General features: G+C 59.7%; 49 protein-coding genes, 1 tRNA gene, 2 pseudogenes and 1 riboswitch (1 of these 53 cut by a window edge). Of the genes and pseudogenes, 16 read left to right on the forward strand and 36 right to left on the reverse strand.

Annotated elements, in window-relative coordinates:
- Positions 1-55 (reverse strand) — tRNA-Val (locus ACIPZE_RS19270) (it extends 29 nt beyond the left edge of the window).
- Between the two features lie 159 nt (positions 56-214).
- Between ACIPZE_RS19270 and rdgC the strand changes: the two genes are divergently transcribed.
- From rdgC to sugE, 3 genes and pseudogenes are all read left to right on the forward strand, one after another.
- Positions 215-1,135, forward strand: a complete 921-nt coding sequence (gene rdgC / locus ACIPZE_RS19275; protein ID WP_007919763.1) for a recombination-associated protein RdgC — start codon at positions 215-217, stop codon at positions 1,133-1,135.
- Between the two features lie 148 nt (positions 1,136-1,283).
- Positions 1,284-2,248, forward strand: a pseudogene (locus tag ACIPZE_RS19280) (bile acid:sodium symporter family protein).
- 119 nt (positions 2,249-2,367) lie between these two features.
- Positions 2,368-2,682 (forward strand): quaternary ammonium compound efflux SMR transporter SugE, encoded by a 315-nt coding sequence (sugE, locus tag ACIPZE_RS19285; protein ID WP_122597317.1) that lies wholly within the window; start codon positions 2,368-2,370, stop codon positions 2,680-2,682.
- A 97-nt stretch (positions 2,683-2,779) separates the two neighbouring features.
- Here sugE and ACIPZE_RS19290 read toward each other — a convergent pair whose 3' ends face one another.
- The 4 genes from ACIPZE_RS19290 to ACIPZE_RS19305 all read right to left on the reverse strand — a co-directional run bounded on the left by ACIPZE_RS19290 (position 2,780) and on the right by ACIPZE_RS19305 (position 7,558).
- Positions 2,780-4,654, reverse strand: a complete 1,875-nt coding sequence (locus tag ACIPZE_RS19290; RefSeq protein ID WP_400774622.1) for an MFS transporter — start codon at positions 4,652-4,654, stop codon at positions 2,780-2,782.
- Between the two features lie 103 nt (positions 4,655-4,757).
- Positions 4,758-5,909, reverse strand: a complete 1,152-nt coding sequence (locus ACIPZE_RS19295; RefSeq protein ID WP_400774625.1) for a TDT family transporter — start codon at positions 5,907-5,909, stop codon at positions 4,758-4,760.
- 105 nt (positions 5,910-6,014) lie between these two features.
- Entirely contained in the window at positions 6,015-6,326 is a 312-nt protein-coding gene (locus ACIPZE_RS19300; RefSeq protein WP_400774628.1) for a cupin domain-containing protein, read from the reverse strand.
- 44 nt (positions 6,327-6,370) lie between these two features.
- Positions 6,371-7,558, reverse strand: a complete 1,188-nt coding sequence (locus ACIPZE_RS19305) for an MFS transporter (RefSeq protein ID WP_400774631.1) — start codon at positions 7,556-7,558, stop codon at positions 6,371-6,373.
- Between the two features lie 91 nt (positions 7,559-7,649).
- Between ACIPZE_RS19305 and ACIPZE_RS19310 the strand changes: the two genes are divergently transcribed.
- Positions 7,650-8,192, forward strand: coding sequence for a TetR/AcrR family transcriptional regulator (locus ACIPZE_RS19310; RefSeq protein WP_400774634.1), 543 nt, complete (start codon positions 7,650-7,652; stop codon positions 8,190-8,192).
- 263 nt (positions 8,193-8,455) lie between these two features.
- Positions 8,456-11,926 carry a PAS domain-containing hybrid sensor histidine kinase/response regulator gene (locus ACIPZE_RS19315; protein ID WP_283437189.1) on the forward strand — a complete coding sequence of 1,157 codons (3,471 nt, stop codon included), beginning with the start codon at positions 8,456-8,458 and terminating at the stop codon, positions 11,924-11,926.
- Positions 11,927-12,004: 78 nt separating this feature from the next.
- Here ACIPZE_RS19315 and rmuC read toward each other — a convergent pair whose 3' ends face one another.
- Positions 12,005-13,369 carry a DNA recombination protein RmuC gene (gene rmuC, locus ACIPZE_RS19320; RefSeq protein WP_164979466.1) on the reverse strand — a complete coding sequence of 455 codons (1,365 nt, stop codon included), beginning with the start codon at positions 13,367-13,369 and terminating at the stop codon, positions 12,005-12,007.
- A gap of 175 nt (positions 13,370-13,544) precedes the next feature.
- Positions 13,545-13,868 (reverse strand): sel1 repeat family protein, encoded by a 324-nt coding sequence (locus ACIPZE_RS19325; protein ID WP_283437190.1) that lies wholly within the window; start codon positions 13,866-13,868, stop codon positions 13,545-13,547.
- Positions 13,869-14,830: 962 nt separating this feature from the next.
- On the opposite strand from ACIPZE_RS19325, the gene ACIPZE_RS19330 reads away from it, so the two are divergent.
- From ACIPZE_RS19330 to ACIPZE_RS19340, 3 genes are all read left to right on the forward strand, one after another.
- Complete coding sequence (locus ACIPZE_RS19330; RefSeq protein WP_003214941.1) at positions 14,831-15,055, forward strand: hypothetical protein; 225 nt, start codon at positions 14,831-14,833, stop codon at positions 15,053-15,055.
- 273 nt (positions 15,056-15,328) lie between these two features.
- A complete protein-coding gene (locus tag ACIPZE_RS19335) occupies positions 15,329-15,811 on the forward strand; it encodes a hypothetical protein (protein ID WP_024012180.1) in 483 nt (160 codons plus the stop codon).
- 146 nt (positions 15,812-15,957) lie between these two features.
- The gene (locus tag ACIPZE_RS19340; RefSeq protein ID WP_129391167.1) at positions 15,958-17,229 is read left to right on the forward strand and encodes an OmpP1/FadL family transporter; all 1,272 of its coding nucleotides are present in this window, start codon (positions 15,958-15,960) and stop codon (positions 17,227-17,229) included.
- Positions 17,230-17,400: 171 nt separating this feature from the next.
- Here the strand turns inward: ACIPZE_RS19340 and ACIPZE_RS19345 are convergent, their stop codons facing one another.
- The 14 genes from ACIPZE_RS19345 to cobO form a co-directional block, all read right to left on the reverse strand.
- Positions 17,401-17,961 (reverse strand): glutathione peroxidase, encoded by a 561-nt coding sequence (locus tag ACIPZE_RS19345; protein WP_129391164.1) that lies wholly within the window; start codon positions 17,959-17,961, stop codon positions 17,401-17,403.
- 54 nt (positions 17,962-18,015) lie between these two features.
- Positions 18,016-18,138 carry a hypothetical protein gene (locus tag ACIPZE_RS19350; protein ID WP_400774640.1) on the reverse strand — a complete coding sequence of 41 codons (123 nt, stop codon included), beginning with the start codon at positions 18,136-18,138 and terminating at the stop codon, positions 18,016-18,018.
- Positions 18,135-19,343 (reverse strand): MFS transporter, encoded by a 1,209-nt coding sequence (locus ACIPZE_RS19355; RefSeq protein WP_283437191.1) that lies wholly within the window; start codon positions 19,341-19,343, stop codon positions 18,135-18,137. Before ACIPZE_RS19355 ends, ACIPZE_RS19350 begins: the two co-directional genes overlap by 4 nt.
- A gap of 53 nt (positions 19,344-19,396) precedes the next feature.
- Complete coding sequence (locus ACIPZE_RS19360; RefSeq protein WP_129391158.1) at positions 19,397-19,801, reverse strand: MarR family winged helix-turn-helix transcriptional regulator; 405 nt, start codon at positions 19,799-19,801, stop codon at positions 19,397-19,399.
- A gap of 126 nt (positions 19,802-19,927) precedes the next feature.
- Positions 19,928-20,659 (reverse strand): adenosylcobinamide-GDP ribazoletransferase, encoded by a 732-nt coding sequence (locus ACIPZE_RS19365; RefSeq protein WP_283437192.1) that lies wholly within the window; start codon positions 20,657-20,659, stop codon positions 19,928-19,930.
- Position 20,660: 1 nt separating this feature from the next.
- On the reverse strand, positions 20,661-21,236 hold the full coding sequence (gene cobC, locus ACIPZE_RS19370; RefSeq protein WP_283437193.1) for an alpha-ribazole phosphatase family protein: 576 nt from the start codon (positions 21,234-21,236) through the stop codon (positions 20,661-20,663).
- The gene (gene cobT / locus ACIPZE_RS19375) at positions 21,233-22,288 is read right to left on the reverse strand and encodes a nicotinate-nucleotide--dimethylbenzimidazole phosphoribosyltransferase (protein ID WP_283437194.1); all 1,056 of its coding nucleotides are present in this window, start codon (positions 22,286-22,288) and stop codon (positions 21,233-21,235) included. Before cobT ends, cobC begins: the two co-directional genes overlap by 4 nt.
- Positions 22,285-22,806 (reverse strand): bifunctional adenosylcobinamide kinase/adenosylcobinamide-phosphate guanylyltransferase, encoded by a 522-nt coding sequence (gene cobU, locus ACIPZE_RS19380; protein ID WP_400774645.1) that lies wholly within the window; start codon positions 22,804-22,806, stop codon positions 22,285-22,287. Before cobU ends, cobT begins: the two co-directional genes overlap by 4 nt.
- A 122-nt stretch (positions 22,807-22,928) precedes the next feature.
- A complete protein-coding gene (locus ACIPZE_RS19385; RefSeq protein ID WP_283437196.1) occupies positions 22,929-24,380 on the reverse strand; it encodes a cobyric acid synthase in 1,452 nt (483 codons plus the stop codon).
- On the reverse strand, positions 24,377-25,369 hold the full coding sequence (gene cobD, locus ACIPZE_RS19390; protein ID WP_400774647.1) for a threonine-phosphate decarboxylase CobD: 993 nt from the start codon (positions 25,367-25,369) through the stop codon (positions 24,377-24,379). Before cobD ends, ACIPZE_RS19385 begins: the two co-directional genes overlap by 4 nt.
- A complete protein-coding gene (cbiB, locus tag ACIPZE_RS19395; RefSeq protein WP_400774649.1) occupies positions 25,362-26,270 on the reverse strand; it encodes an adenosylcobinamide-phosphate synthase CbiB in 909 nt (302 codons plus the stop codon). Before cbiB ends, cobD begins: the two co-directional genes overlap by 8 nt.
- Positions 26,267-26,917: a 5,6-dimethylbenzimidazole synthase gene (gene bluB / locus ACIPZE_RS19400; protein ID WP_283437199.1), complete on the reverse strand. Its 651-nt coding sequence runs from the start codon at positions 26,915-26,917 to the stop codon at positions 26,267-26,269. Before bluB ends, cbiB begins: the two co-directional genes overlap by 4 nt.
- The gene (locus ACIPZE_RS19405) at positions 26,914-28,314 is read right to left on the reverse strand and encodes a cobyrinate a,c-diamide synthase (protein ID WP_400774650.1); all 1,401 of its coding nucleotides are present in this window, start codon (positions 28,312-28,314) and stop codon (positions 26,914-26,916) included. Before ACIPZE_RS19405 ends, bluB begins: the two co-directional genes overlap by 4 nt.
- Complete coding sequence (gene cobO / locus ACIPZE_RS19410; RefSeq protein WP_003223053.1) at positions 28,311-28,922, reverse strand: cob(I)yrinic acid a,c-diamide adenosyltransferase; 612 nt, start codon at positions 28,920-28,922, stop codon at positions 28,311-28,313. The genes ACIPZE_RS19405 and cobO overlap by 4 nt, the downstream gene beginning before the upstream one ends.
- An 80-nt stretch (positions 28,923-29,002) precedes the next feature.
- Positions 29,003-29,229, reverse strand: a riboswitch (cobalamin riboswitch).
- A gap of 163 nt (positions 29,230-29,392) precedes the next feature.
- Between cobO and ACIPZE_RS19415 the strand changes: the two genes are divergently transcribed.
- Positions 29,393-29,977, forward strand: a complete 585-nt coding sequence (locus ACIPZE_RS19415; protein WP_283437201.1) for a hypothetical protein — start codon at positions 29,393-29,395, stop codon at positions 29,975-29,977.
- Between the two features lie 66 nt (positions 29,978-30,043).
- Positions 30,044-31,357, forward strand: a complete 1,314-nt coding sequence (locus ACIPZE_RS19420) for a PQQ-dependent sugar dehydrogenase (protein WP_400774652.1) — start codon at positions 30,044-30,046, stop codon at positions 31,355-31,357.
- Between the two features lie 133 nt (positions 31,358-31,490).
- Here the strand turns inward: ACIPZE_RS19420 and ACIPZE_RS19425 are convergent, their stop codons facing one another.
- From ACIPZE_RS19425 to ACIPZE_RS19445, 5 genes are all read right to left on the reverse strand, one after another.
- Entirely contained in the window at positions 31,491-32,027 is a 537-nt protein-coding gene (locus ACIPZE_RS19425) for a C40 family peptidase (RefSeq protein ID WP_129391122.1), read from the reverse strand.
- Between the two features lie 221 nt (positions 32,028-32,248).
- Complete coding sequence (locus ACIPZE_RS19430) at positions 32,249-32,866, reverse strand: C40 family peptidase (protein ID WP_400774654.1); 618 nt, start codon at positions 32,864-32,866, stop codon at positions 32,249-32,251.
- 226 nt (positions 32,867-33,092) lie between these two features.
- Complete coding sequence (gene hda / locus ACIPZE_RS19435) at positions 33,093-33,797, reverse strand: DnaA regulatory inactivator Hda (RefSeq protein WP_008082931.1); 705 nt, start codon at positions 33,795-33,797, stop codon at positions 33,093-33,095.
- 216 nt (positions 33,798-34,013) lie between these two features.
- Positions 34,014-35,087, reverse strand: a complete 1,074-nt coding sequence (locus ACIPZE_RS19440; protein ID WP_283437204.1) for an AI-2E family transporter — start codon at positions 35,085-35,087, stop codon at positions 34,014-34,016.
- Between the two features lie 34 nt (positions 35,088-35,121).
- A complete protein-coding gene (locus ACIPZE_RS19445; protein ID WP_129391113.1) occupies positions 35,122-36,180 on the reverse strand; it encodes a DUF2066 domain-containing protein in 1,059 nt (352 codons plus the stop codon).
- Positions 36,181-36,553: 373 nt separating this feature from the next.
- On the opposite strand from ACIPZE_RS19445, the gene purM reads away from it, so the two are divergent.
- From purM to ACIPZE_RS19460, 3 genes are read left to right on the forward strand one after another with little or no spacing between them, the layout of a single operon-like run.
- The gene (gene purM / locus ACIPZE_RS19450; RefSeq protein ID WP_400774658.1) at positions 36,554-37,612 is read left to right on the forward strand and encodes a phosphoribosylformylglycinamidine cyclo-ligase; all 1,059 of its coding nucleotides are present in this window, start codon (positions 36,554-36,556) and stop codon (positions 37,610-37,612) included.
- Positions 37,612-38,262: a phosphoribosylglycinamide formyltransferase gene (gene purN / locus ACIPZE_RS19455; protein WP_283437206.1), complete on the forward strand. Its 651-nt coding sequence runs from the start codon at positions 37,612-37,614 to the stop codon at positions 38,260-38,262. Before purM ends, purN begins: the two co-directional genes overlap by 1 nt.
- A gap of 8 nt (positions 38,263-38,270) precedes the next feature.
- Complete coding sequence (locus ACIPZE_RS19460; protein WP_400774661.1) at positions 38,271-38,984, forward strand: DUF3108 domain-containing protein; 714 nt, start codon at positions 38,271-38,273, stop codon at positions 38,982-38,984.
- 151 nt (positions 38,985-39,135) lie between these two features.
- Here the strand turns inward: ACIPZE_RS19460 and ACIPZE_RS19465 are convergent, their stop codons facing one another.
- Positions 39,136-40,761: a methyl-accepting chemotaxis protein gene (locus ACIPZE_RS19465; RefSeq protein WP_400774664.1), complete on the reverse strand. Its 1,626-nt coding sequence runs from the start codon at positions 40,759-40,761 to the stop codon at positions 39,136-39,138.
- 130 nt (positions 40,762-40,891) lie between these two features.
- Complete coding sequence (locus ACIPZE_RS19470; RefSeq protein WP_400774667.1) at positions 40,892-41,947, reverse strand: amidohydrolase family protein; 1,056 nt, start codon at positions 41,945-41,947, stop codon at positions 40,892-40,894.
- A gap of 128 nt (positions 41,948-42,075) precedes the next feature.
- Between ACIPZE_RS19470 and ACIPZE_RS19475 the strand changes: the two genes are divergently transcribed.
- Complete coding sequence (locus tag ACIPZE_RS19475; protein WP_008082948.1) at positions 42,076-42,492, forward strand: OsmC family protein; 417 nt, start codon at positions 42,076-42,078, stop codon at positions 42,490-42,492.
- Positions 42,493-42,553: 61 nt separating this feature from the next.
- A complete protein-coding gene (locus tag ACIPZE_RS19480) occupies positions 42,554-43,420 on the forward strand; it encodes a pirin family protein (RefSeq protein ID WP_400774670.1) in 867 nt (288 codons plus the stop codon).
- Positions 43,421-43,614: 194 nt separating this feature from the next.
- On the opposite strand, the gene ACIPZE_RS19485 is transcribed toward ACIPZE_RS19480, so the two are convergent.
- The 4 genes from ACIPZE_RS19485 to ACIPZE_RS19500 all read right to left on the reverse strand — a co-directional run bounded on the left by ACIPZE_RS19485 (position 43,615) and on the right by ACIPZE_RS19500 (position 47,323).
- The gene (locus ACIPZE_RS19485; RefSeq protein ID WP_283437210.1) at positions 43,615-44,343 is read right to left on the reverse strand and encodes a dienelactone hydrolase family protein; all 729 of its coding nucleotides are present in this window, start codon (positions 44,341-44,343) and stop codon (positions 43,615-43,617) included.
- Between the two features lie 68 nt (positions 44,344-44,411).
- Positions 44,412-46,316 (reverse strand): molecular chaperone HtpG, encoded by a 1,905-nt coding sequence (gene htpG / locus ACIPZE_RS19490; RefSeq protein ID WP_400774673.1) that lies wholly within the window; start codon positions 46,314-46,316, stop codon positions 44,412-44,414.
- 81 nt (positions 46,317-46,397) lie between these two features.
- Positions 46,398-46,850 (reverse strand): PaaI family thioesterase, encoded by a 453-nt coding sequence (locus ACIPZE_RS19495; protein ID WP_283437211.1) that lies wholly within the window; start codon positions 46,848-46,850, stop codon positions 46,398-46,400.
- Positions 46,847-47,323 (reverse strand): PaaI family thioesterase, encoded by a 477-nt coding sequence (locus ACIPZE_RS19500; RefSeq protein WP_129391083.1) that lies wholly within the window; start codon positions 47,321-47,323, stop codon positions 46,847-46,849. The genes ACIPZE_RS19495 and ACIPZE_RS19500 overlap by 4 nt, the downstream gene beginning before the upstream one ends.
- A 158-nt stretch (positions 47,324-47,481) precedes the next feature.
- Between ACIPZE_RS19500 and ACIPZE_RS19505 the strand changes: the two genes are divergently transcribed.
- Positions 47,482-47,718 carry a hypothetical protein gene (locus ACIPZE_RS19505; protein ID WP_008082962.1) on the forward strand — a complete coding sequence of 79 codons (237 nt, stop codon included), beginning with the start codon at positions 47,482-47,484 and terminating at the stop codon, positions 47,716-47,718.
- Between the two features lie 79 nt (positions 47,719-47,797).
- On the opposite strand, the gene ACIPZE_RS19510 is transcribed toward ACIPZE_RS19505, so the two are convergent.
- From ACIPZE_RS19510 to ACIPZE_RS19525, 4 genes and pseudogenes are all read right to left on the reverse strand, one after another.
- On the reverse strand, positions 47,798-48,199 hold the full coding sequence (locus tag ACIPZE_RS19510) for an MAPEG family protein (RefSeq protein ID WP_129391081.1): 402 nt from the start codon (positions 48,197-48,199) through the stop codon (positions 47,798-47,800).
- Positions 48,199-48,936: a DUF599 domain-containing protein gene (locus tag ACIPZE_RS19515; RefSeq protein WP_400774676.1), complete on the reverse strand. Its 738-nt coding sequence runs from the start codon at positions 48,934-48,936 to the stop codon at positions 48,199-48,201. The genes ACIPZE_RS19510 and ACIPZE_RS19515 overlap by 1 nt, the downstream gene beginning before the upstream one ends.
- A 257-nt stretch (positions 48,937-49,193) precedes the next feature.
- A complete protein-coding gene (gene brnQ, locus ACIPZE_RS19520; RefSeq protein WP_283437214.1) occupies positions 49,194-50,507 on the reverse strand; it encodes a branched-chain amino acid transport system II carrier protein in 1,314 nt (437 codons plus the stop codon).
- A gap of 420 nt (positions 50,508-50,927) precedes the next feature.
- Positions 50,928-51,033: pseudogene (locus tag ACIPZE_RS19525) on the reverse strand (succinate--CoA ligase subunit alpha); the annotation flags it as partial.

Here is a 51,033-nt window from a genome sequence, read left to right on the forward strand (position 1 = left end):
AACCGCCGACATTCTGCTTGTAAGGCAGACGCTCTCCCAGCTGAGCTAATCACCCTTCGCTTCGGTGTGGCGCGCATTCTACGGAGCGACCCAACCTCTGGCAAGCACTTTTTTAAATAATTTTCTCAGGCCTTCCAAAGGCTTAGAGAAGGGTTGGCCTATCAAGCGGCGAAGACAATAATGCCCCCCTTTGTATAAAGGAGAGACTCACCCCATGTGGTTCAAAAACCTGCTTATCTATCGCCTGACCCAAGACCTGCCTGTCGATGCCGAGGCGCTGGAAACTGCACTGGCCACCAAACTGGCGCGTCCATGTGCAAGCCAGGAGTTGACCACCTACGGTTTCGTCGCGCCGTTCGGCAAAGGCGAAGATGCTCCACTGGTGCACGTCAGCGGTGACTTCCTGCTGATTTCCGCGCGTAAAGAAGAACGCATTCTGCCGGGCAGCGTCGTGCGTGACGCGGTCAAGGAAAAGGTCGAAGAGATCGAAGCCGAGCAGATGCGCAAGGTCTATAAGAAGGAACGCGATCAGATCAAGGATGAAATCATCCAGGCCTTCCTCCCGCGCGCCTTCATCCGTCGCTCGTCGACCTTCGCCGCCATCGCGCCGAAACAGGGTCTGATCCTGGTCAACTCGGCCAGCCCGAAACGCGCCGAAGACCTGCTGTCGACCCTGCGTGAAGTGATCGGCACCCTGCCCGTCCGTCCACTGACCGTGAAAATGTCGCCAACCGCGACCATGACCGAATGGGTCACCACGCAAAAAGCTGCTGACGACTTCTATGTACTGGACGAGTGCGAACTGCGCGACACCCACGAAGACGGCGGCATCGTCCGTTGCAAGCGTCAGGACCTGACCAGCGAAGAAATCCAGCTGCACCTGAGCACTGGCAAAGTCGTCACGCAGTTGTCGCTGGCCTGGCAGGACAAGTTGTCGTTCATGCTCGACGACAAGATGACCGTCAAGCGTCTGAAGTTCGAAGATCTGTTGCAGGATCAGGCGGAACAGGACGGCGGTGATGAGGCTCTGGGGCAACTGGATGCCAGCTTCACCCTGATGATGCTGACGTTCGGCGACTTCCTGCCGGCGCTGGTTGAAGCGTTGGGTGGGGAAGAGACTCCGCAGGGGATCTAAACCCTTGTGATGTCCAAACTGTAGGAGTGAGCCTGCTCGCGATGAGGGACTGACATTCAACACCACTGTTGACTGAACGACCGCCATCGCGAGCAGGCTCACTCCTACATTTGTTTTGTGGTGTTGATTTAATAATAAGGACCAAGCCATGCGCGCACTGGCTGCACTCAGCCGCTTTGTCGGCAATACCTTCGCTTACTGGGTTCTGATTTTCGCCGTATTGGCGTTCATGCAACCAGCGTGGTTCCTCGGCCTCAAAGGCGCCATCGTGCCGCTGCTTGGCCTGGTGATGTTCGGCATGGGCCTGACCCTCAAACTCGACGACTTCGCTGCTGTCGCGCGCCATCCATGGCGTGTGGCGCTGGGCGTGGTTGCCCATTTCGTGATCATGCCCGGCGTGGCGTGGTTGCTTTGCCAGGTGTTTCATCTGCCGGCGGAAATCGCCGTCGGGGTGATTCTGGTTGGCTGCTGCCCGAGCGGCACCTCTTCCAATGTGATGACCTGGCTGGCGCGCGGCGATCTGGCGCTGTCGGTCGCCATCGCCGCCGTCACCACCCTCCTCGCGCCACTGCTGACTCCGGCGCTGATCTGGCTCTTGGCTTCGGCGTGGTTGCCGGTGTCGTTCATGGAGCTGTTCTGGTCGATCCTGCAAGTGGTGTTGTTGCCGATCATTCTCGGCGTGGTTGCCCACGCCTGCTCGGTGACAAGGTTCGTCATGCCGTGGATGTGTTGCCGCTGGTGTCGGTGGTCAGCATCGTGATTATCGTCACTGCCGTGGTCGCCGCCAGTCAGGCGAAAATCGCCGAATCCGGCCTGTTGATCATGGCCGTGGTGATGCTGCACAACAGCTTCGGGTACTTGCTGGGTTACTTCACCGGTCGGCTGTTCAAGCTGCCGCTGGCGCAACGCAAATCACTGGCACTGGAAGTCGGCATGCAGAACTCGGGATTGGGCGCCGCATTGGCCAGCGCACACTTCTCGCCACTGGCGGCGGTACCGAGTGCGTTGTTCAGTGTTTGGCACAATATTTCCGGGGCGCTGCTCTCGACCTATTTCCGCCGCATGAGCGAGAAGGAAGACCGTGAGGCCTTGGCGCAACAAACCACCGACTGACCTGCAAACTTGATCCGCGGATTAATGCTCGTCACACTATTGCGCAACGCGGGGACGACCCTGCGGCTCGATCGAGTCATTAATCTGGGGACGACCCCGTCAATCGATGGAGGTCTCTCATGTCCTGGATCATTCTGTTTTTCGCCGGCCTGTTCGAAGTCGGCTGGGCCGTCGGCCTGAAATACACCGACGGCTTCACCCGCCCGTTACCTACCGTTTTGACCATTGCGGCCATGGCCATCAGCCTTGGCCTGCTCGGCCTGGCGATGAAGGAATTGCCGCTGGGCACGGCGTACGCGATCTGGACCGGCGTCGGTGCCGTGGGCACGGTGATTGCCGGGATCATTTTGTTTGGCGAGTCGATGGCGTTGATTCGATTGGCCAGCGTGGCGTTGATCATCACCGGGTTGATCGGCCTCAAGGTCAGCGCCTAGGCCTCTACCGCTATCGCGAGCAGGCTCACTCCTACAGGGGAACGCGTTTAAAATGTAGGAGTGAGCCTGCTCGCGATGAGGCCCACACAGTCGTCGACTATCTGACTGCCCCACGCAATTCGCCAACCAACGCCTGCAACTTCGCCGGCTCAGCCGCGCCAACATCCACCGCAGATCCCGCCACCAACGTCACCCGCGACCACAACCGGTGAAACAAGCCCTTGCTCGGATCGCGACTGAAAAAACTCCCCCACAACCCCTGCAACGCCAGCGGAATCACCGGCACCGGGGTCTCTTCGAGAATCCGCGTCAGCCCGCCCTTGAACTCGTTCATCTCGCCATCAGCGGTCAACTTGCCTTCCGGGAAGATGCACACCAGCTCACCGTCCTTCAGGTATTGAGCAATCCGCGTGAAGGCCTTTTCGTAGATCTGGATGTCTTCCTGGCGTCCCGCGATAGGAATCGTCCCCGCCGTGCGGAAGATAAAGTTCAGCACCGGCAGGTTGTAGATCTTGTAGTACATGACAAAACGAATCGGCCTACGCACCGCGCCGCCAATCAGCAAGGCGTCGACGAACGACACGTGGTTGCACACCAGCAGTGCCGCGCCTTCGTCAGGAATCGCGTCAAGGTTGCGATGTTCGACGCGGTACATGGAATGGCTGAGCAGCCAGATCATGAAACGCATGCTGAACTCGGGAACGATCTTGAAGATGTAGGCGTTAACGCCAATGTTCAGCAGCGAAACCACGAGGAACAGTTGCGGGATCGACAGCTTGACCACACTCAGCAACACGATCGAAACAATCGCCGAGACCACCATAAACAGCGCGTTGAGAATGTTGTTGGCCGCGATCACTCGTGCCCGCTCTTTTTCGGCGGTGCGCGACTGGATCAGCGCGTACAGCGGCACAATATAGAAACCACCGAAAATGCCGAGGCCAAGGATGTCGATCAGCACCGCCCAGGTGTGCACGAAGCCCAGCACCTCAATCCAGCTATGCCCGGTGACACTCTCGGGAATTCCACCGGAATGCCACCACAACAGCAAGCCAAACACGGTCAGACCAAACGAGCCAAACGGCACCAGACCGATCTCGACCTTACGCCCGGAAAGCTTCTCGCACAGCATCGAACCGAGCGCGATACCGACCGAGAACACCGTCAGGATCAGGGTGACCACGGTCTCATCGCCGTGCATCCATTCCTTGGCGTAGGCCGGAATCTGCGTCAGGTAGATCGCCCCGACGAACCAGAACCACGAGTTGCCGACAATCGAACGCGACACCGCCGGAGTCTGGCCCAGACCGAGTTTCAGCGTCGCCCAGGACTGGCTGAAGATGTTCCAGTCCAGGCGCATTTCCGGCGACGCGGCGGCGGCACGAGGAATGCTGCGGCTGGCCAGATAACCCAGCACCGCAATGCCGACAATCGCGGTCGAGACCAGCGGCGCGTAATGACTCGAGGACATGATCACCCCGGCGCCGATGGTGCCGGCGAGAATCGCCAGAAACGTGCCCATCTCCACCAGACCGTTGCCGCCGACCAGTTCATCCTCGCGCAATGCCTGCGGCAGGATCGAATACTTCACCGGCCCGAACAACGCCGAGTGCGTACCCATGGCAAACAGCGCCACCAGCATCAGTGATAGATGATCGAACAGAAAACCGACGGCTCCTACAGCCATGATCGCGATTTCCCCGAGCTTGATCAGCCGGATCAGCGCGTCCTTGGCGAATTTTTCCCCGAACTGCCCGGCCAGCGCCGAGAACAGGAAGAACGGCAGGATAAATAACAGTGCGCACAGGTTGACCCAGATAGACCGGTCACCTTCGATGGTCAGCCGATAAAGAATGGCCAGGATCAGCGATTGCTTGAACACGTTGTCGTTGAACGCGCCGAGCGACTGGGTAATGAAGAACGGCAAAAAGCGCCGGGTGCGCAGCAGGTTGAACTGTGAGGGGTGACTCATCTTCCGTGTTTTCCTGATTTTTTGAATAGGTAGAGAGGCCTGGGTACTTGCTATTGGAATCTCGAACCGCGATCCAGGCCACACCTTACCTAAACTTTTCAGGTTATTTCTTCAAACCTGCAATGCACGGCGAGACAAACAGTTCGCCGCGCCACGCGCCTTGCAGGGTTCGTTTGCCGACGATCAGCCACATCACTGCGAGCAAGGTCACCAGCGCCGTGCCGAAAACACTGAAAAACGTCAGGTTGAGAACGCTCGCCAGCTTCAGGGTCGCCAGAGAATACACGCCTAACGGGAACGTGAAGCCCCACCAGCCGAGGTTGAACGGAATGCCGTCACGCAGGTAGCGCACGGTGATCAGCAACGCCATCAGCATCCACCACAGACCGAACCCCCACAGGGTAATGCCGGCCACCAGGCCCAGACCCGAGGCGATTTCGCCAATGCCCGGCAAACCGTTCGCAGCAAATATCGCCGGTGCATCACCGCCCAGCAGCAACATGCCCAGCGCACCGGTACCGATCGGGCCGAGCGCCAGCCAGCTCGACGCGGCCATGTTTTCATGCGGCAGCTTGTGCAAGGCCATACGCAGCAACAGAATCGTCAGAATGCTGAACGCCACAGGTAGGGAAAACGCCCAAAGCACGTAGCTTGTCGTCAGCACCACCAGTTGCGAATGGACGTCCGTCAGGTGCGGTGCGAGCAAGCCACCGCTGGCCGCCGCCACTTCCGCCGCCACCACCGGCAACAGCCAGACGGCGGTCATCTGATCGATGCTGTGTTCCTGACGGGTAAACATCATGTAGGGAATCAGCACGCCGCAAGCCAACGACATCGCCACATCAATCCACCACAACACTTCGGCGAGATGAATGACACCGTCCCCCCAGCGCGACAGACCGAACAGCAAAAAGCCGTTGATGATGGTCGCCAGTCCCATGGGGATGGTGCCGAAGAACATCGACACAGTGGAATGCCCGAAAATTCGCCGCGCTTCGTCGAAGAACAGAATCCAGCGTGCCGCATAGGCCACGGTAAACACTGCAAACAACAGGATGTTGAACAGCCACAGCCCTTCAGCCACGGCGTGCATGCCGGGAATGGCCAACGGCAGTTGCGCCAGTGCCAGGGCCAGCACGCCGGTACCCATGGTCGCGGCGAACCAGTTCGGCGTGAATTGGCGGATCACTTCACGCGGATGCTGAAGTTGGCTGAACGGCTTGATGCCGGGTTTGGCGCTGTTGGGGCAAGTCATCATGAACTCCTGTCCTCGGGTGAGGTTGAGTCCATGGTAGAACCGAATCGAATATCTATATAACGGGTAATATCTCTAACTGTTATCTGTTCTGTAGATATACGTTCAAACGCTGCCTTCGCTTTCGATCACCAGAATCCGCGCCGCACCTTGTGGATGGGCAACATGCTCGGTGCCGACCGAGGCATAGAAGATGTCGCCAACGTCGAGCTGCACCTGTTTTTCTTCGCCGTTTTCGCGGTAATGCATTTGCACCTGACCATCGAGCACGACAAACACTTCCTCGCCATCGTTGACGTGCCATTTGTACGGCTGATCGGTCCAGTGCAGGCGCGTGGTGATGCCGTTCATGTTGGCGATGTCCAACGCGCCCCAGGCGCGGTCGGCGGTGAAGCTCTTGCTGCGAATAATCTTCATGAGTCGATCCGTGAGAAGAATGGCGAAGCAAGGCTAACCGAAACTCATGAAGCGCTGCACACCTTGACGGCTTTGGCGCGCAGGCTGAGCAACAACGCAACCACCGCCAAAACGATCAGCACGGCGCCGTAACCATCGGTGGTCGCCAGTAAACCGTAGGTGCGAGCCAGGTAACCGGCGAGCAACGCCGGCAGGCAGAACGCCAGATAACTGAGCACGTAATACGCCGACATCAGACCCGCCCGCTCATGCGCCAAGGCCAGTGGCACCAGGCTGCGCACGGCGCCGAGGAAACCTGCACCGAAGCCGCAACCGGCGACCAGTGTGCCGAGGAAAAACAGCGAAAGGCTGGCGCTGTGCACGCCGAGCAGAATCAGTACCAGGCCGATCGGCAACAAACTCGCGCCCAGCCGCAATGCTTGGCGGGCACTGCGATTGCGCAGGGTGAAGATCATCAGCGCACCGGTCACGGTCAACGCCGCCACGGTCGCGCCGCCGATCAGGTTGGACGTCGAACCGGTGGCCGTGCGCACCAATGACGGTGCCAGCGAAGCGTAAAAACCGCCGAGCGCCCAGGTCGCCGTGTTCAGCGGCAGCACTTGCCACAAGGTTGAGCGCGCTTGAGTCGGCACATGCAGCGTTGGCTTTAACGACGCCCAGGCCCCGGATTGCGGCGAGACACTCTCCGGCAAGCGCCAAACGTAAATCCCCTGCAACACAAACAATCCAAGCAACAACCAATAGGTCAACTGCAACGGCGCCGGAGCAAATTCGGCGAGCAATCCGCAACCCATGCCACCCAGCGCCATTCCCAGCAAAGGGGCGACGCTGTTGATCAACGGCCCTTGCTGCCGATCAGTGTCGAGCAGCGTCGCACTCAACACCGCCGTGGCCATGCCGGTGGCGAAACCTTGCAGCACGCGAGCGCTGATCAGCCAGGCGACACTGTCGGCGTAGATGAACAGCAACATCGCCAGCGCATTGAGCACAACGGCGCTGAAGATCACTGGTTTGCGCCCGACGTGGTCGGACAGCGAGCCCACGGTTAATAGCGCCGCCAGCAGACTCAAGGCATAGACGCCGAAAATCAGGGTCAGCACCGCTGCCGAGAAGTGCAGTTGATCCTGATACAGGTGATACAACGGCGTCGGCGCGGTGGACGCGGCGAGAAAGCTGAGTAAGGTGATCGCCAGAAACCACAGGCTGGATCGGTTGGACGCAAGGCTGGTCATGGGCACACTCCGCAAAAGCTAATTTTTTGCTTTTGCGGAGTGTGCTACCGCCTTGCGCTTAAAGCAAATTCTTTGTGTTAAGGTCTGGCGCATGGCTATTAAGGAAGGTTTACGCCCGGGCGGTCGCAGTGCCAGGGTGCAAGAGTCGATTCATTCGGCCGTCCGCGCGCTTCTGCATGAGCAGGAGCGCTCAACCGTGACCGTGCCGCAAATTGCCGCGCGCGCGGGGGTTACACCATCGACGATTTATCGGCGCTGGGGTGATCTCGCGGCATTGCTGGCCGACGTCGCCCTCGCGCGCATGCGCCCCGACAGCGAGCCGGCGCAAACCGGCAGCCTGCGCAGCGATATCCGCGCGTGGGCGGAACAGTATCTCGACGAAATGAGCTCCGAGCCCGGGCGCAACATGATGCGCGACGTGCAGGCGAGCGCTACGCCGGGGTACTGCGTGACGATCATTGCTGCGCAGTTGCAGACGATCATTGCGCGGCATCCGGATGAAACCGCGCCGAGTGTCGATCGGCTGATCAACCTGGTGGTGGCGCCGGTGGTGTTCCGGATTCTGTTTGCGGCGTCGGCACTTGAAGTGGAAGAACTGCACTATCTGATCGATATCGCACTGAATCAGCACTGACGCCGATCCCATGTAGGAGCTGCGGCACGCTGCGATCTTTTGATCTTGATTTCAAAGACCAAAAGATCAAAAGATCAAAAGATCAAAAGATCAAAAGATCGCAGCGTGCCGCAGCTCCTACGGTTCAACGCAGAACCAACCGGTTTCACAGCTGCGACACCCCGCCACGCCACGACCTTGGTCGACACTGACTAACCGCCCCGCGCATGCGAGACTGTCCGCCCGGGCAGGAGTGCCGGGAAGTCTTCTGTCGGGAGTGTTGCATGTCGTTGTCCAGCGGGCTGATCGCCGCCGTCGCCCTGGCCTATATGGCCATCATGTTCGCCATCGCCTTCTACGGCGACCGTCGCAGCACGCCGTTGCCGCCGCGCATGCGTGCCTGGGTGTACAGCCTGTCGCTGGCGGTTTACTGCACCAGCTGGACGTTCTTCGGTGCGGTCGGCCAAGCGGCTGAACAACTGTGGTCATTCCTGCCGATTTACCTCGGGCCGATCCTGCTGTTGGTGGGTGCGCCGTGGGTCCTGCAAAAAATGGTGATGATCAGCAAACAGGAGAACATCACCTCCATCGCTGACTTCATCGCCGCACGCTACGGCAAATCGCAATCGCTGGCCGTGGTCGTCGCGCTGATCTGTCTGGTCGGCGTCCTCCCCTACATCGCCTTGCAACTCAAAGGCATCGTCCTCGGGGTGAACCTGTTGATCGGCGCCGGTGCCGACGCCATGGGCACGCGCGCCCAAGACACCGCGCTGATCGTGTCGCTGGTGCTGGCGCTGTTCACCATTGTCTTCGGTACGCGCAACCTCGACGCCACCGAGCACCACCGTGGCATGGTGCTGGCGATTGCCTTTGAGTCGCTGGTCAAACTGTTCGCGTTTCTCGCCGTCGGCGCCTTCGTCACCTATGGCCTGTATGACGGTTTCGACGATCTGTTCAATCAAGCGATGCTCGCGCCGCGCCTTGAGGAATACTGGAAAGAAACCATCAATTGGCCGTCGATGGTGGTGCAGACCGGCGTGGCGATGATGGCGATCATCTGCCTGCCCCGGCAATTCCACGTCACCGTGGTGGAGAACATCGATCCGCAGGACCTGCGTCTGGCCAAATGGGTGTTTCCGGCGTATCTGGCGTTGGCCGCGCTGTTTGTCGTGCCGATCGCTTTGGCCGGTCAGATGTTGCTGCCCAGCGATGTGTTGCCTGACTCGTTCGTGATCAGCCTGCCGCTCGCGCAAGCGCATCCGGCGCTGGCGATGCTGGCGTTTATCGGCGGTGCATCGGCGGCCACCGGCATGGTGATCGTCGCCAGCGTCGCGTTGTCGACCATGGTCTCCAACGACATGCTGTTGCCGTGGCTGCTGCGGCGCAACAATGCCGAGCGCCCGTTCGAAGTGTTCCGCCAGTGGATGCTCTCGGTGCGCCGCGTGAGCATCGTGGTGATTCTGCTGCTGGCGTATGTCAGCTACCGCTTGCTCGGCTCGACGGCCAGCCTGGCGACCATCGGCCAGATCGCCTTTGCGGCGGTCACCCAATTGGCACCGGCAATGCTCGGCGCGCTGTACTGGAAACAGGCCAACCGCCGTGGCGTGTTTGCCGGTCTCGCTGCCGGTACGTTCCTGTGGTTTTACACGCTGATTCTGCCGATCGCCGCGCACAGCCTTGGCTGGTCGCTGAGCAGTTTCCCTGGCCTCGCATGGCTGCACAGCAATCCGCTGAACCTGCCGATCACCCCGCTGACCCAAGGTGTGGTGCTGTCGCTGGCGGGTAACTTCACGCTGTTTGCGTGGGTCTCGGTGTTGTCGCGTACGCGGGTGTCCGAGCACTGGCAGGCCGGGCGCTTCATCGGTCAGGAGATCAGCGCGCGGCCTAGTGCTCGCTCGATGCTCGCGGTACAGATCGACGATCTGCTGCAACTGGCGGCACGTTTTGTCGGTGAAGAACGCGCGCGCCAGAGCTTCATTCGTTTCGCTTATCGCCAAGGCAAAGGCTTCAACCCGAACCAGAACGCTGACGGCGAATGGATCGCCCACACCGAACGCTTGCTCGCCGGTGTGCTTGGCGCGTCGTCGACCCGCGCGGTGGTGAAAGCCGCCATCGAAGGTCGGGAAATGCAGTTGGAGGACGTCGTGCGCATCGCCGACGAAGCCTCGGAAGTGCTGCAATTCAATCGCGCCTTGCTGCAAGGCGCGATCGAGAACATCACCCAAGGCATCAGCGTGGTCGACCAGTCGCTGAAACTGGTGGCGTGGAACCGGCGTTATCTCGAGCTGTTCAATTATCCCGATGGGTTGATCAGCGTTGGCCGGCCGATTGCCGACATCATCCGCTACAACGCCGAACGCGGTTTGTGCGGCCCAGGCGAAGCGGAAGTTCACGTCGCTCGCCGCCTGCACTGGATGCGCCAGGGCCGTGCGCACACCTCGGAACGGCTGTTCCCCAACGGCCGGGTGATCGAGTTGATCGGCAACCCGATGCCCGGCGGCGGTTTCGTCATGAGTTTCACTGACATCACCGCGTTCCGCGAGGCCGAACAGGCACTGACTGAAGCCAACGAAGGCCTCGAGCAACGCGTCAGCGAACGCACGCAGGAGCTGTCGCAACTTAACGTCGCGCTGACCGAAGCCAAGGGCACTGCCGAGGCCGCGAACCAATCTAAAACCCGCTTCCTCGCGGCAGTCAGTCATGACTTGATGCAACCGCTGAACGCTGCCCGGCTGTTCTCCGCTGCCCTCTCCCATCAGGACGATGGCTTGAGCAGCGAAGCGCAGAAACTGGTGCAACACCTCGACAGTTCGCTGCGTTCGGCAGAAGACCTGATAAGCGATCTGCTGGACATCTCGCGCCTGGAAAACGGCAAGATCAACCCGGATCGCAAGCCGTTTGCGCTCAATGAGCTGTTCGACATTCTCGGCGCCGAATTCAAAGCGCTGGCGCAGGAGCAAGGCTTGAACTTTCGCGTGCGTAGCAGCCATATGCGCATCGACAGCGACAGCAAATTGCTCCGGCGGATTTTGCAGAACTTCCTGACCAACGCATTCCGCTACGCCAAAGGCCCGGTGCTGCTCGGCGTACGGCGACGCGGGGGAGAATTGTCGCTGGAAGTGTGGGATCGCGGGCCGGGTATTCCGGAAGACAAGCTGCAAGTGATTTTCGAAGAATTCAAACGTCTCGACAGTCATCAGACCCGTGCCGAGAAAGGTCTCGGGCTGGGCCTGGCGATTGCCGATGGTCTGTGTCGCGTGCTCGGCCACACGCTGCGTGTGCGTTCATGGCCGGGGCGCGGCAGTGTGTTCAGCGTCAGCGTGCCATTGGCGTCAACGCAAGCCGTGCCGGCGAGTGCCACAGTCGAGTTGAATGGCAAGTTGCACAGCGGCGCGCGGGTGCTGTGCATCGACAATGAAGACAGCATTTTGATTGGCATGAACAGTTTGTTGAGTCGTTGGGGTTGCCAGGTATGGACGGCGCGCAATCGCGAAGAATGCGCGGCATTGCTCAGCGATGGCGTGCGCCCGCAGTTGGCGCTGGTCGACTATCACCTGGATCACGGCGACACCGGCACCGAGCTGATGGCGTGGTTGCGCACGAGTCTCGGCGAGCCGGTACCGGGTGTGGTGATCAGTGCGGATGGGCGACCGGAGACTGTCGCGCAGGTGCATGCGGCGGGGCTGGATTATCTGGCGAAACCGGTGAAACCGGCGGCGTTGCGGGCATTGTTGAGTCGGTATGTGCCGCTTTAGAAGCAAAAGATCGCAGCCTGCGGCAGCTCCTACCTGGATCCCATGTAGGAGCTGCCGCAGGCTGCGATCTTTTGATCTTTATTCAGGCAACTCCACCAACCCGTCGACATCAGTCATCGCCCGCTCCAGCAGATCCGCCGGCAAGCTCTTGCTCGCCCGCGCGCCGAGCAGTTTCAGCTGTTCGCTGCGGCTGACCAGGTTGCCGCGCCCTTCAGTGAGTTTGTTGCGCGCGGAACTGTAGGCCTTGTCCAACTGTTGCAGGCGATTGCCGACCTCGTCCAGGTCCTGAATGAACAGCACGAACTTGTCGTACAGCCAACCGGCGCGTTCGGCAATTTCCCGGGCGTTCTGGCTTTGGCGCTCCTGCTTCCACAGGCTGTCGATGACGCGCAAGGTCGCCAGCAAGGTGGTCGGACTGACGATCACGATGTTGCGATCGAAGGCTTCCTGGAACAGTGTCGGTTCGGCCTGCAAGGCGGCAGAAAATGCCGCTTCGATCGGCACGAACAGCAAGACGAAATCGAGGCTGTGCAGCCCTTCCAGACGTTTGTAATCCTTGCCGGCCAAGCCTTTGACGTGGTTGCGCAGCGACAGCACATGCTGCTTGATCGCGATCTGCCCGAGCGCGTCGTCGTCGGCGGCCACGTATTGCTGATACGCGGTGAGGCTGACCTTGGAATCGACCACTACCTGCTTGTCGCCCGGCAGATAGATAACCACGTCAGGCTGGAAGCGTTCGCCGTCCGGCCCCTTCAGATTGACCTGGGTCTGGTACTCGCGGCCCTTCTCCAGACCGGCGTGCTCAAGCACTCGTTCGAGAATCAGCTCGCCCCAGTTGCCCTGGGTCTTCTGGCCTTTCAGCGCGCGCGTCAGGTTGGTTGCTTCATCGCTCAGGCGCAGGTTCAGCGCCTGCAAACGCTCCAGCTCCTTGGCCAGTGAGAAGCGCTCGCGAGCTTCGGCCTGATAGCTTTCTTCCACGCGTTTTTCGAAGGACTGAATGCGTTCTTTCAATGGATCGAGCAACTGGCCGAGACGTTGCTGGCTGGTTTCGGCAAAACGTTGCTCACGTTCATCGAAGATCTTTCCGGCCAGTTCAGCGAACTGCGCACGCAGCTCATCACGCGAGCCCTGTAGATCATCGAGGCGTTGCTGATGACTTTCCTGTTGCTCGCGCAGTTCGGCATTCAACGAGGCAGCCTGTGCGTCGAGGCGGCGCAGTTCGGCCTCCTTGTTGGCACGTTCGAGGTTCCAGGCGTGGGAGGCGTCGCGGGCATCGTCACGCTCGATTTGCAGCAGTTCGACTTCCCGGCGCAAGGCCGCGAGGTCAGCCTGCTTGGCGGCGTTGGCCTGGCCAAGATCGGCAATCTCGTCGCGGCTGGCTTCAAGCTGAGCGTTGAGGCCGTCCTGCGCCAGTTGCGCCATGGCCAGGCGCTCTTCGAGCAAGGCGACCTCGGCCTGACCGTTACTCGTCCGGCGTTGCAGCTGCCAGGCCAGTGCCAGCAACGGCAACCCTGCCGCTGCGAGACCGAGCAATACGCTGGTCAAGTCCATCGCCATAGCCATTCCCGCCGATCCGATAAAGCCTGAAGGTTAACCAAGGTGTCAGAACTTGCACAGCTCAGTCTTCGATGAGCCCCAGTTCCTGCTGTGCGCGAAGGTCGCCAGCACGGGCAGCCTGACGCAGCAGGTCGTGGCCGATGCGGCGATCCCGGGCATTCCCGCACTCACGGCACATCAACTGACCGAGACGGCTCTGCGCGACGACCACGCCTTCGCGCGCTGGTTGCTTCAACAAACGCCCGGCGAGATGCTTGGCATTGAGGCTGTCGACCAGGCGCGGACTGTCGAGCAGCCATTCGGCTACACGCACGGAAAATCGCTTGGGGGAGGTAACACGAGGGAGTTCTGGGGTAACAGAGTCTGATACTGAGCGAAACTTCATAAAACACTGTGGGACAGATCGGAAGGCGCGCCACTCTACTCTCTTTTTCTTACAGGTAAAGTCGAACAACAACCCGGCACGCCCGTCCTAGAGCAAGCGCTCGGGACAATCCACAGAAGCTGTGGATAACTCAGTGGACAACCTTGCTGCAACCCTCGCAAAGCCTTGTGGAATGGGGCTCGCAGTCAAACTGACGATTTTTTCACCAACAAAAAAAAGCCTTTTTTTTCATTGACTTAAACTTTTGATACAGGCAGCCATCGGGGTCAGGATTGATATGACAGCGCCGTGACAGTGCGCGCAACTAATGTGCACAAGTACCTGTTACCCGGTTATAACGCTGCGCTTTTTCGGGTCGTTGCGGCACTCGGACTGGGGATAAAGCGCTCTGGCGAGGCCTTTGATGAATTTTTCTTCACCGACCAACGGTCGAAATGTGAGCCAACAAGGGGCATTGCCGCGCAGGCAAAAGCAGATTGCATCGGCGTGTGCAATGTTTTTTCACTTCGGGTTTGCATTGCTCAAGTCGATCCGTTAGTATCCGCGGCGTTAGTACCAAGCTGAAAGTCAATTCCGGTCGAACACATCCCCACGGTCAGCCTTCTTCCAAGAAGCCCCTACCGAACAAGCGGGAGCGACCCCTCGATGGTTTCCAGGTAAATCTTGCGACGACACTGCCTTTGAATGATGCAAAGGGTGTTGCGAAGACCACTTACTCTGACCGAACCAACCTGCAAATTGATCAGGATCTTCACCCCGGGCCCAGAACCTTTGCCCTTGATGTGTTGCCTGCCCTCCTAAGTACCTACCTGCCAGCCCAAGCGCGCCAACTTATCAGCGCTTCAAACTGGCTGCTTTGTTCCAGTCGGGTTCTTCGTTCGATCAATGGTGATCGTCGTCACTGGAACGTTTTAACGTTGCACGGTTCTTATCCGTGTCATTTGTAGGAACACCTAATAACTATGTCTACTCAAATCCATACTCAGGATGCCATTCGCACCCTAACCAATGCTTTTGCTCCAATGAACTGCCTGATCATGGCCGCTCGCAAAGGCTGCTTCAGCTTCACCCTGGTCAACGAGCACGGTATCGCCCGCCACAGCGAGCGTCTGTACCCGGATCAATACTCCAGCGCCGAACCGCTGCAGGCTGTGATCGACCGTACCCGTCAGGCACTGGTTGCCTGAAAGCCGAAAAGGCTGCAAAAGCAAAAGCCTCGCACAAAATGCGGGGCTTTTTATTGCCCGATGTTTCACTTTTAGCCCTGGCCGCCTAAGCACCTTCCGATATAACGGTTATAACTCGAAGCCGGAAATATTTTAAAAACAGGCCTTTACGTTGTGAATATGACACTACACTTCAACTCAAGCGGCGTGATCCGCTTGCGGCGAGTCTGAACCGATCCACCGCTGCCAAGGCCCCTTCAGGACTCGCCATCAATAACAAGAACCGAGGGTGTTATGGGTATCGCTGCCAGCGAACTGTGCCGCTACGTGATCCGTCCCACACTGATTTATCTGGGACGTCACTGTGCAACCGCCGAATCCCTGTTGCTGGGCATCGCCGCCAGCCAGTCCGCCCTCGGTTCCGCTCTGCATGACCGCCGTGGCCACGGCCTCTACCGCATTGCCGAGCATCGCCATCAAGCCCTTTGGGATGATTACCTGGCGCTTGATCCGGAACGCGCCAGCCTGGTTCGCGGCCTGGCCAGCCAGCATGCTTTTCTGAGTGGCCCACACCTGGAATTGACCGTAAATCTGCGTTACGCCACTGCCATTGCCTGGCTGCTGGTAGAAGAGCAAAACCCCACCCTCCCCGCCCCGACCGATTTGCTCGGCATGGCGCGAATCTGGCGCCAGACTTTTCAGCCTCAGGGTCGCCTGCGTGACTTCACTTACGCCTGGCAAACCTGTGTTTCACCGTTGAATCAGGTCGCTTGCTGACTCACCCGTTTCAGAAGATCTTCCAACAGGTCGCGAATCTGGTCGGATTGTCCTACAAAACCGCTCTAACTCAAGCCATACGGACTATAGCGCTGGGACGAAAATGTTGGTAATTTTCGCCCCGGTGATCACCAGGAGTTCTAATAATGAAAAAAGTCATGCTCAAAACCACCCTTAGCCTCGCCGTTACCATGGCATCCACGCAGATTTTCGCAGCTGGCTTTGCCATCAACGAACACAGCATTAGCGGGATGGGGACGGGTTACGCCGGGCGATCTTCTTCTGCCGACGACGCAAGCACTGTTTATGGCAACCCTGCCGGCATGTCGCGCATCACGCGTGAACAAGTCACTGGCGGTGTTGCATTCCTCGACGCAAAAACCGATATCAGCGACGCCAGCTCCAGCCCTAACGGCGGCAGCAACAAAGGCGACATGGTGCCCTTCACCTCCGTACCTATGGGCTTCTACGTCAAACCGATCGATGATCACTGGGCCTTCGGTCTCGGCGTTTACGTGCCGTTCGGTCTGATTACCGATTACGAAAACGGCTTTGCCGGCCGTTACTTCGGCAGCAAGTCCGAAGTACAAGTGATCACCTTCCAGCCAACCGTGAGCTACAAGTTCAACGACGTCGTGTCGATCGGTTTCGGCCCGACCATCAACCGCATCGACGGTACCCTGGAATCGAACCTGTCGATCACTCAGGCAGCACCGGACGGCAAGGTCAAGATCAAGGGTGACGACACCGCGCTGGGCTACAACATCGGCGTGCTGGTTCAAGCCACCGACACTACCCGTCTGGGCCTGACCTATCACTCGAAAGTCGACTACAAGCTCGAAGGCAACACCAAGGTCAACTACGGCGCACTGGCCGCAGTCGGTCTGGGTTCCAGCCAGAAGTACGACGCTTCGTTGAAGATCACTACGCCTGAATCCCTGGACTTCTCTGTGACCCAGGCAATCAACGACCAGTGGAACGTCTATGCCGGTTCGACCTTCACCCGTTGGAGCCAGCTGAAGAAAATCACCGTCGAGAACTCGGGCGTGCAGCCGCTGCTGGCCGGTCAGTTCGGCGAGATCACCGAAGACCAGAACTGGCACGACTCCTGGGCTTACGCCGTGGGTACTTCGTATCAGTTGAACAAGGAATGGGTACTGCGTACCGGTCTGACTTTCGACCAGTCGCCGACCAACAACGTCGACCGTTCGCCACGTATCCCGACTGGCGACCGTACGATCTTCAGCATCGGTGCCGGCTGGAGCCCGACCGAAGACCTGACCATCGACGTCGCTTACTCGTACCTGAAGGAAGAGTCGGTGAAGATCCACAACGAAAACGATCGTGGCCAGACCTACGACGCCAAGTATGAAAACTCGGCAAACGGTTTCGGTGTCGGCGCGACCTACCGCTTCTGATGCTGCACGGCGAGGCTGATCCCTCGCCCACAAAAAAGCCCCGCCTCTGCAAAGAGAGCGGGGCTTTTTTGTACCTGAAATCCGTGTAGGAGCTGCGGCACGCTGCGATCTTTTGATTTTAAAAACAGGATCAAAAGATCGCAGCGTGCCGCAGCTCCTACACGGATCGGGTCATGGCTTGAGGGGTTTCGAGGCGATGGCTTTTTCGATCGCGGCGATGAATTCCGGATCGTCAGGCTTGGTCAGGCTGGAAAAATTGGCGATGACTTTACCTTGGCGATCGACCACGTATTTGTAGAAATTCCACTTCGGCGCGCTGCTCTGCGCGGCGAGCACTTGAAACAGGTGGGTGGCGTCGTCACCACGGACTTTCTGCGGCTCGGTCATGGCGAATGTCACGCCATAGTTGGCATAGCAGACCTTGGCGGTCTCGGCGCTGTCCTTGGACTCTTGCTTGAAGTCATTGGAAGGCACGCCGAGCATTTGCAGCCCTTGCGACTCGTAGCGCTTATGCAGCGCTTCAAGCCCTTCGAACTGCGGGGCAAACCCGCAAAAGCTCGCGGTATTCACCACCACCAAGGGCTTGTCGGCGTACTGCTGACACAGATCGATGGATTCCTTGGCCCGCAATTTTGGCAGCGAGCCTTGCAACAATTCCGGGCAATCGGCGGCCTGGGCCAGGCCAGTCAGCGCCATCAGCAACGCGGGAACAGCACACCAGCGCATCAGCATGTCGAACTTCCTTGAGCAGTCGTCAGGCTTCGACGTTACTCGCCACGCCTGCTTCTAGCAAATGCTCATGCCCAACTGCATCAACGCCAGACCACCCTGATGCCAGCCCCACCACACCAGCGCCAGCAATGCGGCGCCGAGTGCGGCGAGGACGAAACGCGGCCAGAATCGACTCATGCGGCGCTCGCAGCGGCTTGCAGGCGGGCGACCGGACGTTCGCGCACCGGCCAGTTCAAAGCGGCCGCCAACAGGCTGAGAAGGACTGCCACTTGCCAGATCAAGTCATAACTCCCGGTACGGTCGTAAACCACCCCGCCCAACCAGCCGCCGAGGAACGAACCCAGCTGATGGAACAGGAACACGATACCGCCGAGCATGGACAGATTACGCACGCCAAACAAGGTCGCCACCGTACCGTTGGTCAACGGCACCGTCGACAGCCACAAAAAGCCCATGGCCATGCCGAACAGATAAGCCGAGGTGGTCGTCACCGGTAGCCACAGGAACAGCACGATCACCACCGCGCGCAACAGATACAGCGCAGTGAGCAAACGCGGTTTCGACATGCGCCCGCCGAGCCAGCCAGCGGTGTAAGTGCCGAAGATGTTGAACAGGCCGATCAGCGCCAGCACCGTAGTGCCGACGGAAGCCGGCAGATGCTGATCGACCAGATACGCCGGCAGATGCACACCAATGAATACCACCTGAAAACCGCAGACGAAAAAGCCGAACGCCAGCAACCAGAAACCCGAATGCGAGCAAGCCTCACGCAGCGCCTCGGTCAGAGTTTGTTCATGGCCGAGCACCGGCAGCGGTTTGTCCTTGAGCATGCTCACCAACGGCACGATCAGCGCCACCAGCAAACCCAACACCAACAACGCCGCTGACCAGCCGAGCCAGCCGATCAGCCCCAGCGTGCCCGGCAACATGGCGAATTGACCGAACGAGCCGGCAGCGCTGGCAATGCCCATGCCCATGCTGCGTTTCTCTGGCGGCACCGCGCGCCCGACCACGCCGAGGATTACCGAGAACGACGTCCCGGACAAGCCAATACCGATCAGCAAACCGGCGCTCAATGACAGCGTCACCGCCGAATCAGACAGCCCCATGCACACCAGACCTGCCGCATAGAGCACCCCACCAACGAGCACCACTTTCGCGGCGCCGAAACGGTCAGCCAGTGCGCCGGTGAACGGCTGCGCCAGGCCCCAGATCAGGTTCTGCAGGGCGATGGCGAAAGCGAACACCTCGCGGCCCCAGCCGAATTGCGCGCTCATCGGTGACAGGAATAAACCGAAACCGTGCCGCACGCCCAATGACAACGCGAGGATCAGCGCACTTCCGACCAACACCCAACCGCACGTACGCCACATCGATGTCATTATTGTTCTCCGCTTGCGGGTATATACCCGCTTGAGTTTGGAAAAAACCGGCCTCAGGCCAGTTCATCCAGCAATTTGAGCAAGGTTTCACGCTTCTCGGCACCCAGTCGATCAATCAATCGCTGCTGCGCCGCTTCCCAGGCCGGCAGCGCATCTGCCAAGCGTTGTGCACCGGTTTCGGTGAGCCGGACGATGCGGTTACGCATGTCTTCGCCCTCGGCCAGCGCCACCAGCCCTTCGCCTTCCAGCACGCGCAGATTGCGCCCGAGGGTACTGCGATCCAGGCCCATGGCCTCAGCAAGTTCGGAAATGCTCGGCTGATCCAGACGCTGTAGATTGCACAGCAGAGAATACTGGGCAACGTTGATCCCGAAGCCGTCGAGAGCGCCGTCGTAATGCCTGCTGACGCCACGAGCGGCGCGACGCAGGTTAGTGCACAAACACTGAGATGGAAGCATGATGCGTGTATATACCCGCGACTGTGTTAAATCAAGTTACAGATGAAAAAGATCGCAGCCTTCGGCAGCTCCTACAGGTTTACGCGAACCGATGTAGGAACTGCCGAAGGCTGCGATCTTTTGATTCTAAATCAGCACAACACCAACCAACACCACCATCTCCAGCAATTCCAGCAACGCCCCTGCCGTATCGCCGGTCGTCCCACCCAGTCGCCGCATCATCACCCGCCGCAGCCAGACAAACACACCGATCGAAACCACCAACGCAACGACTGCACTGAACCCGGCGATCAACACGCAAGCCAGCCCACTCAAGCCCAGCACCCACCACCCGGCCTTGCGCGGCAGATGATCCGCCAGCGCCTGCCCCAACCCGCCGGCGCGCACATACGGCGTGGTCAGAAACAACCCCAACAAAGCCGCCCGCCCCAGCAACGGCACGATGAGCAGGACAATCCCATGCCCTTGCTCGATCAACGCCAGCAGCGCGGCAAACTTCAGCAGCAACACCAGCACCAGCGTGACCACCGCAATCGGCCCGCTGCGCGGATCCTTCATGATCGTCAGCGTGCGCTCGCGATCACCGAAACCGCCGAGCCAGGCATCGGCGCTGTCGGCCAGGCCATCGAGGTGCAACGCGCCGCTGAGTAACACCCACACCGTCAACAGCAGTGCTGCATGCAGCAACAACGGCGCGCCGGCAAGCAGCAGATTCAACGCCCAGAGGATCACCCCAAACAGCAAACCCACCAGCGGATAAAACAGCAGCGAGCGCCCTAGCTGTTCCGGCTCAGGCATGCCCGGCAACCGAATCGGCAAGCTGCTGAGAAATTGCAGGGCGATCCACAGCGGCAACATGTCAGCGACCTTCCTTGAGTGAACCATCGACCTCGACCGTCAGCGCAAACAACGCGCCATGCCCGACCTCGACATTGAGCAATTGCTCACGCGGCAACCCACGCGCTTGCGCCAGCAACAAACGCATCACACCGCCGTGACTGATCAGCAAAATGCGCTGACCGGCGTAGGCGCTGTGCAACCGTGCAACTGCCTCCAGCACCCGCGCGGAAAAATCACTGACCGGCTCACCCTGCGGCGGTGTAAACGCATACGGATCGGCCCAGAACAGGCCCAACGCCTCGGCATCGGTCGCCATCAACGCCGCCGCGCTCTGCCCTTCCCACGCGCCGAAATGCAGCTCTTGCAGATCCTTGTCGAGCTGCACCGGCAAATTCAGCTGCTCACCCAGCTCAGCGGCAAACCGCGCGCAACGCTGCAACGGCGAGCTGACCAGACGATCCCAAGGCCCGCCCTCGACCACCGCTGCACGCATCTGCGCCCAGCCGTTCTCGGTGAGCGCATCGTCGAGACTGCCGCGCAATCCGCCACCGAGTTCAGTCTCACCGTGGCGCAGCAGATCCAGATGCAATGTCATGCCGGACGATCCGCAACTGCCGCTTCGGCGAACGTCGCCATTTGCCCGTGCAGGTCGCACGCCAGACGCAACAATGGCACCGCCAACGCCGCACCACTGCCCTCGCCCAGACGCAGGCCAAGCTCCAGCAACGGCTCAGCACCGAGCGCTTCGAGTACGTGACGATGGCCCGGCTCGGCGCCACGATGCCCGAACAACAGCCACTCGCGACACGCAGGATTGAGACGCACCGCGACCAGCGCGGCGACCGTGCAGATAAAGCCGTCGACCAACACCGCAACGCCTTCCTGCGCGCAGGCCAGATAGGCACCGACCAGCGCCGCGATTTCGAAACCGCCAAGGTTGAACAACGTCTGCAACGCATCACCACGTTGCGCCGCGTGCAAGGCCAATGCGCGCTCGATGACTTGCGCTTTGTGGCTGACGCCTTCCGCGTTCAAACCTGTGCCCGGGCCGGTCAGATGCATCACCGGACAATCGAGCAAGGCGCAGGCCAGCGCACTGGCCGCGGTGGTATTGCCGATACCCATTTCGCCGCCGATGAACAACTGAGCGCCAGCCGCTTTCGCGCGCAGCACGCTGTCACGCCCAGCCTGCAAAGCAAGTTCGCCCTGAGCCTGAGTCATCGCCGCGCCCAACACGAGATTCGCCGTGCCCGGGCCAATGTTCAAGTGACGCACACCCGGCAGATTCAGCGACGGCGTCACGGTGCCTAGATCGACCACTTCGAGCTGCGCACCCAGTTGACGCGCGAGCACACTGATCGCTGCCCCGCCGCTGACAAAGTTCAGCAGCATCTGCCCGGTGACTTCCTGCGGGAACGCCGAAACCCCTTCGGCGACCACCCCGTGATCGCCGGCAAAAATCGCGATCCAGACCTGCGCCAACGTCGGTTTGACCTGCCCTTGCAGCCCGGCCAGTTGCACCGCCACCGATTCCAGGCGACCCAGCGAGCCGGCCGGTTTGGTCAGTTGCTGCTGCCGCGCCGCCGCTTGTGCAAGCACCTCGGCATGCAGCGGTTGGCACGAGTTCAGCCACCACGATTGAGTCATAACGCAGGTCCTTTCAAAGTCAGGGGCAAGCCGGCAACCGTCAGCACCACACGCTGACAGCGCTCGGCCAGAGCTTGATGCAGCCAACCGGCTTCATCGACGTAGCGGCGAGTCAATTCGCCCAGCGGCACGACACCCATTCCGGTCTCGTTGCTGACAAAAATGATTTCACCCGGCAGCGCGGCCAGGCATTCGAGCAGGGATTCACGCTCGGCGGCGAGACGCTCGGCGTCATCGAGCATCAGCAGGTTGGTCAGCCACAGCGTCAGACAATCGACCAGCAGGCAACGCTCGGCGCTGGCGTGTTCGCGCAGGACGCGGGCCAGTTCCAATGGTTCTTCGATGAGCGTCCATTCGGCTGGGCGACGGGCGCGGTGATGGGCGACACGGTCGCTCATCTCGCCATCGAGTGGTTGGCTGGTGGCGATGTAGGTGACCGCAAGATTACTGTCGCTGGCGAGATTTTCGGCCAGACGACTTTTGCCGGAGCGGGCGCCGCCGAGGATCAGTTGGAGCATGGGGACATCCTGAAAATTATGGGTTGAGACGAATGGCGCTATCGCGAACAGGCTCACTCCTGCAAGGGAACGCGGTCAACTGTAGGAGTGAGCCTGCTCGCGATGAGGCTATGGAACCCACCTCAAATCCCACAGAGCCGGCGCAACAGCTCGGTATCCAGATGCTTCTCCACCAGATCCGCCAACCGCTCGATATCGCGCTCGCGCAAGCCGTGGTAATCCACCGCCTGCACATCGCACAATCCGGCCCAGCGCAACAAAGCGGCACTCGCCGCCGGCGATTCAAACAGGCCATGCAGGTAGGTGCCAAACACTTGTCCATCAGCACTCTGTGCACCGTCGCAACGACCGTCATCCAGATGCACTGCCGCATGCTCCAACGCTGCTCCGCTGGTCACCCCGGCATGGATTTCATAACCGCTGACCTCGGCATCTTCCAGCGCCAGCCGCCCGCGCACATTGCGCAATTGCTTCTCGGCTTCCAGCGTCGTTTCGAACGCCAGCAAAGCCAGGCCGGCACTGGAACCCGGCGCACCTTCGAGGCCCAAAGGATCATGCACCTGCTGACCGAGCATTTGCAGACCGCCGCAGATCCCCAGCACTTTGCCGCCGTAACGCAAATGCCGACTGATTGCCGTATCCCAGCCATTCGCACGTAGATACGCGAGGTCGCTGCGCACGCTTTTCGAGCCGGGCAGAATGATCAGGTCAGCCGCCGGAATCGCCTGCCCCGGGCCGACAAATTGCAGGTCGACCTGCGGGTGCAAACGCAGTGGATCGAAGTCGGTGTGGTTGCTGATTCGCGGCAGTACCGGCACCACCACCTTCAGCACTTGTTCGGCCTTGTCGGTCTGGCGCTGATCGATGCCGTCCTCGGCTTCCAGATGCAGGTCCATCACGTAGGGCAACACGCCGATCACCGGTTTGCCGGTGCGCTGTTCCAGCCAGTCGAGACCCGGTTGCAGCAAAGCGATGTCACCGCGAAAACGGTTGATGATGAAACCTTTGACCCGCGCCTGCTCGCTCGGCGAGAGCAACTCCAGCGTGCCGACCAGATGGGCGAAAACCCCGCCGCGATTGATGTCGGCAATCAGCAGCACCGGGCAATCTACCGCCTCGGCAAAACCCATGTTGGCGATGTCGCCGGCACGCAGATTGATCTCCGCCGGCGAGCCCGCACCTTCGACCATTACCAGCGGATAAGCAGCGCTGAGCCGTTCGTGGGAGGCCAGCACCGCTTGCATCGCGATGGCTTTGTAGTCGTGATAGGCGACGGCGTTCATGCTGGTGACGGCGCGGCCATGGATGATCACTTGCGCGCCGGTGTCGCTGTTCGGTTTGAGCAATACCGGATTCATGTCGGTGTGCGGTTCGAGATGCGCCGCTTGCGCCTGCACCGCTTGCGCGCGACCGATCTCGCCACCGTCTGCCGTCACCGCGCTGTTGAGCGCCATGTTCTGCGGTTTGAACGGGACGACCGCGACACCTTGGCGCGTTGCCCAACGGCACAACGCCGTCACCAGCGTGCTTTTACCGGCGTCGGAAGTGGTGCCCTGCACCATCAGGGTTGTCATGCGTTGTCCTTGGTGAAAGCCAGCAAAGCCTGTTCGAGACGCGCCTCTTCGGCGACGTCAGCGGGCAGACCAAAACGCAAACTGCTGTTGTGGGTGAAGATGCGCAGGAGGATGCCGCGCCGCGCCATGAACTCGTGCAGCGCCTGCGCATGCTCGGTGATCAGCCACTGGAACAGCGCGCAACCACCCTGCGGTTTGAAGCCATAGCGCGCGAGCATCAGGGCCAACCGCTCACTCGCCTCATCGCTGCGGATGCGCTGACGCGTATGGCCTTCGGTGTCTTGCAGACACACCTGGCCAAGCACGCGCGTCGGCCCGCTGACGGCCCACGGCCCGACTTGTTCGGCGAGCAAACGCAGCAATTTACGCTCGGCCAGCACAAAGCCCAGACGCACGCCGGCCAGACCAAAGAACTTGCCAAACGAACGCAAGACGACCAGCCCGACCTGATGCGCATACGGCGCCAGGCTCAGCTGCGGCGTGTTGTCCATGAACGCTTCATCGACCACCAGCCAGCCACCGCGCTGCGCCAGTCGCGCATGCCAGTCGAGCAGCCGCGCCGGGGTCAGACTGAGGCCGGTCGGGTTATTAGGATTGACCACCACCAACACGTCGAGACTGTCGAGAAAGAACTCGACTTCCTGCTCCAGCACTTCGCGCACGATGTAACCGCTGCGACGCCAGGCTTCGGCGTGTTCGGCATAGCACGGCGATAAAACGCCAACCTTGCCGGTGCGACGCAAACGCGGCAGCAATTGAATGGCCATTTGCGAGCCAGCCACCGGCAGCACTTGTGCGGCGCCGTAGTAATCGCACGCCGCCTGCTCCAGACCGTCATCGGTTTCCGGCAAGCGCGCCCAGGCACGCAGCGGGATTTCCGGGATCGGGAACGGCCACGGCGCGAGACCGCTGGACAGGTCGAGCCAGTCAGCTTCGGCAATACCGTAGTCGAGCGCCGCTTTGCGCAGCCGGCCACCGTGCTCAAGCATAGAATTCAGCCCCCACGCAGAGAATCAGCAGCCATAACCATACGCCGCGCTGGACCAATTGCCAGCCGCGATCAATGGAATCGGCATCGGCTGGCGACCCTTCGCCGAGCTGCGGGCGCTCATGCAGTTCGCCGTGATAGATCGCCGGGCCACCCAGTTCGACACCCAGCGCACCGGCGCCAGACGCCATCACCGGGCCGGCGTTGGGGCTGTCCCAAAGTGGCGCCTGCCTCCGCCAACACTGCAAGGCGAGTCGGGTTTTGCCCAGCAGTGCGTAGGTCAACGCCACCAGACGCGCAGGAATATAGTTGAGGACGTCGTCAATTTTCGCTGCTGCCCAACCGAAGCGTTCAAAGCGTTCGTTGCGATAGCCCCACATCGCGTCGAGGGTATTGCTCAAGCGATAGAGCACCACGCCCGGCGCACCAGCGACGACAAACCAGAACAGCGCGGCGAACACCGCATCGCTGCCGTTCTCCAGCACCGACTCCGTGGCGGCGCGGGCGACGGCGGTGCTGTCAAGTTCATCGGTCTGACGGCTGACCAGATAGCCGACGCGCTTGCGCGCTTCGTTGAGATCATCCGCGCGCAACGCAGCAGCGACCGGGGCGACATGTTCACCGAGGCTGCGCATGCCGAGCGCGCAATACAACGCGAGAATCTCGACCACCCAGCCCACGTACGGCGCCCAGGAAAATGCCGTGGCGAGTAACGTCAGCGGCAGCACGGCGATCACCCACGCGGTGACGCCATGGCTGCGCCAGCCGCGACCACCGGCGTTGAAACGTTGCTCGATGCGCCCGGCAAAATTGCCGAACGCCACCAGCGGATGCCAGCGTTTCGGTTCACCGAGCAACGCATCCAGCGCAACCGCGGCGACACTCAACAACGCCACACTCATTGACTCACTCCCCAATAATTTTCATACAGCAACTCATTGAGCGGACGCGCCTGCGCCCACCCTTCGAGTACCAGCATCGGCGCCGGATAGAATTCCTTGACCGGGCCCAGGCACAAAACGGCCAGAGGTTTAGCGCCTTGCGGCAATTTCAGTAAATCGGCGAGTGCCTGCGGCTCGAACAGCGAGACCCAGCCCATGCCCAACCCTTCGGCACGCGAGGCCAGCCAGAGGTTTTGAATCGCGCAGGACAACGAAGCCATGTCCATTTCCGGCAACGTGCGGCGCCCGAAGATGTGCTTCTCGCGATCATCCATCAGCGCCGCGACCAGCACTTCGGCGCAGTCATTGATGCCTTCGACCTTGAGTTTCATGAACTCGTCACTGCGCTCGCCGAGGGCTTCGGCTGTGCGGATGCGTTCTTCTTCGACGAGGTTCTGGATCCGGCCGCGCAGGTTTCGGTCGCTGATGCGAATGAAGCGCCAGGGCTGCATCAGGCCGACGCTTGGGGCCTGGTGGGCGGCCTCAAGGAGACGCCGCAGCAACTCAGGCTCGACCGTCCCGCCGGTGAAGTGGCGCATGTCGCGGCGCTCGGCAATGGCTCGATAGACGGCTTGGCGCTCCGCCTCAGAGAATGCGTTGTCGGTCATGGCCCTTTCGCGAGCAGGCTCGCTCCTACAGGGGATCGCATTTCGTCAGCCACAACATCGCCCACTGTAGGAGTGAGCCTGCTCGCGATAGCGTCCTCAAGGCACGGCGCAAACAACGCAGCGACAGCCACAGGATTCGACGGAAAGTAAAAGTGCACATAAGAAGCCGTCATCCGCCCCTCACGATAAACCGCCTCAGCCCCACGCCCGCCATTCGGGCTCAACCCTCGGGCAATCGGGGTCAGCTCGGTAGTCGTCAGCGAATGATGATAAGTGTGCCCACGCAACGCCCCCTCCGGCAGATCCACCGCCTGCAACGCCAACGCCGCCAGACGTTTCTGCATCACTGCATCACCGGTCAGCAATCCGACCAGCTCAGCCCGCTTGCCTTCAACATCAGTCAGCGAATCGAGCAGATACAGCATCCCGCCGCACTCAGCGAGCAACGGTTTACCCGCCGCATGATGCGCACGGATCGCCTCGAGCATCGCAGTGTTCTGCGACAACGCCACGTGATGCAATTCCGGATAACCGCCCGGCAGATACAGACTGTCCGCCTCAGGCAGTTGCCTATCGCGGATCGGCGAGAAAAAGCTCAACTCGGCACCCATCGCGCGCAGCAGATCGAGACTCGCGCCATAGGTGAAGGCAAACGCCTCATCACGCGCAACGGCAATGCGCACATTTTTCAGCAAAGGCTCGACGGCGATAACGTCCGGCGCGGCAAATTCCACGGCCGGTGGCAGCGCTACCTCGCAGCTGCTGGCGAGCGCTGCTGCGGCGGCGTCGAGTCGCACATCGAGGTCATTCAACTCGCTGGCCTGCACCAGGCCGAGATGACGGCTCGGCAGTTCGATGCCGGTCTCGCGCGACAATGCGCCGTACCAGCGCAGACCTTCTGTAAGGCTGCCTTCGAGCAATTGCGCGTGACGCAACGTGCCGACCCGGTTGGCCAAAACCCCGGCAAATGGCAGATCCGGTTGGTACTTCGCCAGGCCCAACGCCAGCGCACCAAAGGTCTGCGCCATCGCTGTGCCGTCGATCACACCGAGCACCGGCACACCAAAATGCCGCGCCAGATCGGCACTCGACGGCGTGCCGTCAAACAGGCCCATCACGCCTTCGATCAGAATCAGATCCGCCTCGGCGGCGGCTTCCCACAACAGACGACGACTTTCCTGCTCGCCGACCATCCACATGTCCAGTTGATACACCGGCGCACCGCTGGCACGCTCGAGAATCATCGGGTCGAGGAAGTCCGGGCCGCATTTGAACACGCGCACCTTGCGCCCCTGATTGCGATGCAAACGGGCGAGCGCGGCGGTAACGGTGGTCTTGCCCTGACCGGAAGCCGGCGCGGCGATGAGCACCGCCGGGCAGTGACGTGGTTGATTCAAAGTTCGACGCCTTTCTGCGCTTTGATGCCGGCCTGGAAGGCGTGTTTGAGCATGCCCATTTCGGTGACGGTGTCGCCCATCTCGATCATTTCCGGCTTGGCCGCACGACCGGTGACGATCACGTGCTGCATCGGCGGCCGCGCCTGCAAATCGCTGAGCACTTGATCGAGATCGAGGTAGCCGTGCTTGAGGGCGATGTTCAATTCATCGAGCACCACCAGACCGATCGACGGATCACGCAACAGCTCGCGGGAGACTGCCCAAGCGGCTTCGGCAGCAGCGATGTCGCGCTGACGGTCCTGGGTTTCCCAGGTGAAGCCCTCGCCCATCACGTGGAAGCGCACTTGTTCGGGGAAGCGGCGGAAAAACAATTCTTCGCCAGTGCTGTTGCGGCCCTTGATGAACTGCACCACGCCGCACTGCATGCCGTGGCCCATGGCGCGCGCAAGCATGCCGAACGCCGAACTGCTTTTGCCTTTGCCATTGCCGGTCAGCACCAGCACCAGGCCGCACTCGTCGGGCGAGTTGGCGATGCGTTCGTCGATCACGGCTTTTTTGCGCTGCATACGCGCCAGATGGCGTTCGTCGCGCTCGGGGGAATCAGTCATGGGGGAGCTCTCCGTTGGGGCTGGATAACGGCGGGCAGGCACAAGAATAGACGGCAAAAAGCCTGGCATCGCCCACCGTGATGCCGCTGGATGGATCAGGCCGGTCTCCGGGCTCATGAGCGGCGTTGGCCTGACTGCGCGCCTTCCCGCTGTTGAGCAGTGGCATTCGACGCAGTGTTCACTCATTTACCGTTGCGGGGGCAGCGCCGGGATCGTGGCCAGTCTTCGCTTGAAGACAACCCTCACCGGCTTCCCTGTTTCACTCTGTCGACGTCGGTCACAGAGCACCTGAAACAAGCCGCGAAGGTTAGAGGGTTGGGGGTGGAGCGTCAATTAAAGAGGGGGCCGGCGGGCGAATAACTGCCGCCGATCAATTAACTGGCGCCAATCTTGTGCCACACTGATACAAATGATATCAAAGAGCCATGCTTTTCTCGAAAAAGCCCATCACAACAATAAGGATGATTACGATGCAAGGCATGATCATCAGCAACCCGCGCCTGGAATTCCTGCGCCCGATGCTTGAACGCTGGTTTGACTGTATCGACCGCTACAACGCCGTGCGCGGCGACAGCGACACGCCTTACTGGCATGACGAGAAAGCCAATCTCGGATTGCTCTCGGCAGCGGCATGGATGGCCGAGCTGGTCACCCTCACCGACACCGCCACGCGCAAACAGAACGAAGAAGGCGAGCGCAATGCCCGCGCCGATCTGTTTATCGCCGGCGCCGAAGATCGTGCCTACATTCAGGCCACCCAGCGCTGGCCTCGAGTGAACAATCTCAACCTGACCCAAGCCTTGCTGGACATCACCAGCGACGCCAAACGCATCAGCTTCGCCAGTGACCTGAAACTCGGCTGCCTGTTCGTCGCCCCGCAAAAAGCCCAGCACAGCGCCAGCCCCGAAGAGCTGCAGGACATGGTCGACGATCTGCAAAAGGAACATACCTGCGCCGTCGCCTGGTATTTCCCCTACGCCTACCGCAAGTTGCGCAGCGAGGCCGGCAATTATCACCCGGGCATCGCCGTGCTGTTCAAGGAAGCCCGCGGCTGAGCAGTTGAACCATCGGGCTTGCGTCCTCCTCTATGATTAGGAATGCATTCATAGGGAAGATCAGCAATGCGCAAGCCCCAGCTCGTTTTCGTCATCGCCCTCGCCGGAGGGCTCGCCGCCTGCGGTGAATCCTCCAGCCTGCAAGTCTCCGACGGCACCGGCCCGTCACCGAAACTGCCCGAACCGAACAAGACTCTGATCCCGACGGTGAACATCGCCCCGGCAATCGGCTGGCCCCAGGGCGGCAAACCGACAGCGGCGGCCGGCACCCAAGTCGCGGCCTTTGCCGAAGATCTTGATCACCCGCGCTGGCTCTATGTGTTGCCCAACGGCGACGTGCTGGTTGCGGAAACCAATGCCCCGCCGAAACCTGACGACAGCAGCGGTATTCGTGGCTGGGTCATGAAGAAGGTCATGGGCAAGGCCGGCGCCGGCGTGCCAAGCCCGAACCGCATCACCCTGCTGCGCGATGCCGACCACGATGGCGTGGCCGAGACGCGCACAGTGTTTTTGCAAAACCTCAATTCACCATTCGGCATGACCCTGGTCGGCAATGATCTGTATGTCGCCGATACCGATCGCTTGCTGCGCTTTCACTATGAAAACGGCGCGACCGAGATCAAGTCGCAACCGATCAAGGTTACCGACCTGCCCGGCGGCACGATCAACCATCACTGGACCAAAAACGTTATCGCCAGCAAGGACGGCAGCAAGCTGTACGTGACGGTTGGTTCGAACAGCAACGTCGGCGAGAACGGCCTGGATAAAGAAGAAGGTCGCGCGGCGATCTGGGAAGTCGATCGGGCGACCGGCAATCACCGGATCTTTGCTTCAGGCATCCGCAACCCCAACGGCCTGGCGTGGGAACCCACCAGCGGCGCGCTGTGGACGGCGGTCAATGAACGTGACGAAATCGGCAGCGACCTGGTGCCGGACTACATCACCTCAGTCAAGGACGGGGCTTTCTATGGCTGGCCGTTCAGCTATTACGGCCAACATGTCGATGTGCGCGTGTCGCCACAGAATCTGGATCTGGTGGCCAAGGCGATCGCCCCGGATTACGCGATTGGCCCGCATACCGCTTCTCTCGGCCTGACATTCGCCGAGGGTAATACCTTGCCGGCACAATTCAAGGAAGGCGCCTTCATCGGCCAGCATGGCTCGTGGAACCGTAAACCGCACAGCGGTTACAAAGTGATTTTCGTGCCGTTTACTGGCGGCAAACCGAATGGCACACCGGTGGATGTGCTGACCGGGTTCCTCGACAAGGACGAGAACGCGCTGGGCCGGCCGGTGGGCGTGGTGATCGATCAGCAAGGTGGTTTGCTGGTGGCGGACGATGTTGGCAATAAAGTGTGGCGGGTGTCGGCCACCAAGTGATGTTGAATGTGACCTGAAACAACTGTGGGAGCGAGCCTGCTTGCGAATGCATAGTGTCAGCCTCCATTGAGTTGGCTGATACACCGCTTTCGCGAGCAGGCTCGCTCCCACATTAGAATGGCTGCGATTTTTACTACGGGTTATGCGCCAGATGCTCCGGCTGCAATACTCGCTTGGCACTCAGATAAGCCTTCTGCCAATACGCCTTCGACAGGCTATCAAGCTTGACCGTGCCGCCCGTCGCCGGCGCATGCACAAAGCGCCCTTCGCCAACATAAATCCCTGCATGACTGACCTGCGAGCCGCCATTGGTGGCGAAGAAGATCAGATCGCCCGTCTGCAAGCCTTCCTTGCCGACATTCGGTGCCTGCATGACGATCAACTCACGCGTCGAGCGCGGCAGGTTGATGCCCGCCGCATCGCGGTAGACAAAACCGATCAGGCCACTGCAATCAAATCCCGAATCCGGCGTGTTACCGCCCCAGCGATAAGGCGTGCCGACCAGGCCCAGCGCGCGAAACAGTACGTCTTCAGCGGCGGGTGAAAAGGATTGCGAGGGGCCAAATACCATAGGCGCGCGGGCAACCGGCGCAGGCGGCGGTGTGCGACTGGCGCAGGCGCTGAGCAGCGCTGCGCAGAGCATCAATGTGAGGCGGGCCGACATCGTCATAAGCAGAACATCCTGATCTGGCTGCGGCTTTCTCTGCCGGATGGACAGAAAACAAAACCGCCTGCGGAGCACGCAGGCGGTTTGCCATCAATATAGATTCAGGATTCTAGCGGCTATACGACAAACTTCAAGTAAGACTTTAACTTCACCTTGTAAAGTATAGGTCTACTCCGTTGCCGACAGCCTGATTGTCGCCGCGAGCGCAGCGACAACAGGGGGAATTACTTGCGAGCCGTGACTACGGTCGGAGCGTTTGCGAGTGCACGCTTGGCTTCGATGAAAGTCTTGCTCCAGTAGCTGTCACCCAGGCTGTCGATGCGAACACCGCCGCTGCGACGACTGCTGGAGTGAATGAACTGGTTGTCACCCAGGTAGATCCCGGCGTGACTGACACGACCGCGACGACCATTGGTGGCGAAGAACAACAGGTCGCCCGGCTCAAGGTTGCTGCGCGAAACCAGCGGCGCATCCACATTGATCATTTCGCGGGTGGAGCGTGGCAGGTTCATGCCGGCTTCTTCGCGAAACAGGTAACCGATGAAACCACTGCAATCGAAACCGGCTTCGGAGGTACCGCCGAAACGATAACGGGTACCGATCAGGGACATGCCGCGTTCGAGGATGCTGTCGGCCAGAACAGGAAGCTGATAAGGCTTGCTGCCATTGAATTCGTTGAGTTCTTTTTCGGTATCCAGCTCTTCCTGGTAAATAACGGAAGACTGGGCCGTGGCGGAATTTTTAACCTGTTGAGACTGCTCTTGAACTGGAAAATGAGCAGCGCAACCAAACAACAGGGTGACGAGTGCGAGAGGCACGAGGGGTGCGAAGCGCTTTAGCATGGGCACGACCGTGGCTGATAGTTGTAAAGAAGCCGAGACTATGCCCGCTATCGACCTCATTTGCAAATTCAATCGATCTTTTTGTGACTTCTCGGTTTCTCGTTTACATCTAAGCGCTTAAGCCCATTTGAATCGATACGCGGCCTGCACAGCGTGCAGGAAAGCGGGTTTTCTGGCGCCTGAAATATGCCGAAACCCGCTGAAAGCCCCGGAATAAAAGGGATGACTACCAGCCGAGGGTTTCTTTGAGGAAGGGAATTGTCAGCTTGCGCTGCGCCTGTAAAGAGGCCTGATCGAGCTGTTCAAGCAGATCGAACAGCGCACTCATGCTGCGAGTGCCGCGAGTCAAAATAAAATGTCCGACTTCATCGGTCAGGTGCAGACCACGACGTGATGCGCGCAATTGCAAGGCTCGCAATTTGTCTTCATCGGAAAGCGGGCGCATCTGGAAAATCAGCGCCATGGTCAGGCGGGATTTCAAGTCAGCCAGTTTCACCGGCAGTTCACGCGGCGAAGTCGAGGCGGCAATCAGCAAGCGGCGACCGCTGTCACGCAGGCGGTTGAACAGATGAAACATCGCCTCTTCCCAGTCAGCCTTGCCGGCAATCACCTGCAAGTCATCCAGGCAAACCAGTTCGTACTGTTCAAGGTTATCGAGGATTTCGACGCCGCGATCCATCAACTCGGCCAATGGCAGGTAAACCGCCGGCTCACCCATCTGCTCGAAACGCAAGCAAGCCGCCTGCAACAGATGCGTGCGCCCTACGCCGTGTTTGCCCCACAGATAGATCAGGCTTTCGGTCCAGCCGGCGTCGGCTTCGCAAAGGCGCTCGACATAGCCGAGTGCAGCGGCATTGGCGCCTGGGTAGTAGTTGATGAAGGTGGCGTCGTCACGCAGACGCACACCTAGGGGCAGCTGAATCGGTTTCATGCTGACTGAACAGTTCTCAAGGAACCGTTAGTGGCCTCTGTGTAAAGTTGGCGAAGTTTATACCCGTGAAGCTGAGCGCACAATGCGACAGAGTCCAAGCAAAATCAAAGGTTTGCGTTAACACACTGGTTTCATGACAGATTCTTTGGCACATCCGGGCAGCAAATGCCTGCATGAGCCGGGCCAACCCGACTATTCGCCGGGTCGCCCTCGCCATTACAACTCCGGTTCGTCGACGCCACTATAAATCTCGGAGTCCTTGTACAAGTCGTGCACATGGCGCACCAGCACCATGATGACCGCCGCCACCGGCAGCGCCAGCAGGACACCGGTGAAGCCGAACAACTCGCCGCCCGCCAGAATCGCGAAGATCACCGCCACCGGGTGCAGACCGATGCGGTCGCCCACCAGCAATGGCGTCAGGACCATACCTTCCAGCGCCTGACCGACCATGAATACCGCAACGATGCCGAACATTGGATAAAGATCGCCACCGAACTGGAACAGCCCGGCAACCAGTGCCGCGCCGATGCCGATCACAAACCCCATGTACGGCACGATCGCCGCCAGACCGGCGATCAAGCCGATCAACAGACCCAGCTCGAGACCAACGATCATCAGACCGGCCGCATAAATCACACCCAACGCCAGCATCACCAGCAACTGCCCGCGAACGAACGCCCCCAGCACTTCATGACACTCACCGGCCAGGGCGACCACGCGTTCTTCGCGATCACGCGGCAGCAGGCTGCGGATCTTCGCCATCATCACGTCCCAATCGCGCAGCAAGTAGAAACTTACTACCGGGATCAACACCAGATTCGCCAACCAGCCGATCAGCGCCAGGCTCGACGCCGTGGCCTGGCTCAGCACCACACTGACGATGTCGGTGGTCTGGCCCATGTGCTCACTGATCGCCGCCTTGACCTTGTCGAACTTCCAGAAGCCATCCGACAACCCCAGCTTCGCCTGCGCCCACGGCAGTGCGGTGTGCTGCAGCCAATCGAGCATTTGCGGCGCCAGTTCGTACAAACGCAGCAACTGCTTCGCGAGCATCGGTACCAGCACCAGCAACAGCGCCGTGACGATCAGGGTGAACAAGGCAAATACCGCGATCACGCCCCAGGTGCGCGACAGACCGAGCCTTTCCAGTCGATCCACCAGCGGATCGAACAGATAAGCCAGCAGCAACGCCACCAGGAACGGCGTGAGGATCGGGTGCAGCAACCAGACAAACGCGCAAAGCAGGATTACCCCACCGAGCCAGAACCAACGCCGCGTATCGGCCATGTACCACTCCTGTTGCTTCTATATAAGGAAAGACTTACCAGCGAAACCGCAAGGACGGTGTCGCCGGTGTCGGGGCCGCAGCCGCGACCGGTGCCGCACCTGCAACCGCAGGCTGTGGCGCTGCTACCGGAGCTGGCGCCTCAGGCGGCAGCTCCTGCAACTTCGCCAGCGACAACTGCGCGCGCATTTGATCGGCGCTGCCATTGACCCGATACACGATGCGATCGCCATCGACACTTTGCAGACGCACGCCGAACGGTTCGAGTAACCGCAACAGCGTCGCGTAATGCTCAAGATTCATGCCCTGCACTTCCAGCGTCTGTTGCCCCGTAGCACCGGGCCTGGCGACAAAACGCGGCGCCAGGCGCTCAGCCACTGCCAGCATCACCGCATCCGCCACGGCAGCCTGATCGGCGCCCTGCACGCTGCCGGCTTCTTTTTGGTCACCGAGCCACAAATGCCATTTGGCCTGCCATTGCCCGCCCTCTTCGCGCGCATGCACCGCCAACAAGGCATCGGCGTTATAGCGCTCGGACGCGCCGCGCAAGGGTGCCGGATCAGTGCCTTCCAGCGCCGGCGCTGTGGCGACCAGTTGTTCACTCAAATCCGCCAACGGCAAACGCAACGGCAAGCCACGGTGTTGCGCAGCGGCACGTAACGGAGCGGCTGCCGCCTGACCATCGCCGACCAGGCTTGAGCCTTCAGTCGAGTCATTCAGCCACCAACTGAGGATCGACGGCCGACTGGCGCCCCACATCGACAGCCCGGCACGACGCAACGCCTGCTCGGTGGTCGACGGATCGAAATCGACCTTCAACACCTCCGGCGGCCCGGCATCGAAACCGAATTGACTGATGATTTGCTGCGGATCCTTGCGAATCGCCGCCAGCCCCGGGTTCTGCGGGGCTTTCGGGTCGCCGGTCAGGCGCAGAATCAGCGTATCCAGCGCCGCCTGAGTGGCGCGATCGCGCTCTTCCGGCGCCTGACCGTTGACCGGCTCGCGTACTTGATAAAGGCCTTTGAGGTTTTCGGCGTGACTCGCCAGGCTGACCAGAGACAAACAACCCACAAACAACAATTTACACAAACGCATGGAGAATTCCCGTCGACAGGAGCGGCTGGAACAGGCCGCGTGAACCGGTTGAGCAAGGCTGTGACACTCGGCCGTTGCAAAACATTCACACGGCAACGGTAAGTTTTTGCACAGTGATAACGATAGACGGTTAATTGCCACACCTTATACAGGCACCCACGCCGCTCAATTGCAAAAAATTTCCGCTGATATGGCCCTGCCCGTCGGTGCGAGGATGGCCGCTGCCCCTCAAGCCTGATAAAATCGCGCGCCTTCGCAGACCGGCGACAGCCGGGCACCTCGAAACTCGCGTGAGGCCATTGCCCTCTCGATTTCGAAGTTCCCGCTGAACTCGGTCGTTACCCCTGAATCCCCTCCCCTAAAGGCCTGGATCATGAGCAAGCAACCCTCCCTGAGCTACAAGGACGCCGGTGTAGACATCGACGCCGGTGAAGCATTGGTCGAACGCATCAAGAGCGTCGCCAAGCGCACTGCGCGCCCGGAAGTCATGGGCGGCCTGGGCGGTTTCGGCGCCCTCTGCGAAATCCCGGCCGGCTACAAGCAGCCTGTGCTGGTTTCCGGCACCGACGGCGTCGGCACCAAGCTGCGTCTGGCGCTGAACCTGAACAAGCACGACAGCATCGGCATCGACCTGGTTGCCATGTGCGTCAACGACCTCGTGGTGTGCGGCGCCGAGCCACTGTTCTTCCTCGACTACTACGCCACCGGCAAACTCAATGTCGAGACCGCGACCCAAGTGGTCACCGGCATCGGCGCTGGCTGCGAACTGTCGGGTTGCTCGCTGGTGGGCGGCGAAACCGCTGAAATGCCTGGCATGTACGAAGGCGAAGACTACGACCTGGCCGGCTTCTGCGTCGGCGTCGTGGAAAAAGCTGAAATCATCGACGGCTCGAAAGTCGCCACCGGTGACGCGCTGATCGCGCTGCCATCGTCCGGCCCGCACTCGAACGGCTACTCGCTGATCCGCAAGATCATCGAAGTGTCCGGCGCCGACATCGAAAACATCCAGCTCGACGGCAAACCGCTGACCGACCTGCTGATGGCCCCGACCCGCATCTACGTGAAGCCGCTGCTCAAGCTGATCAAAGACACCGGCGCCGTCAAAGCCATGGCCCACATCACCGGTGGCGGCCTGCTCGACAACATCCCGCGCGTACTGCCAAAAGGCGCTCAGGCCGTGGTTGACGTGGCTAGCTGGACTCGCCCTGCCGTATTCGACTGGCTGCAAGAGAAAGGCAACGTTGACGAAACCGAGATGCACCGCGTACTGAACTGCGGCGTCGGCATGGTCATCTGCGTGGCTCAGGAGCACGTTGAAGTAACCCTGAACACTCTGCGTGATGCTGGCGAACAGCCTTGGGTCATCGGCAAGATCGCTGCGGCCGCCGAAGGTGCAGCTCAGGTTGATCTGCAGAACCTTAAGGCTCATTAATGTCCGCAACCTGTGATGTCGTGGTGCTGTTGTCCGGCACCGGCAGTAACTTGCAGGCTTTGATCGACAGCACGCGGACCGGCGACAGCCCGGTTCGCATCGCTGCGGTGATTTCCAACCGCGCCGACGCGTACGGCCTGCAACGCGCCAGTGACGCGGGTATCGCTACCCGCTCGCTGGATCACAAGGCATTCGAAGGTCGCGAGGCCTTCGATGCTGCTCTGATCGAACTGATCGACGAATTCAATCCGAAACTTGTGGTGCTGGCCGGCTTCATGCGCATTCTCAGCGCTGATTTCGTTCGTCACTACCAAGGGCGCCTGCTCAATATCCACCCGTCGCTGCTGCCCAAATACAAAGGGTTACACACTCATCAGCGCGCGCTGGAAGCCGGCGACACCGAGCACGGCTGCTCCGTGCACTTCGTCACCGAGGAACTCGATGGCGGACCACTGGTCGTACAGGCAGTATTACCGGTAGAGTTGCACGACACGCCGCACAGTCTCGCGCAGCGAGTTCACGTTCAGGAACACCTGATCTATCCGATGGCAGTACGCTGGTTCGCCGAAGGCAGACTGGCACTCGGTGAGCAAGGTGCTTTACTGGATGGCCAGTTACTCGCGGCCAGCGGCCACTTGATTCGAAACTAGGAGATATTATGCGTCGCGCCCTGCTCTTCGCTTGCGCTCTGCTCGCCCTGCCATTCGCGCAGGCAGCGGACCTTCAACCGTTCTCCGCCAGCTACACCGCCGACTGGAAGCAGTTGCCCATGAGCGGCACCGCCGAGCGCAGCCTGGTCAAGGAAGCCAACGGCGTCTGGAAGCTCAGCTTCAAGGCCTCGATGATGATCGCCAGCCTGACTGAAGAAAGCACCCTGACCCTGGACAAAGACACCCTGCTGCCGCAGTCCTACCACTTCGAACGTGGCGGTCTGGGCAAAGCCAAGAAGGCTGATCTGGATTTCGACTGGAACAGCAAGATGGTCACCGGCACCGACCGTGGCGACGCGGTGAAGATCCCGCTGAACCGTGGCATGGTCGACAAATCCACTTACCAGCTGGCCCTGCAACATGATGTGGCAGCCGGCAAAAAGACCATGAGCTATCAAGTGGTCGATGATGGCGAAGTCGATACCTATGACTTCCGCGTGCTGGGTTCGGAAAAAGTCGAGACCAAGGCTGGCAAGATCGACGCAATCAAGGTCGAGCGCGTACGCGACCCGACACAAAGCAAGCGCATCACCGTCCTCTGGTTCGCCAAGGGTTGGGATTACCTGCTGGTTCGCCTGCAACAGGTTGAAACCGACGGCAAGGAGTACAACATCATGCTCCAGGACGGCACGGTCAACGGCAAAACCGTTAAGGGCAGCTGATCCGCGCAAGAACAAAGAGCCCCGCAAATGCGGGGCTTTTTTGTGCCCCTGCGGGAGCTGCGGCACGCTGCGATCTTTTGATCCTGATCTTTAAAATCAACATCAACAGATCGCAGCCTCGTTTCACTCGACAGCTCCTACAGGGATGTATTCAGACCGAGAATTTGGCGACCATGTTGTTCAGGTCCACCGCCAGCCGCGACAACTCCTGACTCGCGGCACTGGTCTGATTGGCCCCCGCCGAAGTCTGCATCGCCAGATCGCGAATATTCATCAGATTGCGATCCACCTCGCGCGCCACCGCTGCCTGCTCTTCCGAAGCACTGGCGATGACCAGATTGCGCTCGTTGATCAAGGTAAACGCCGAGGCAATTTCCTCCAATGCCGTACCGGCGGCCTTGGCCAGCTCCAGTGTCGAACGCGCGCGCGCATTGCTCTGCTGCATCGAACTGACTGCCGAATCGGTGCCCTGCTGAATGCCGCCAATCATCTGCTCGATCTCCTGCGTCGACTGCTGCGTGCGATGCGCCAGCGCGCGCACCTCATCCGCCACCACCGCAAACCCGCGCCCGGCATCACCGGCCCGCGCCGCTTCAATCGCCGCATTCAGCGCCAGCAGATTGGTCTGCTCGGCAATCGAGCGAATCACATCCAGTACCTTGCTGATGCCGTGAACTTTCTGCGCCAGATCTTCTACCTGCGAGGCATTGTTGGTTACGTCTTCAGCAAGAAACTCGATCGACGAAACGGTCTGCTGCACCTGTTCGCGACCCTGTTGGGCGATGCGATCGGATTCACGCGAAGCCTCGGAAGTCGCCACCGCATTGCTGGCCACCTCCTCCACCGCCGCGGTCATCTGATTCACCGCCGTGGCTGCTTGCTCGATTTCCAGACTCTGCTGATGCAACCCGCGCGTCGCGTCTTCGGTGACGCAACTGAGCTCCTCGGACGCCGAAGCCAATTGGCTGGAAGACTCGGAAATTTGTCGAATCGTGTCACGCAGGTTGTGCTGCATGCTCTTCAGCGCGTGCAGCAGTCGCGCCGGCTCATCCTTGCCGCTGATATTGATATCGCCGGTCAGATCACCACCCGCCACCACCTCGGCCACGCCCAACGATTGCGCCAGCGGCAGCACGATGCTGCGGGTCAGCAACAGCGCCAGGCCAATGGTGATCAGTGCAGTAACAGCGATCATCACGCCAACCCACACCCGCGAATTGATAAACACCAGTCGCGCTGCCTCTGTCGCCAGGTTGGCATTGTTTTTGTTCAGCTCGACCAGCGCTTTCAGGGTCACCGCCATATCGTCGGCCAGCGGGCTCATCTGCCCATTGAGAATGGCGGCGGCCTCCTCGACACGGTTTTGCGCGGACAGCTGCATGACTTGCGCCTGGAACTCCAGATACTGGTGCTCAGCGACCTTGAAGCGGTCGAACAGCTTGCGCTCTTCGGGCAGCACGATCAGCACGTCATAGCGCTGCTGGGCTTCACTCAGCACACCGCGCAGCTCATCGAGCTTGGCGACATTCTGTTCAAGCGCCTGTGGATCGCGATTGAGCAACAAACGCATGGTCAACGCGCGCAAACGCAGCATGTCCTGACTCATCTCACCGACCGCCATCACGCTCGGCAGCCAGTTGTTGTCGACCTCATCAGACTGCGCGCGCATGTTGGACATCTGCAGCAAAGCGAACGCCCCGAGGGCAAACACCATCAACGCCAACAGGCCAAAACCGAGGCCGGCGCGCGGGGCAATATTGAGACTACGGATACTCATTGCTCTGGTTCCTTCCAAAAGCGCTGCATCAACCCTGCAGCTGGTTGCTCTAGAAGGTATCGGCCCGGCGAAAAATTGCGTAAGACAAAAACGCGATATCAAAAGGCCTTGATCCTTCCAACCGACGGCATTAACGATTCAGCGTGCTTTTGCCGGACTTGAGCTCTGTTCGCGGCAAGATCGCCAGGAAGTTATCGCGAGCCACCCTGCGGGCGACATCTTCCGGCAATGCATCGAGAAATGGCTTGAAGCTGCGCATTTCCTCACCGAGTTTGTTGAATCGTCCTACCACGTCAGAGCCGAGCATGAAGCGCTGCGGGTATTTCTCGACCAGCGCCAGCCATTCCGGGCGTGGCTGGCCCTGCTCATCCAGCAAATATGGCGTGAGCATGCTCCACGACAAATCAACATACAGATTCGGGTAGGCCTCAAGCATGCGCGTCAGCGTTGGCAGCAAGAATTTCAGTTGGGTCTGATGCCGATGAATTTCGGCGCTGGTCCCGGCATGCGCCCAGATGAAGCGCGTGTGCGGGTGATTACGCAGTGGCTCTTCGATTTCCTTCAGGTACAGCGGATTTTTCTCACGCTTGGAAGTGATGTTGGAATGCAGCATCACCGGCAGGTCGTTTTCCGCCGCCAAATGATAGATTTTGGTCATTGCCTCGTTATTGGCGCGCGGCGTGTCGCCGGACGTCAGCGCGGAGAGGTCGTCATGCCGGGTGAACACCTCGCCGATGCCCTGCCATAGCCCTGGATACAGATCGAGCATGCGCTGGATGTGCGCGGCGGAGTTCTTGTCGTTAGGATTGAAGCCCGACAGGAAGGGATGAAAGTACGGGCGCTGCTCGGGCGACAACTTTTGCACCGCATCGGCGACGATCACATCGGTTGCACTGTACCAATAGGCATCGGCGTCGTCCCCGGCGTAATAGCGCGGACGCTTGGGTTCGTCTTCGTGCCATTTCTTCGCCACCGGAATACCGGAAATCATCACATGCTCGACGGAGCTTTCCTGCATGGCTGTAAGCAATTTCGCCATGCCGGCAGTTTCCTGGAAAAAATCCACATAATGCAGATGCGCATCGCTGTAGTTGTATTCGCGGGCGGTGGCGTTGCCGGCAAAGGCCAGCAGGCAGGCGAGACTCAAACGATACAGGGACACAAGTAATCTCCGGCAAGTAGGCATAGCCTAGACCGCGCCCTGACGACAAGGGTTCATCCCGCAGGAAAGTGGAACGCGTACCAGTGGGAATGCTCTATAACTGCAAGGTCTTTGTTGATCGAACGACTTTTCCTACTGCCTGTGAGGTTCCCATGACTGTTACCGTCAATACCGTCTCCGCTGAAGGTTTTCGTCACACCGTACAGATTGATGACCACGAATTGTTTGCCGACGTGCCGAAATCCGCCGGCGGCGAAGGCTCAGCCCCTGAGCCGCATGACTACTTCGACGCGGCGCTCGGTGCCTGCAAGGCGCTGACCCTGAAAATGTACGCGAAGAAGAAAGACATCCCGCTGACCGGCGTCGGTGTCGACGTCAAACGTGACAACAGCGAAGAGCAGAAAGGCAAATACGTCCTGCACGTCACCCTCACCCTCAAAGGCGTACTCACTGACGCCCAGCGTGAGGAGTTGTTGCGCGTCGCCGACCGCTGCCCGATCCACAAACTGATGACCACCAGTGAAGTGACCATCGAAACCCACGCCCCGCAGGGTTTCGATAGCCAGTAACCCTCCTGATGCCAGCGGCGGGTTATGCTTCTGGCATCGCCCGCTCAGTCTGGAATGCACCATGGACACGCAACCTCTGATCATCCGCCCGCGCGCCGAAGACGTCGAAGGCCAGCCCATTCTGCGCCCGTTGCCGTCAGCCAAATGCCGCAGCGTCGGGCCTTTCGTGTTTTTTGATCACATGCTCGAGACGGTGTATCCGACGGGCAAAGGCATGAACATCCGACAACACCCGCACATCGGTCTGTCGACGCTCACCTATCTGTTTCAAGGGCAGCTCCTGCACAAGGACAGCCTCGGCTCCGATCAGGTGGTCGGCGCTGGCGATGTCAGCTGGATGACCGCCGGCAGCGCGATTGCTCATGTCGAGCGCACGCCTGAGCCGTTGTGGGATCAGAGCTTCACGATGCACGGTTTGCAGATCTGGCTGGCGTCGCCCAAGGATCATGAACAAGGCCCCGGGCATTACAGCCATCACCCGGCGGCGACGTTGCCGGTCAGCGATAACCTTGGCGTACAGATCCGCATGATTGCCGGGTCAGGCTTTTGCCTGGAATCGCCGGTGCCGGTGCTTTCGCCGACGTTGTATGCCGAAGTGCAGATGCAAACGGCAACCACCCTGCTGATTCCGACCGAGCATGAAGAGCGGGCGGTGTATGTGCTGAGCGGAGATGCGCAGTTGAACGGCGAGCCGATTGAGCCACATGCGCTCGTAGTGCTGCCGGCCGGGGAAGAGCTGAGCCTCTTCGCCGATAGTGATGTGCACGCCGTGGTGTTTGGCGGCGCACCATTGGACGGGCCTCGGCGGATCAACTGGAATTTTGTCGCGAGCGATCCGGCGGCGATCGATGAAGCGCGGCGCAAATGGGCGGCCGGGGATTGGCCGACGGTGCCAGGGGAAGTCGAGCGGATTGAATTGCCGCGCTGAAAAGCACCCTCACCCCAGCCCTCTCCCAGAGGGAGAGGGAGCCGACCGAGGTGTCTGGGGTAATACATCGACCTGAAAAATCTTGGCGATTATGGATTCAGCACAGCCCTTTCAGGTCGGCGTAACCCTCAAGCATCCCCCAATCAGTCCCTTCTCCCTCCGGGAGAGGGTTAGGGTGAGGGGCTTTTCGCTTTTCAGCCCTTGAACACTTCATCCAGCAAATCATGCATCGACTTGAACGCGCGCTTGGCGGTCTTCTCGTCATACATCATCTTGCCCGGCACATTGGCATGCGGATCAGTAAACGAGTGCACTGCACCGCCGTAGCTCAGCAACTGCCAATCGACCTTCGCCGCGTTCATCTCGTCTTCAAACGCCGGTAGCTGCTCTTTCGGCACCAACGGGTCGGAAGCACCGTGCAAGACCAATACCGAACCCTTGATGTTCTGCGCATCGGCCGGATTCGGCGAGTCCAGCGTACCGTGGAACGATATCGCCGCCTTCACCGACGCACCGGTGCGCGCCAGATCCAGTGCACAGCAGCCGCCGAAGCAGAAACCGAACACCGCCAGTTTCGAGGTATCGACCGCCGCTTCGCCCTGAGCCTGCAATTGCTCGAACGCCGTCTGCATACGCTTGCGCAACAGCGCGCGGTCGTTCTTCAACGGCATCATCGCCGCACCGGCTTGATCACCGTTCTGCGGACGCACGGCCTGACCGTAGACATCAGCGATCAACACCACGTAGCCCTTGGCCGCCACCGATTTGGCGATTTCTTCGGCACCGGCGCTGACGCCCATCCAGTTCGGCGCCATCAACAAACCCGGACGCGCGCCTTTGTGTTCGGCGTCGAACGCCAGACGCCCTTCATAAGGTTGGCCGTCAATCTGATAGACCACGGAACGTACAGTGACTTGGCTCATTTCTGACTCCTGATTTGTTAAACACCAGAATGAAAAAACCCGCCGAAGCGGGTTTTTCCTCAACTTGGTTAAACCGACAGTTCAACCAGCAGCTTGTTCAGACGGCGCACATACGCGGCCGGATCCTTCAAGCTGTCGCCGGCAGCCAGGGCTGCCTGATCGAAGAGGATGTGCGACAGGTCGCCAAAACGCTCTTCGCTCTGCTCGCCATCGAGTTTCTCGATCAGCGGGTGGCTTGGGTTGAATTCGAAGATCGGCTTCGAATCCGGCACTTTCTGCCCGCTGGCTTCGAGGATCTGACGCATTTGCAGACCCAGATCCTGCTCGCCGATGGCCAGGATGGCCGGCGAGTCGGTCAGACGATGCGATACGCGGACTTCAGCCACGGAATCGCCCAGTGCGGCTTTCAGACGCTCAACCAGACCTTCTTTGGACTTGGCGACTTCTTCTGCGGCTTTCTTGTCCTCTTCCGAGTCCAGGTTGCCCAGATCGAGATCACCGCGTGCTACGTCGACAAAGCTCTTGCCGTCGAACTCGCTGAGGTAGCTCATCAGCCACTCGTCGATGCGGTCGGTCAGCAGCAACACTTCGATGCCTTTCTTGCGGAAGACTTCCAGGTGCGGGCTGTTCTTGACCTGCGCGTAGGTTTCGCCGGTGAGGTAGTAGATCTTGTCCTGACCTTCCTTGGCGCGTGCCAGGTAGTCGGCCAGACCGACGATCTGCTCGCCGTCGTCGCCATTGGTCGATGCAAAACGCAGCAGACCGGCAATTTTCTCTTTGTTGGCGAAGTCTTCAGCCGGGCCTTCTTTCATGACCTGACCGAAGTTCTTCCAGAAACCTTTGTATTGCTCAGGCTCGTTTTTCGCCAGTTTTTCCAGCATGTCGAGCACGCGCTTGGTCAGCGCGGTTTTCATCGAATCGATGATCGGGTCTTTCTGCAGGATTTCACGCGACACGTTCAGCGACAGGTCGTTGGAATCGACCACGCCTTTGATGAAGCGCAGGTACAACGGCAGGAACGACTCGGCCTGATCCATGACGAACACGCGCTGCACGTACAGCTTCAGGCCTTTCGGCGCTTCGCGCTGGTACAGGTCGAACGGTGCACGGGCCGGCACGTAGAGCAACGAGCTGTATTCAAGCTTGCCTTCGACTTTGTTGTGGCTCCAGGCCAGCGGGTTTTCAAAGTCGTGGGCGATGTGCTTGTAGAACTCCTGATATTCCTCGTCCTTCACTTCAGTGCGAGGGCGAGTCCACAGGGCGCTGGCGCGGTTGACGGTTTCCCATTCAACGGCTGGTGCCTCTTCGCCTTCAGCGGCAGCCGCTTCTTTCGGCAGCTCGATCGGCAAAGCGATGTGGTCGGAGTACTTCTTGATGATGTTGCGCAGACGCCAGCCATCAGCGAACTCGTCTTCTGCAGCTTTCAGGTGCAGGACGATGCGGGTGCCGCGTTCTGGTTTGTCGATGTTCGCAACTTCGAACTCGCCCTCGCCTTTCGACGACCAGTGCACGCCTTCGCTGGCTGGGGTGCCGGCGCGACGGGAGTACACGTCAACCTGATCGGCAACGATGAAGGCAGAGTAGAAACCGACACCGAACTGGCCGATCAGGTGCGAATCTTTCTTCTGATCACCCGAGAGGTTTTTCATGAAATCGGCGGTGCCGGATTTGGCGATGGTCCCCAGGTGGGCGATCACATCGTCACGGTTCATGCCGATACCGTTGTCTTCGAGGGTGACGGTCTTGGCGTCCTTGTCGAAGCTCACACGGATTTTCAGATCAGCGCCACCTTCGAGCAATTCTGGCTTGGCCAGGGCTTCGAAGCGCAGCTTGTCGACAGCGTCAGAGGCGTTCGAGATCAATTCGCGAAGGAAAATTTCCTTGTTGGAATACAGCGAATGGATCATGAGGTGCAGCAGCTGCTTTACCTCGGTCTGGAAGCCCAGGGTTTCCTTTTGAGTTTCCACACTCATGGTCATCAAACTCCAATCAGATGGCAGTGGCCGCGACCCAAATGGTCGGCGGCGGGTTGTCTTGTGAGTTTGGGGCGCTGTTCAGGATTTCAAGGGCTCATCGATTTTGAAGTGTGCTCGGGCGGTGGCAATCGGTTCGCTTTCGGTACTTTGCCAGGCCGTGACGGCGACGTTGGCCACTCGCCGACCCTGGCGACACACCTGACATTTGGCCCAGGTGTCGCGAAACTGCCCGGCGCGCAGGTAATCGAGGGAGAAGTCGATAATCTTCGGCACGCCGGGTGCGCCGGTGAAGATCAACAGATGCAACGCGGCTGCCAGCTCCATGAACCCGGCAATCACTCCGCCATGGATCGCCGGCAGTAAAGGGTTACCAATGTTGTCCTTGTTCGCTGGCAGCTTGAACAGCAGTTCATCGCCAACGCGCGAACACTCGATGCCGATCAGCCCGGCATAAGGGATCAACTGCAACAGCGGCGCATAGTCGCCCTGCGCGTGAGCCTTGAGCAATTGCGCTTTCAGGTCATCGCTCATTGGCCTTCTCCCTTGATTGCGCCGCCAAAACCTTTGGTGCCCTTAAGGCCTTTGCCCATGCGCATGAACGTACCGACAACATGGGCGATCGGCTGCTCAGGATCGTCCTGATAAGCAAAACCACGGGCGAAAATCACGTCAGTAGTCACCCGATAGCACTGAGCGAAGCCGTACACGTCCTTATTCGGTTCGGCGGCGTGCATGTAGTCGATGCGCAGATCGAGGGTCGGACAAACCTCGAATTCCGGCAGCACGCATAGGGTCGACATCCCGCAGGCGGTGTCCATCAGCGAAGTAATTGCCCCGCCATGGATGACACCGGTCTGCGGGTTGCCAACGATTTTCGCGCTGTACGGCAAGATCACCGTCAGCCCCTCCGTGGAGGCGCTATGCACCTGCAAACCGAGGACCTGACAGTGGCGCAACGCCGACAGAAATCGCGTCGCACGCTCAAAAACGGGGTTTTCGGCCATTTGATAATTACTCTCGTTATAGCCTGTTGCCAGTAGTAAGGAATAGCGCAAAAGTTCCGCTACCAAACAAAACTATATATCTGAAAGAAATGAGGAACTTAACCTTCAGCGCCAGGCTCTTAAGGCCAGTAGTTATTTTCCATAAGGAGAAACACCCCATGCGTAAGACTTTAGCTATTGCCTTGATGTTGACCGCTTCCCTCGGTCTCGCTGCCTGCGATAAAAAATCCGAGGACAAAGCTCAAGATGCCAACCAACATGCTGAACAAGCTCAGCAAGACATGAACAAAGCTCAGGATAAAGTGAACGACGCTGCGAAAGAAAACGCCGAAGCTGCCAAAGCTCAGGCTGAATCGAACGCTGCTGCGCAAGACGAAGCTGCCAAGAAGCAATAATCCGCTTTTTTGCTGCAGAAAAAAGAAAACCCGCCAAGTGCGGGTTTTCTTTTGTCTGGGATTTAACGCCAGCGTCGCCTTAGAGCAACACAGTTCTAAAAGTCGGACTAATCATCAACAACAACGAGCACACTAAGCCGACGAACCAGACCAGGCTGCGCAACGACGGCTGATCCGCCAGGTAAAGCCACAAGTAGAGAATCCGTGCGATCACAAAGATGATCGCCAATGTATCGATCAACCAGCCCGCCGTTTGCGTGGTATGCGCCATCAGCACACCCACCGCAAACAAGATAAATGCCTCGATGCTGTTCTGATGCGCCGCCAGTGCTCGCGCGCCGTAACCGGTCAGTTGCGCCTGTTGCTGGCGCGGCAAGTGATTGTTGTAACCGCCCTGCTCTTTCATTGCCTTGGCCACGGGCATACGCGCGACGTAGATCAGCAAGGCACTAATAAACACACACCAGAACGGAATACTCATCAAGCAGCCTCTTTGTTCGCCTCGGGAATGGGCGTCTCTGTAGGGGTATAGACCATGACATCGAGAACGTCGGAATGAAACTCGCGTCGGTACAACACCAAGACCACACCGGCGCTCATTAACATGAATAACCACGGGCTGACGAACCACGCCAGCATGGTCATGCCGAAGTAGTAGGAACGCAGGCCGAAGTTGAACTGGTTGGCCGCCATCGAAATCACTCGCGCCGCCCGTGCAGCGAACGCTTTGCGCTCCTGCTCGGAGACATGGCGCTCACCGATCATCGGCGCCGAGCCGACCAGCACCGCCGCGAAGTTGTACTGGCGCATGCACCAGCTGAAGGTGAAGAACGCGTAGACGAACACCATCGCCAGGCACAACAGCTTGATCTCCGACATGCCTTGCGAGGCCTGTTGCACCATCGGGATGTCCGCGAGCAACGACACCGCGCGCTCCGACGCACCGAGCACGGTGAGAATACCGGCGAGGATGATCAGCGTGCTCGAGGCAAAAAACGAGGCGTTGCGTTCAAGATTGCCGATCACGCTGGCGTCGGCGATACGGTTGTCGCGCAGCAGCATGCGGCGCATCCAGTCTTCGCGGTACAAGTGCAGCACGCTGGCCAGGCACGCGGTGTCGCGGCCCTTCCACGTGGCATAACGGGTGTAACCGCCCCAGCAGATGACAAACCAGCACGCGGCGAGCAGGTGGATCAGGTTGGCTTGGATGAACGACATGCAATTCCTTGTGAATATAGATGCTGTACCTGCAGGAGTGAGCCTGCTCGCGATAGCGGTGTGTCAGTCACCATTGAAGTTGCCTGACACACCGCTATCGCGAGCAGGCTCACTCCTACATAAAAGCTGTGCAGTGCTTCGACGTTAGCGTAAGGAAAAAGACACTGCCTGACGCGCATAAAAAATGCCCCGTATCGATTGATACGGGGCATTTCTGTTTAAGCGTTGAAGACCCGCTTTTGGCGGGTCAGGCAACGTCAGGCAACTGCTTCGCTGCGTTTGCCCAGCAGACGATCGCACACGACCGCGACCACCAGGGTCATCACGCATGGCACCAGCCACGCCAGGCCCTGCTCGCTCAGCGGCAGGTGCGACAGCTGCGCTGGCATCCAGTCAGCCAGACCAGCGCCTTTCAGCGCGTCGATGCTGCCGAACACGAATGACACCAGCATCACCGGACCGAGGATGCGCCCGTGTTCATGCCAGAAGTCTTTGCAGAAGCTCAGCGCGACCAGAACGATGCATGGCGGGTAAATCGCCGTCAGTACTGGAATCGAGAATGCGATCAGCTTGGTCAGGCCCAGGTTGGACACCAGCAGCGAGAACGCCGCCAGGATGATCACCAGGGTCTTGTACGACAGCGGCAGTACGCGGCTGAAATACTCGGCACAGGCGCAGGTCAGGCCCACGGCTGTTACCAGACACGCCAGCGAGATCAGCACCGCGAGGAAACCGCTGCCCAGCGAACCGAAGGTGTGCTGAACATAAGCGTGCAATACCGCCGCGCCGTTGGTTGCACCGACGGCCACTTCGTGACTCCCGGAACCGAGACGGAACAGGCTGACGTACACCAGGGCCAGACCGACGCCGGCGATCAGACCAGCGATGATCGCGTAACGGGTGATCAGTTTCGGCGACTCGACGCCACGCGAACGGATCGCGTTGACGATGACGATGCCGAACACCAGTGCGCCCAGAGTATCCATGGTCAGGTAACCATTGATGAAACCTTGGGAGAACGGTGCCGCGACGTATTCCGGCGTGCCGTGACCAATGTCACCCGCCGGCAAGGCGAATGCAGCGATACCCAGCACTGCCAGCGCGATGATCTTCAGCGGCGCGAGGAAACGGCCGACGGTGTCCAGCAAACGCCCAGGGTAGAGCGAGATGAAGAACACCAGCAGGAAGTACACCGAGCTGTAGAGGAACAGCGCCAGCGGGCTTTCACCGGTCAGCGGCGCCAAGCCCACTTCAAACGAAACGGTGGCGGTACGCGGGGTGGCGAACAACGGGCCAACCGCGAGGTAGCACGCAGCCGCGAGAATACCGCCGGCAACCTTGCCGATCGGGCTGCTCAGCGCGTCCATCGCCCCACCGACCTTGGCCAGCGCAACGACGGTGATCACCGGCAGACCCACTGCGGTGATCAGGAAGCCTAGCGCGGCCATCCAGACATGAGGTCCGGCCTGCAAGCCAACGATAGGCGGGAAGATGATGTTGCCAGCCCCAACGAACAGGGCAAATGTCATAAAGCCAAGTGCCAGGATGTCCTGACCTTTCAAAACTTTCATTAAGGTAATACCACACTACTGAATCGGAATTTAGAGGGGGATTGCCCTGTGTAATTAGGGAAATGCTGTCAATCCGTATGGGACTGACCCTTAAAGCGCGTTGCATGCCTTGTGGGCGGCAGACGCAAAAATGGCTGCTAGCCTAACGAATTTGGCGTGTAAACGCACTGTTAGAGGGCGAACTATCCGATACGCGACGTTTCCGTGTCGCGTTTACGTATCTATTTTTCGTTGGGATGGCAAAGATCAAAAGATCGCAGCCTTCGGCAGCTCCTACATGAGGATGAAAGTATTCCCATGTAGGAGCTGCCGCAGGCTCGGGCCGCGATCGGACGATCTTTTGATCTTCCAAATTGCAGAAACGACAAAGGCCACCCGAAGGTGGCCTTTGTTTGGTAAAGCGTCAGCTAAGCGCGAGGCTTACTTGACAGCCCAACCGGTCAGCTCGGCCAGGGCCTTGCCGATGTCTGCCAGCGAACGCACGGTTTTAACGCCTGCGTCTTGCAGAGCAGCGACTTTCTCGTCT

The sequence above is a fragment of the Pseudomonas sp. NPDC089741 genome, from assembly GCF_044748825.1.
GTDB classification, from domain to species: domain Bacteria; phylum Pseudomonadota; class Gammaproteobacteria; order Pseudomonadales; family Pseudomonadaceae; genus Aquipseudomonas; species Aquipseudomonas helmanticensis.

What these genes read in the sequence shown, in the direction of transcription:
- rdgC (WP_007919763.1), top strand. Translation starts at nt 215, where the DNA reads ATGTGGTTCAAAAACCTGCTTATCTATCGCCTGACCCAAGACCTGCCT.
- sugE (WP_122597317.1), top strand. Translation starts at nt 2,368, where the DNA reads ATGTCCTGGATCATTCTGTTTTTCGCCGGCCTGTTCGAAGTCGGCTGG.
- ACIPZE_RS19290 (WP_400774622.1), bottom strand. Translation starts at nt 4,654, where the DNA reads ATGAGTCACCCCTCACAGTTCAACCTGCTGCGCACCCGGCGCTTTTTG.
- ACIPZE_RS19295 (WP_400774625.1), bottom strand. Translation starts at nt 5,909, where the DNA reads ATGACTTGCCCCAACAGCGCCAAACCCGGCATCAAGCCGTTCAGCCAA.
- ACIPZE_RS19300 (WP_400774628.1), bottom strand. Translation starts at nt 6,326, where the DNA reads ATGAAGATTATTCGCAGCAAGAGCTTCACCGCCGACCGCGCCTGGGGC.
- ACIPZE_RS19305 (WP_400774631.1), bottom strand. Translation starts at nt 7,558, where the DNA reads ATGACCAGCCTTGCGTCCAACCGATCCAGCCTGTGGTTTCTGGCGATC.
- ACIPZE_RS19310 (WP_400774634.1), top strand. Translation starts at nt 7,650, where the DNA reads ATGGCTATTAAGGAAGGTTTACGCCCGGGCGGTCGCAGTGCCAGGGTG.
- ACIPZE_RS19315 (WP_283437189.1), top strand. Translation starts at nt 8,456, where the DNA reads ATGTCGTTGTCCAGCGGGCTGATCGCCGCCGTCGCCCTGGCCTATATG.
- ACIPZE_RS19325 (WP_283437190.1), bottom strand. Translation starts at nt 13,868, where the DNA reads ATGAAGTTTCGCTCAGTATCAGACTCTGTTACCCCAGAACTCCCTCGT.
- ACIPZE_RS19330 (WP_003214941.1), top strand. Translation starts at nt 14,831, where the DNA reads ATGTCTACTCAAATCCATACTCAGGATGCCATTCGCACCCTAACCAAT.
- ACIPZE_RS19335 (WP_024012180.1), top strand. Translation starts at nt 15,329, where the DNA reads ATGGGTATCGCTGCCAGCGAACTGTGCCGCTACGTGATCCGTCCCACA.
- ACIPZE_RS19340 (WP_129391167.1), top strand. Translation starts at nt 15,958, where the DNA reads ATGAAAAAAGTCATGCTCAAAACCACCCTTAGCCTCGCCGTTACCATG.
- ACIPZE_RS19345 (WP_129391164.1), bottom strand. Translation starts at nt 17,961, where the DNA reads ATGCTGATGCGCTGGTGTGCTGTTCCCGCGTTGCTGATGGCGCTGACT.
- ACIPZE_RS19350 (WP_400774640.1), bottom strand. Translation starts at nt 18,138, where the DNA reads ATGAGTCGATTCTGGCCGCGTTTCGTCCTCGCCGCACTCGGCGCCGCA.
- ACIPZE_RS19355 (WP_283437191.1), bottom strand. Translation starts at nt 19,343, where the DNA reads ATGACATCGATGTGGCGTACGTGCGGTTGGGTGTTGGTCGGAAGTGCG.
- ACIPZE_RS19360 (WP_129391158.1), bottom strand. Translation starts at nt 19,801, where the DNA reads ATGCTTCCATCTCAGTGTTTGTGCACTAACCTGCGTCGCGCCGCTCGT.
- ACIPZE_RS19365 (WP_283437192.1), bottom strand. Translation starts at nt 20,659, where the DNA reads ATGTTGCCGCTGTGGATCGCCCTGCAATTTCTCAGCAGCTTGCCGATT.
- cobC (WP_283437193.1), bottom strand. Translation starts at nt 21,236, where the DNA reads ATGACATTGCATCTGGATCTGCTGCGCCACGGTGAGACTGAACTCGGT.
- cobT (WP_283437194.1), bottom strand. Translation starts at nt 22,288, where the DNA reads ATGACTCAATCGTGGTGGCTGAACTCGTGCCAACCGCTGCATGCCGAG.
- cobU (WP_400774645.1), bottom strand. Translation starts at nt 22,806, where the DNA reads ATGCTCCAACTGATCCTCGGCGGCGCCCGCTCCGGCAAAAGTCGTCTG.
- ACIPZE_RS19385 (WP_283437196.1), bottom strand. Translation starts at nt 24,380, where the DNA reads ATGACAACCCTGATGGTGCAGGGCACCACTTCCGACGCCGGTAAAAGC.
- cobD (WP_400774647.1), bottom strand. Translation starts at nt 25,369, where the DNA reads ATGCTTGAGCACGGTGGCCGGCTGCGCAAAGCGGCGCTCGACTACGGT.
- cbiB (WP_400774649.1), bottom strand. Translation starts at nt 26,270, where the DNA reads ATGAGTGTGGCGTTGTTGAGTGTCGCCGCGGTTGCGCTGGATGCGTTG.
- bluB (WP_283437199.1), bottom strand. Translation starts at nt 26,917, where the DNA reads ATGACCGACAACGCATTCTCTGAGGCGGAGCGCCAAGCCGTCTATCGA.
- cobO (WP_003223053.1), bottom strand. Translation starts at nt 28,922, where the DNA reads ATGACTGATTCCCCCGAGCGCGACGAACGCCATCTGGCGCGTATGCAG.
- ACIPZE_RS19415 (WP_283437201.1), top strand. Translation starts at nt 29,393, where the DNA reads ATGCAAGGCATGATCATCAGCAACCCGCGCCTGGAATTCCTGCGCCCG.
- ACIPZE_RS19420 (WP_400774652.1), top strand. Translation starts at nt 30,044, where the DNA reads ATGCGCAAGCCCCAGCTCGTTTTCGTCATCGCCCTCGCCGGAGGGCTC.
- ACIPZE_RS19425 (WP_129391122.1), bottom strand. Translation starts at nt 32,027, where the DNA reads ATGACGATGTCGGCCCGCCTCACATTGATGCTCTGCGCAGCGCTGCTC.
- ACIPZE_RS19430 (WP_400774654.1), bottom strand. Translation starts at nt 32,866, where the DNA reads ATGCTAAAGCGCTTCGCACCCCTCGTGCCTCTCGCACTCGTCACCCTG.
- hda (WP_008082931.1), bottom strand. Translation starts at nt 33,797, where the DNA reads ATGAAACCGATTCAGCTGCCCCTAGGTGTGCGTCTGCGTGACGACGCC.
- ACIPZE_RS19440 (WP_283437204.1), bottom strand. Translation starts at nt 35,087, where the DNA reads ATGGCCGATACGCGGCGTTGGTTCTGGCTCGGTGGGGTAATCCTGCTT.
- ACIPZE_RS19445 (WP_129391113.1), bottom strand. Translation starts at nt 36,180, where the DNA reads ATGCGTTTGTGTAAATTGTTGTTTGTGGGTTGTTTGTCTCTGGTCAGC.
- purM (WP_400774658.1), top strand. Translation starts at nt 36,554, where the DNA reads ATGAGCAAGCAACCCTCCCTGAGCTACAAGGACGCCGGTGTAGACATC.
- purN (WP_283437206.1), top strand. Translation starts at nt 37,612, where the DNA reads ATGTCCGCAACCTGTGATGTCGTGGTGCTGTTGTCCGGCACCGGCAGT.
- ACIPZE_RS19460 (WP_400774661.1), top strand. Translation starts at nt 38,271, where the DNA reads ATGCGTCGCGCCCTGCTCTTCGCTTGCGCTCTGCTCGCCCTGCCATTC.
- ACIPZE_RS19465 (WP_400774664.1), bottom strand. Translation starts at nt 40,761, where the DNA reads ATGAGTATCCGTAGTCTCAATATTGCCCCGCGCGCCGGCCTCGGTTTT.
- ACIPZE_RS19470 (WP_400774667.1), bottom strand. Translation starts at nt 41,947, where the DNA reads ATGCCTACTTGCCGGAGATTACTTGTGTCCCTGTATCGTTTGAGTCTC.
- ACIPZE_RS19475 (WP_008082948.1), top strand. Translation starts at nt 42,076, where the DNA reads ATGACTGTTACCGTCAATACCGTCTCCGCTGAAGGTTTTCGTCACACC.
- ACIPZE_RS19480 (WP_400774670.1), top strand. Translation starts at nt 42,554, where the DNA reads ATGGACACGCAACCTCTGATCATCCGCCCGCGCGCCGAAGACGTCGAA.
- ACIPZE_RS19485 (WP_283437210.1), bottom strand. Translation starts at nt 44,343, where the DNA reads ATGAGCCAAGTCACTGTACGTTCCGTGGTCTATCAGATTGACGGCCAA.
- htpG (WP_400774673.1), bottom strand. Translation starts at nt 46,316, where the DNA reads ATGAGTGTGGAAACTCAAAAGGAAACCCTGGGCTTCCAGACCGAGGTA.
- ACIPZE_RS19495 (WP_283437211.1), bottom strand. Translation starts at nt 46,850, where the DNA reads ATGAGCGATGACCTGAAAGCGCAATTGCTCAAGGCTCACGCGCAGGGC.
- ACIPZE_RS19500 (WP_129391083.1), bottom strand. Translation starts at nt 47,323, where the DNA reads ATGGCCGAAAACCCCGTTTTTGAGCGTGCGACGCGATTTCTGTCGGCG.
- ACIPZE_RS19505 (WP_008082962.1), top strand. Translation starts at nt 47,482, where the DNA reads ATGCGTAAGACTTTAGCTATTGCCTTGATGTTGACCGCTTCCCTCGGT.
- ACIPZE_RS19510 (WP_129391081.1), bottom strand. Translation starts at nt 48,199, where the DNA reads ATGAGTATTCCGTTCTGGTGTGTGTTTATTAGTGCCTTGCTGATCTAC.
- ACIPZE_RS19515 (WP_400774676.1), bottom strand. Translation starts at nt 48,936, where the DNA reads ATGTCGTTCATCCAAGCCAACCTGATCCACCTGCTCGCCGCGTGCTGG.
- brnQ (WP_283437214.1), bottom strand. Translation starts at nt 50,507, where the DNA reads ATGAAAGTTTTGAAAGGTCAGGACATCCTGGCACTTGGCTTTATGACA.